The organism is Vreelandella boliviensis LC1, from assembly GCF_000236035.1.
Classification (GTDB): domain Bacteria; phylum Pseudomonadota; class Gammaproteobacteria; order Pseudomonadales; family Halomonadaceae; genus Vreelandella; species Vreelandella boliviensis.
The window spans coordinates 271,094-327,463 of sequence record NZ_JH393259.1 but is presented as its reverse complement, the minus strand read 5'-3'; the positions used below and the strand labels follow the sequence as shown (position 1 = coordinate 327,463).

At 53.3% G+C, this 56,370-nt stretch carries 58 protein-coding genes and 1 pseudogene (1 of these 59 running past the window's edge); 19 read left to right on the top strand and 40 right to left on the bottom strand.

What is annotated here, in order from left to right; genetic code table 11:
- Both KUC_RS16030 and KUC_RS16025 read left to right on the top strand, forming a co-directional pair.
- Positions 1 to 567, top strand: partial view of a DnaJ C-terminal domain-containing protein gene (locus KUC_RS16030; protein ID WP_007114277.1) — the 3' portion only. Its footprint begins 375 nt before the window's first position; 567 of the gene's 942 nt are visible here — the last part of the coding sequence; the start codon falls outside the window, past its left edge; the stop codon is at positions 565 to 567.
- A 3-nt stretch (positions 568 to 570) separates the two neighbouring features.
- The gene (locus KUC_RS16025) at positions 571 to 885 is read left to right on the top strand and encodes a chaperone modulator CbpM (protein WP_007114276.1); all 315 of its coding nucleotides are present in this window, start codon (positions 571 to 573) and stop codon (positions 883 to 885) included.
- A gap of 12 nt (positions 886 to 897) precedes the next feature.
- Here KUC_RS16025 and KUC_RS16020 read toward each other — a convergent pair whose 3' ends face one another.
- Positions 898 to 1,959 carry an ion channel gene (locus KUC_RS16020; RefSeq protein WP_007114275.1) on the bottom strand — a complete coding sequence of 354 codons (1,062 nt, stop codon included), beginning with the start codon at positions 1,957 to 1,959 and terminating at the stop codon, positions 898 to 900.
- Between the two features lie 352 nt (positions 1,960 to 2,311).
- On the opposite strand from KUC_RS16020, the gene KUC_RS16015 reads away from it, so the two are divergent.
- Positions 2,312 to 2,494, top strand: coding sequence for a hypothetical protein (locus tag KUC_RS16015; protein ID WP_007114274.1), 183 nt, complete (start codon positions 2,312 to 2,314; stop codon positions 2,492 to 2,494).
- A gap of 146 nt (positions 2,495 to 2,640) precedes the next feature.
- A complete protein-coding gene (locus KUC_RS19725) occupies positions 2,641 to 2,811 on the top strand; it encodes a hypothetical protein (RefSeq protein ID WP_007114273.1) in 171 nt (56 codons plus the stop codon).
- Positions 2,812 to 2,906: 95 nt separating this feature from the next.
- Here the strand turns inward: KUC_RS19725 and KUC_RS16010 are convergent, their stop codons facing one another.
- Positions 2,907 to 3,665 (bottom strand): dienelactone hydrolase family protein, encoded by a 759-nt coding sequence (locus KUC_RS16010; RefSeq protein WP_007114272.1) that lies wholly within the window; start codon positions 3,663 to 3,665, stop codon positions 2,907 to 2,909.
- A gap of 174 nt (positions 3,666 to 3,839) precedes the next feature.
- Here KUC_RS16010 and KUC_RS16005 point away from each other — a divergent pair, with 174 nt between their 5' ends.
- From KUC_RS16005 to KUC_RS15985, 5 genes are all read left to right on the top strand, one after another.
- Positions 3,840 to 4,520, top strand: a complete 681-nt coding sequence (locus KUC_RS16005; RefSeq protein WP_007114271.1) for a Bax inhibitor-1/YccA family protein — start codon at positions 3,840 to 3,842, stop codon at positions 4,518 to 4,520.
- An 85-nt stretch (positions 4,521 to 4,605) separates the two neighbouring features.
- Positions 4,606 to 4,995 (top strand): sulfurtransferase complex subunit TusD, encoded by a 390-nt coding sequence (gene tusD / locus KUC_RS16000; protein ID WP_040481394.1) that lies wholly within the window; start codon positions 4,606 to 4,608, stop codon positions 4,993 to 4,995.
- A 10-nt stretch (positions 4,996 to 5,005) separates the two neighbouring features.
- A complete protein-coding gene (gene tusC / locus KUC_RS15995; protein ID WP_007114269.1) occupies positions 5,006 to 5,371 on the top strand; it encodes a sulfurtransferase complex subunit TusC in 366 nt (121 codons plus the stop codon).
- Positions 5,372 to 5,388: 17 nt separating this feature from the next.
- Positions 5,389 to 5,679, top strand: a complete 291-nt coding sequence (gene tusB / locus KUC_RS15990) for a sulfurtransferase complex subunit TusB (RefSeq protein WP_007114268.1) — start codon at positions 5,389 to 5,391, stop codon at positions 5,677 to 5,679.
- A 2-nt stretch (positions 5,680 to 5,681) separates the two neighbouring features.
- Complete coding sequence (locus KUC_RS15985) at positions 5,682 to 6,032, top strand: TusE/DsrC/DsvC family sulfur relay protein (RefSeq protein WP_040481248.1); 351 nt, start codon at positions 5,682 to 5,684, stop codon at positions 6,030 to 6,032.
- 35 nt (positions 6,033 to 6,067) lie between these two features.
- Here KUC_RS15985 and KUC_RS20125 read toward each other — a convergent pair.
- Both KUC_RS20125 and KUC_RS15980 read right to left on the bottom strand, forming a co-directional pair.
- Positions 6,068 to 6,243, bottom strand: a pseudogene (locus KUC_RS20125) (transcriptional regulator); the annotation flags it as partial.
- 64 nt (positions 6,244 to 6,307) lie between these two features.
- On the bottom strand, positions 6,308 to 7,249 hold the full coding sequence (locus tag KUC_RS15980) for a histone deacetylase family protein (protein ID WP_007114266.1): 942 nt from the start codon (positions 7,247 to 7,249) through the stop codon (positions 6,308 to 6,310).
- Positions 7,250 to 7,352: 103 nt separating this feature from the next.
- Between KUC_RS15980 and KUC_RS15975 the strand changes: the two genes are divergently transcribed.
- On the top strand, positions 7,353 to 10,100 hold the full coding sequence (locus KUC_RS15975) for a bifunctional acetate--CoA ligase family protein/GNAT family N-acetyltransferase (RefSeq protein WP_007114265.1): 2,748 nt from the start codon (positions 7,353 to 7,355) through the stop codon (positions 10,098 to 10,100).
- A gap of 84 nt (positions 10,101 to 10,184) precedes the next feature.
- Here the strand turns inward: KUC_RS15975 and pdxH are convergent, their stop codons facing one another.
- Complete coding sequence (gene pdxH, locus KUC_RS15970; protein WP_040481246.1) at positions 10,185 to 10,829, bottom strand: pyridoxamine 5'-phosphate oxidase; 645 nt, start codon at positions 10,827 to 10,829, stop codon at positions 10,185 to 10,187.
- 235 nt (positions 10,830 to 11,064) lie between these two features.
- On the opposite strand from pdxH, the gene KUC_RS15965 reads away from it, so the two are divergent.
- A complete protein-coding gene (locus KUC_RS15965) occupies positions 11,065 to 11,754 on the top strand; it encodes a cytochrome b/b6 domain-containing protein (protein ID WP_007114263.1) in 690 nt (229 codons plus the stop codon).
- Between the two features lie 24 nt (positions 11,755 to 11,778).
- Here KUC_RS15965 and KUC_RS15960 read toward each other — a convergent pair whose 3' ends face one another.
- The 3 genes from KUC_RS15960 to KUC_RS15950 form a co-directional block, all read right to left on the bottom strand.
- Complete coding sequence (locus KUC_RS15960; protein ID WP_007114262.1) at positions 11,779 to 12,168, bottom strand: DUF2069 domain-containing protein; 390 nt, start codon at positions 12,166 to 12,168, stop codon at positions 11,779 to 11,781.
- Positions 12,165 to 12,788, bottom strand: a complete 624-nt coding sequence (gene wrbA / locus KUC_RS15955; protein ID WP_040481244.1) for an NAD(P)H:quinone oxidoreductase — start codon at positions 12,786 to 12,788, stop codon at positions 12,165 to 12,167. Before wrbA ends, KUC_RS15960 begins: the two co-directional genes overlap by 4 nt.
- An 84-nt stretch (positions 12,789 to 12,872) precedes the next feature.
- A complete protein-coding gene (locus KUC_RS15950; protein ID WP_007114260.1) occupies positions 12,873 to 13,343 on the bottom strand; it encodes a gamma-glutamylcyclotransferase family protein in 471 nt (156 codons plus the stop codon).
- Between the two features lie 176 nt (positions 13,344 to 13,519).
- Between KUC_RS15950 and smrA the strand changes: the two genes are divergently transcribed.
- Positions 13,520 to 14,110, top strand: a complete 591-nt coding sequence (smrA, locus tag KUC_RS15945; RefSeq protein WP_007114259.1) for a DNA endonuclease SmrA — start codon at positions 13,520 to 13,522, stop codon at positions 14,108 to 14,110.
- Positions 14,111 to 14,192: 82 nt separating this feature from the next.
- Here the strand turns inward: smrA and KUC_RS15940 are convergent, their stop codons facing one another.
- From KUC_RS15940 to metH, 4 genes are all read right to left on the bottom strand, one after another.
- A complete protein-coding gene (locus KUC_RS15940; protein ID WP_007114258.1) occupies positions 14,193 to 14,756 on the bottom strand; it encodes a DUF934 domain-containing protein in 564 nt (187 codons plus the stop codon).
- On the bottom strand, positions 14,749 to 16,401 hold the full coding sequence (locus KUC_RS15935) for a nitrite/sulfite reductase (RefSeq protein WP_007114257.1): 1,653 nt from the start codon (positions 16,399 to 16,401) through the stop codon (positions 14,749 to 14,751). Before KUC_RS15935 ends, KUC_RS15940 begins: the two co-directional genes overlap by 8 nt.
- A gap of 178 nt (positions 16,402 to 16,579) precedes the next feature.
- Positions 16,580 to 17,905, bottom strand: a complete 1,326-nt coding sequence (locus tag KUC_RS15930) for an MATE family efflux transporter (RefSeq protein ID WP_007114256.1) — start codon at positions 17,903 to 17,905, stop codon at positions 16,580 to 16,582.
- 3 nt (positions 17,906 to 17,908) lie between these two features.
- Complete coding sequence (gene metH / locus KUC_RS15925) at positions 17,909 to 21,604, bottom strand: methionine synthase (RefSeq protein ID WP_007114255.1); 3,696 nt, start codon at positions 21,602 to 21,604, stop codon at positions 17,909 to 17,911.
- Positions 21,605 to 21,896: 292 nt separating this feature from the next.
- Here metH and nfuA point away from each other — a divergent pair, with 292 nt between their 5' ends.
- Positions 21,897 to 22,520 (top strand): Fe-S biogenesis protein NfuA, encoded by a 624-nt coding sequence (nfuA, locus tag KUC_RS15920; protein ID WP_007114254.1) that lies wholly within the window; start codon positions 21,897 to 21,899, stop codon positions 22,518 to 22,520.
- A 106-nt stretch (positions 22,521 to 22,626) separates the two neighbouring features.
- On the opposite strand, the gene KUC_RS15915 is transcribed toward nfuA, so the two are convergent.
- A complete protein-coding gene (locus KUC_RS15915; RefSeq protein WP_007114253.1) occupies positions 22,627 to 23,700 on the bottom strand; it encodes a DNA-binding protein in 1,074 nt (357 codons plus the stop codon).
- 310 nt (positions 23,701 to 24,010) lie between these two features.
- On the opposite strand from KUC_RS15915, the gene KUC_RS15910 reads away from it, so the two are divergent.
- Positions 24,011 to 25,162, top strand: coding sequence for a tyrosine-type recombinase/integrase (locus KUC_RS15910; protein WP_244264823.1), 1,152 nt, complete (start codon positions 24,011 to 24,013; stop codon positions 25,160 to 25,162).
- A gap of 66 nt (positions 25,163 to 25,228) precedes the next feature.
- Positions 25,229 to 25,645, top strand: a complete 417-nt coding sequence (locus KUC_RS15905) for a SufE family protein (RefSeq protein ID WP_007114251.1) — start codon at positions 25,229 to 25,231, stop codon at positions 25,643 to 25,645.
- Positions 25,646 to 25,669: 24 nt separating this feature from the next.
- Here the strand turns inward: KUC_RS15905 and yidD are convergent, their stop codons facing one another.
- From yidD to KUC_RS15880, 6 genes are all read right to left on the bottom strand, one after another.
- The gene (yidD, locus tag KUC_RS19460) at positions 25,670 to 26,002 is read right to left on the bottom strand and encodes a membrane protein insertion efficiency factor YidD (protein WP_083825787.1); all 333 of its coding nucleotides are present in this window, start codon (positions 26,000 to 26,002) and stop codon (positions 25,670 to 25,672) included.
- Between the two features lie 2 nt (positions 26,003 to 26,004).
- Entirely contained in the window at positions 26,005 to 26,481 is a 477-nt protein-coding gene (gene hisI / locus KUC_RS15900) for a phosphoribosyl-AMP cyclohydrolase (protein ID WP_007114249.1), read from the bottom strand.
- 4 nt (positions 26,482 to 26,485) lie between these two features.
- Positions 26,486 to 26,932 carry a transcriptional repressor gene (locus KUC_RS15895; RefSeq protein ID WP_007114248.1) on the bottom strand — a complete coding sequence of 149 codons (447 nt, stop codon included), beginning with the start codon at positions 26,930 to 26,932 and terminating at the stop codon, positions 26,486 to 26,488.
- Positions 26,933 to 26,966: 34 nt separating this feature from the next.
- Positions 26,967 to 27,980, bottom strand: a complete 1,014-nt coding sequence (locus KUC_RS15890) for an alpha-L-glutamate ligase-like protein (protein ID WP_007114247.1) — start codon at positions 27,978 to 27,980, stop codon at positions 26,967 to 26,969.
- Complete coding sequence (locus tag KUC_RS15885) at positions 27,977 to 29,500, bottom strand: inactive transglutaminase family protein (RefSeq protein ID WP_007114246.1); 1,524 nt, start codon at positions 29,498 to 29,500, stop codon at positions 27,977 to 27,979. The genes KUC_RS15890 and KUC_RS15885 overlap by 4 nt, the downstream gene beginning before the upstream one ends.
- Before the next feature lie 83 nt (positions 29,501 to 29,583).
- Positions 29,584 to 30,420: an ATP-dependent zinc protease family protein gene (locus KUC_RS15880; RefSeq protein ID WP_007114245.1), complete on the bottom strand. Its 837-nt coding sequence runs from the start codon at positions 30,418 to 30,420 to the stop codon at positions 29,584 to 29,586.
- Between the two features lie 239 nt (positions 30,421 to 30,659).
- On the opposite strand from KUC_RS15880, the gene KUC_RS15875 reads away from it, so the two are divergent.
- The gene (locus KUC_RS15875) at positions 30,660 to 31,190 is read left to right on the top strand and encodes a DUF3833 domain-containing protein (RefSeq protein WP_007114244.1); all 531 of its coding nucleotides are present in this window, start codon (positions 30,660 to 30,662) and stop codon (positions 31,188 to 31,190) included.
- Between the two features lie 140 nt (positions 31,191 to 31,330).
- Here KUC_RS15875 and KUC_RS15870 read toward each other — a convergent pair whose 3' ends face one another.
- The 4 genes from KUC_RS15870 to gorA form a co-directional block, all read right to left on the bottom strand.
- Positions 31,331 to 31,720 (bottom strand): ectoine synthase, encoded by a 390-nt coding sequence (locus tag KUC_RS15870; protein WP_007114243.1) that lies wholly within the window; start codon positions 31,718 to 31,720, stop codon positions 31,331 to 31,333.
- Positions 31,721 to 31,812: 92 nt separating this feature from the next.
- The gene (gene ectB / locus KUC_RS15865) at positions 31,813 to 33,081 is read right to left on the bottom strand and encodes a diaminobutyrate--2-oxoglutarate transaminase (protein ID WP_007114242.1); all 1,269 of its coding nucleotides are present in this window, start codon (positions 33,079 to 33,081) and stop codon (positions 31,813 to 31,815) included.
- Between the two features lie 112 nt (positions 33,082 to 33,193).
- Positions 33,194 to 33,772, bottom strand: coding sequence for a diaminobutyrate acetyltransferase (ectA, locus tag KUC_RS15860; protein ID WP_007114241.1), 579 nt, complete (start codon positions 33,770 to 33,772; stop codon positions 33,194 to 33,196).
- Between the two features lie 226 nt (positions 33,773 to 33,998).
- Positions 33,999 to 35,381, bottom strand: coding sequence for a glutathione-disulfide reductase (gene gorA / locus KUC_RS15855; protein WP_007114240.1), 1,383 nt, complete (start codon positions 35,379 to 35,381; stop codon positions 33,999 to 34,001).
- Between the two features lie 202 nt (positions 35,382 to 35,583).
- On the opposite strand from gorA, the gene can reads away from it, so the two are divergent.
- Positions 35,584 to 36,231, top strand: coding sequence for a carbonate dehydratase (gene can, locus KUC_RS15850; protein WP_007114239.1), 648 nt, complete (start codon positions 35,584 to 35,586; stop codon positions 36,229 to 36,231).
- A 42-nt stretch (positions 36,232 to 36,273) separates the two neighbouring features.
- On the opposite strand, the gene KUC_RS15845 is transcribed toward can, so the two are convergent.
- From KUC_RS15845 to galU, 7 genes are all read right to left on the bottom strand, one after another.
- Positions 36,274 to 36,801, bottom strand: a complete 528-nt coding sequence (locus tag KUC_RS15845) for a c-type cytochrome (protein ID WP_007114238.1) — start codon at positions 36,799 to 36,801, stop codon at positions 36,274 to 36,276.
- Between the two features lie 49 nt (positions 36,802 to 36,850).
- On the bottom strand, positions 36,851 to 37,483 hold the full coding sequence (gene msrA, locus KUC_RS15840) for a peptide-methionine (S)-S-oxide reductase MsrA (protein ID WP_007114237.1): 633 nt from the start codon (positions 37,481 to 37,483) through the stop codon (positions 36,851 to 36,853).
- An 11-nt stretch (positions 37,484 to 37,494) separates the two neighbouring features.
- The gene (gene tamB, locus KUC_RS15835) at positions 37,495 to 41,508 is read right to left on the bottom strand and encodes an autotransporter assembly complex protein TamB (RefSeq protein ID WP_050804878.1); all 4,014 of its coding nucleotides are present in this window, start codon (positions 41,506 to 41,508) and stop codon (positions 37,495 to 37,497) included.
- 48 nt (positions 41,509 to 41,556) lie between these two features.
- Positions 41,557 to 43,410: an autotransporter assembly complex protein TamA gene (gene tamA, locus KUC_RS15830; RefSeq protein ID WP_040481239.1), complete on the bottom strand. Its 1,854-nt coding sequence runs from the start codon at positions 43,408 to 43,410 to the stop codon at positions 41,557 to 41,559.
- Positions 43,411 to 43,514: 104 nt separating this feature from the next.
- A complete protein-coding gene (locus tag KUC_RS15825) occupies positions 43,515 to 44,348 on the bottom strand; it encodes a hypothetical protein (RefSeq protein ID WP_007114233.1) in 834 nt (277 codons plus the stop codon).
- Between the two features lie 9 nt (positions 44,349 to 44,357).
- Entirely contained in the window at positions 44,358 to 45,650 is a 1,293-nt protein-coding gene (locus tag KUC_RS15820; protein WP_007114232.1) for a nucleotide sugar dehydrogenase, read from the bottom strand.
- A gap of 3 nt (positions 45,651 to 45,653) precedes the next feature.
- The gene (galU, locus tag KUC_RS15815; RefSeq protein WP_007114231.1) at positions 45,654 to 46,544 is read right to left on the bottom strand and encodes a UTP--glucose-1-phosphate uridylyltransferase GalU; all 891 of its coding nucleotides are present in this window, start codon (positions 46,542 to 46,544) and stop codon (positions 45,654 to 45,656) included.
- A gap of 151 nt (positions 46,545 to 46,695) precedes the next feature.
- Between galU and ubiG the strand changes: the two genes are divergently transcribed.
- Together ubiG and KUC_RS15805 are read left to right on the top strand one after the other, a co-directional pair.
- Positions 46,696 to 47,412 (top strand): bifunctional 2-polyprenyl-6-hydroxyphenol methylase/3-demethylubiquinol 3-O-methyltransferase UbiG, encoded by a 717-nt coding sequence (gene ubiG / locus KUC_RS15810; RefSeq protein ID WP_040481238.1) that lies wholly within the window; start codon positions 46,696 to 46,698, stop codon positions 47,410 to 47,412.
- On the top strand, positions 47,413 to 48,081 hold the full coding sequence (locus KUC_RS15805) for an HAD-IA family hydrolase (RefSeq protein ID WP_007114229.1): 669 nt from the start codon (positions 47,413 to 47,415) through the stop codon (positions 48,079 to 48,081). It begins immediately after the preceding gene.
- Between the two features lie 33 nt (positions 48,082 to 48,114).
- Here KUC_RS15805 and KUC_RS15800 read toward each other — a convergent pair whose 3' ends face one another.
- The 10 genes from KUC_RS15800 to ruvA all read right to left on the bottom strand — a co-directional run bounded on the left by KUC_RS15800 (position 48,115) and on the right by ruvA (position 56,244).
- A complete protein-coding gene (locus KUC_RS15800; protein WP_007114228.1) occupies positions 48,115 to 48,876 on the bottom strand; it encodes a YciK family oxidoreductase in 762 nt (253 codons plus the stop codon).
- Positions 48,877 to 48,920: 44 nt separating this feature from the next.
- Entirely contained in the window at positions 48,921 to 49,715 is a 795-nt protein-coding gene (gene ybgF / locus KUC_RS15795) for a tol-pal system protein YbgF (protein ID WP_040481236.1), read from the bottom strand.
- Positions 49,716 to 49,810: 95 nt separating this feature from the next.
- Positions 49,811 to 50,350 carry a peptidoglycan-associated lipoprotein Pal gene (gene pal / locus KUC_RS15790; RefSeq protein ID WP_040481235.1) on the bottom strand — a complete coding sequence of 180 codons (540 nt, stop codon included), beginning with the start codon at positions 50,348 to 50,350 and terminating at the stop codon, positions 49,811 to 49,813.
- 54 nt (positions 50,351 to 50,404) lie between these two features.
- Positions 50,405 to 51,691 (bottom strand): Tol-Pal system beta propeller repeat protein TolB, encoded by a 1,287-nt coding sequence (tolB, locus tag KUC_RS15785; protein WP_007114225.1) that lies wholly within the window; start codon positions 51,689 to 51,691, stop codon positions 50,405 to 50,407.
- Positions 51,691 to 52,857 (bottom strand): cell envelope integrity protein TolA, encoded by a 1,167-nt coding sequence (gene tolA / locus KUC_RS15780; protein ID WP_040481392.1) that lies wholly within the window; start codon positions 52,855 to 52,857, stop codon positions 51,691 to 51,693. Before tolA ends, tolB begins: the two co-directional genes overlap by 1 nt.
- A 13-nt stretch (positions 52,858 to 52,870) precedes the next feature.
- On the bottom strand, positions 52,871 to 53,308 hold the full coding sequence (gene tolR / locus KUC_RS15775; RefSeq protein ID WP_040481233.1) for a protein TolR: 438 nt from the start codon (positions 53,306 to 53,308) through the stop codon (positions 52,871 to 52,873).
- Positions 53,309 to 53,320: 12 nt separating this feature from the next.
- Complete coding sequence (gene tolQ, locus KUC_RS15770) at positions 53,321 to 54,016, bottom strand: protein TolQ (RefSeq protein ID WP_007114222.1); 696 nt, start codon at positions 54,014 to 54,016, stop codon at positions 53,321 to 53,323.
- A gap of 58 nt (positions 54,017 to 54,074) precedes the next feature.
- Positions 54,075 to 54,488, bottom strand: coding sequence for a tol-pal system-associated acyl-CoA thioesterase (gene ybgC, locus KUC_RS15765; protein WP_255157801.1), 414 nt, complete (start codon positions 54,486 to 54,488; stop codon positions 54,075 to 54,077).
- On the bottom strand, positions 54,485 to 55,522 hold the full coding sequence (gene ruvB / locus KUC_RS15760) for a Holliday junction branch migration DNA helicase RuvB (protein ID WP_007114220.1): 1,038 nt from the start codon (positions 55,520 to 55,522) through the stop codon (positions 54,485 to 54,487). Before ruvB ends, ybgC begins: the two co-directional genes overlap by 4 nt.
- 113 nt (positions 55,523 to 55,635) lie before the next feature.
- Positions 55,636 to 56,244 carry a Holliday junction branch migration protein RuvA gene (ruvA, locus tag KUC_RS15755; protein WP_007114219.1) on the bottom strand — a complete coding sequence of 203 codons (609 nt, stop codon included), beginning with the start codon at positions 56,242 to 56,244 and terminating at the stop codon, positions 55,636 to 55,638.
- Positions 56,245 to 56,370 lie beyond the last annotated feature (126 nt).

Below are 56,370 nucleotides of genomic sequence, written 5' to 3'. Positions count from 1 at the left end.
ATGCGTGGCGAGGATCGTCATGCCAAGATCACTATTGACCTGGCAGATGCTTTTCACGGCGCTAGCCGGACAATCACCTTGCAAGTGCCTCAGATGGACGCGCAAGGCCGCGTTGCCTCCCAGGAACACACCCTCAGCTTACGCATACCGAAGGGCATCAAGGCCGGCCAACATATTCGCCTCTCGGGGCAGGGCAGTCCTGGTATTGGTGGTGGCCCAGCGGGTGACCTCTATTTAGAAATCCACTTTGCATCCGATTCGCGTTATCGGGTCGAGGGCCGAGATGTGCATCAAAAGGTGCCGGTGACACCGTGGGAGGCTGCGCTGGGAGCCAGTATCGAAACCCCAATTCCTTCTGGCGTGGTGAAACTAAAGGTGCCCGCCGGTTCACAGACGGGGCGCCGATTGCGTTTGAAAGGGCGAGGTATTCCAGGGCCGGAGTCGGGTGATCTTTATGTCGAACTGGAGGTGGTACTGCCTCCGGCTGATACCGATAAGGCGCGAGAACTGTATAACACCATGGCGCATGAACTCGCTTTTGATCCGCGCCAACCAGGGGGAGGCTAGGACATGGCTCAGCAGCGTATCGTTAGCGGCGAACTAATAGACGAGGCGAACTTGACCCTCGAGGACTTGGCTCGCGCCTGCTCGGTGGAAACCGACTGGGTCGTTGAGCGAATCGAAAGCGGCCTATTGGCTGATAACTCGCCTTATGTAGCGAGCTGGCGCTTTACCAGCCATGACCTGACTCGCGCCCGGCGGATGTGCCGGCTGGAACGTGACTTCGAGGCAGCGCCTGAGCTTGCAGCCCTCGCAACTGACCTGATTGAGGAGAACCAGCGTTTAAAGGGGCGGTTGCGGGCAGCGGGTTTGCTGGATGAGTAGCGCTGCTTAACATTAACGTTCGGCGGTGAGAAGCTCACTCAGCTGCTGCTGTGAAAGCCGCGTATTGGCCATGTAGTAGATAATGTCGCCATCCTGCAGTGGGCGATCAGTGGCGGGGTTAAGCATGTTGCCTTCGCTATCATCGCTGCTATTGGCAAGTCCGAGCACGGTGGCATTGCAGACCTTTTTCGCTTGCATAAATAAGTCGCCAAAGGTAGCACTGGCAGGGGGCTGATTTAACCTGGTTTGGTATTGGGTAGCGCCACGGTCAACCGCGAGCAGCTCGTTGACGACCCGTGATATTCCCGCATCAGCAGCTGAGCGTACCAGCATTTCCAGCGCTAATGCTTGGGTACATTCTATGCCTGGCAAGGTACGCCGCAACATTGCTGCAGTATCGGGATTGGCGCAGTGGGCGACGATATGGGCGTTTTTTGCTTTAAGGCTGTAGGCACTCAGCGCGACGGTGGCGACCCGGTCGTCACTCGTGTCGTAAATGATGATGCGGCTGGCGCTCTCAACCCCGGCCCGCTTGAGAAGCTCGGCATTCGAGAAACTCTCTCCTTTAATAAATTTTAAATCCGCCGGACGTGGGTTGCTCATCTCTTTGGTAACGCATAGCACGACTTCATCAGGTAGGCCTTTATCGGCTTTGAGAATGTCCAAAATGCGCTCTGTGGTTTCGCCGTGCCATCCAATGACTAGGGTGTGGCCGGATAGATGGCTAAAATCGCCTTTTCCTTGCATCTGTAGTCTCCAAAAATTTGAAAGTGTGACAGTGGCTTTACCGATCAAGGCAGCAAACAGCGAAATGCCACCTGGAATGAGATAGAGCGTGGCGATCCACTTCCCAGCCACGGTTGTCGGGCTGAAATCACCGAAACCCACGGTGCTCGAGACGACCACATAAAAATAAACCCAATCGGTAGGGGAGCCGGATATCGCTTCGCCGACCAGTGAAAAAAGTGCCCAGGTGGTGCCCATATGTGCGAGCACAATAAGTAGAAGAAACGTCCACGAGATTTGTAGCGTTGACGCTTTAAGAACGCGGAGCAGTTGCTGAATAACGGGCATAACGGTCTCTTACGGTGATGATACGCCAGCCTAGTTTGCTCAGCGCGGGAATCGTTGGTTTGGCGCATTTGATAAACGCTGCACATATTATCATTCATGCACACTCTGCGAGCAGCCTTGCCTTTTTGCGGCAGTCACTGGTTCTTGATGAGGAGAGGCCTGAACGACAGCCTGTAAGTATAAAGAAGATTATGCATAAATTGATGAGGGCTTTCATTGATAACATCTTGTCAGTAAATAATCTTTCCGGCATTTCACCTCATAGGCTTCGCATGAGTCGATGAGATGTGAAGGAACATCATGCTGATTGTGCATGTCATAGCTACGATTTTCTTTTTCCTAGGATGAACATATGGATCGTGTATTTGCATGGGATCACCACCACAGTCAGGTTGTTTATCGCATTCCAGGTCATAAGCATGAAGATGGTAGAGATGATAGCGACCTCACTCCCGTATGGCTGCCTGCGGAGGAGTCAGATTTGCCAGAGGGGGTGATGGTTGAAGATCTGCGCAAGGTATCTGTTAAGGATTAGCCGCTGTGTGATCTTATCCATTGAACCGCTGCTTTGCGCGCTATTCAGCACTTCCAAATTGGGTGTTTGAAGCACATAAAACACATTGTGTTTGGATAGCGATGGGCTAATATGCGGATATTAGCCCCATCTCTGGATATGCCGCTATGTTGAAAGGTTTGATCGTCTGTTTTGCGGTGTTGTTTGCGCAATTGGCCGTACTGCATTTGGTTGATACGCGTCTCTATAATCCCTCTCAAGATGCCCGTCAAACGGCACTAACCACAGTTACACCGCTTAAAGATGAAAAAGAAGACGAACAAGAAGCGCAAAACTAATCAGCGGTTACCTAACTACAGGTTTTTAAATTCATTTTGCTAAATTGCATGATCAACCGCCCTAGCAGCACCTAGCACCGCTAGAGCTGTTGGGTTTAAAGCATTTCATCCAACCAGACATTAAAGGATGACCATGAGCGTTGATCGGCGCGCTCATGGTAGGCATCGCTGCCAAACACGCTGAAAGCGTGGGGGGCTCCGGCATAGATACCTATTTCATAGGTCACGCCAGCGGTTTCTAACTCGTCAGCCAGGGTAGCGACGTCTTCTAAGCTCACCGCGCTGTCAGCGCCGCCGTGGGCGATAAAGATAGGGGCGGTTTCACTTGAGTAGGCTTGTTCATCAGGCGTTGTCAACCCCCCGTGAAAGCTGGAGTACGCTGCTATATTGTCGGTTTCCCCAGAGCGGGCTATTTCCAGTGCCACTGCACCGCCAAAGCAATAACCCATGATCACCGTTTGCTCGGCAGCGCCTTGTTCTCTTGCTTGGGCTAAACCACCCAGGGTTAGTGCGCGCATCCGCTCTCTGTCTTGGTAGAGTCGATTGGTCGCAGCTCGTTTATCGTCGACAGCTTGGGGGCGATTGCCTGCACCATAAAGATCCACGGCAAACACGTCGTAGCCTTCATCGGCCAGCATATCGGCACGCTGGCGCTCATAATCATCCAGCCCATCCCAGTCATGAACGATCAATATGCTACCCTTGGCGTTGTCACCTGCCGAGACAAAATAGCCCTCGAAATCCTCTTCATTTACGCTATAGGAAATATCCTCTCCAGCAGGTGAGAAAGCCATGGCTGGCATTGCCAACGCTAAAAGTGTTAGTGCACTGGCGGGGAGTAGAATTTTTTTCATCGTTGTGGTGTCCAAATGAATGTTCAATAAGCATAGACAATCCTTGTTAGGCTGGTTCAACGTTGAATAACCATTTGCCAGGAAGACTTTGCTAAAGAGACAAAGGCTTGCGTCTGGAACTCGGTAACGGCATGCTTGTCAGTTGTTGGAAATACCATTAGGGAGCATGAACACATGGCTTACAACGATTCACGTATGGCACGTCCTCAATCGAGTGGCGTTGCTAACAGTGTTAGCACTAACAAAGTGTTGCGTAACACCTACGCGTTATTGGCAATGACGCTGCTGTTCTCAGCAGTCACCGCGGGCGCTGCTGTTGCCCTCGGTATCCAACAAATGAACATCTTCGTGTTCTTGATTGGTGCGTACGGCTTGATGTTCCTGGTTCACAAAACCGCGAACTCTGCAGCTGGCTTGTTGGCCACGTTTGCCTTTACTGGCTTTATGGGCTTCACGCTTGGGCCGATTCTCTCTGCTTACATGACCCTGCCTAATGGCGGTGCGTTGATTATGAATGCACTGGCTATGACAGGTTTGACGTTTGTTGGCCTTTCAGCGGTTGCGCTAACCACTAAGAAAGACTTTAGCTTTTTGAGTAATTTCTTGATGGCGGGTGCCATCGTGTTGATTCTGGCCATGGTGGCTGGGATATTCTTTAACATCCCGGCGCTTTCACTGATGGTGTCAGCTGGTTTTGTGCTGTTTGCGTCAGCAGCCATTCTGTATCAAACCAGTGAAATTATTCACCGCGCTGGCGAAACAAACTACATTCTTGCCACAGTGACGCTCTATGTATCCATCTATAACCTGTTTGTTAGCTTGTTGTCGATTTTGGGTATCATGAGCAACGACTGATCTAAGTAAGCGATAGACGATATGACAGGCCCTATTGCTAGGGCCTGTCTTTTTTTTAGGGTAACCGTTACCAGGTATTATGATGATTAAGTACGGCTTCTTGGTGATGGGGGCGCCATATAGCAGCCCAGCGCCTCACTCTGCATTGCGATTTGCCCATGCCGTTCTAGCGCGCGGGCATCAGATTGCCGGTGTTTTTTTCTATCACGATGGCGTTCATAATGCCTCATCGCTGATGACGCCGCCCCAGGATGAGCTCAACCTTAGAGAGGCCTGGACTGAACTGAATCAGCAGCATGCGGTTCAGTTAGATGTCTGTATTGCCGCCGCGTTGCGCCGCGGTTTGATGAGCGAATCGGAAGCGCAACGGCACGGCAGGCAGGCCTTTAATATAGCGTTGCCTTTTGAGTTGACTGGGCTAGGTCAATTGCTTGAGCTACAGCAGCGCACTGATCGCCTGATTACCTTTGCTTAATGGAGAGCCAATGGCGACACCTGATGCGTTATTAGTAATACTTCGCCACGCGCCCCACAGTTCAAACTGGTTACGTGAAGGGTTGGATGCCGCACTGGTCGCGGCGGCCTTTGGCCAGCCTGTACATTTGCTATTTATGGGGCAGGGCATAATGGCGCTGCTAAAAGAGCAGGGCAGTGGCGCGCTGGGCCAAAAAGCCACGCTGCCTACCATCGATATGTTAGAAATGTACGATATTGACAAGCTTTGGGTAGCCGAAGGAGCGTTGCAGAGGATGCATCTATCCACCGATTCTCTGGTAGATGGCGTCAGCCTCATAGAGGATCAGGAAATATCCGGGCTATTGCAGCAACACGCCAAGATACTTAACTTTTAGGGCTTAGTGAACGCACTATGATTCTACACATCCTCACCAAAGCGCCTGACAGTAGTGCATCTACCCAAATGCAGCAGGCGATAGGGGATCAGGATGCCGTGCTGCTAATCGAAGAAGCGGTAACAGCTGCCCTTGATCCCTCCTGGGCAGCCTGGCAACAGTGTCACACGCGTATATTCCTGCTATCAGAAGACCTTATTGCCCGCGGACTTGCCAGCATCGCCGCGGGCAATGGGCTGCCGACGCTAGAGATGGATGGCTTTGTGGCACTCACCGAGCAGTATGAAAAGACAGTCACCTGGTACTAAGTATGCCTGAACAAAAAGTATACCGTTATCTTGATTCTAAAAATATGTATCCGCTCGATCCGGAGGGATATCTCGTAGATCAGTCGCAATGGAATGAATCTGTTGCTCATTTAATGGCTGAAGAAGAGGGCTTAACACTTACCATTGAACACTGGGAAGTGATTGCAGTCGTGCGGGCATTTTACCACCGTTACGAAATGGCACCGGCGATGCGACCGCTCGTGAAAGCAACCAAAAACACACTGGGTGAAGAGAAAGGGCGCTCGATTTACCTGATGCAGCTATTCCCCGGCAGCCCAGCAAAGCGAATTGCCCGTTTGGCCGGTTTGCCGAAGCCTACTAACTGTTTATAGCCCGTTTGAATGAAGTGCTGGCTTTCGAAACAGCCTTAGGCCACATCACCGCGTGTACAGACCGACAACACAACAACTAGTAGATACCAGAGCGTGGCCCATGTCGCTATCAAAATAGAGGCTGTCACCCTCGGCTAGCACAAGCGGGGCGTAAAGCTAGCTGATGGCCCAATAATTCGTGCTCGTAAGTCGGTGTAGGGTGCAGTTGCCCTATGATATCACAGCCCAGAAGTGACTAAGAACGGCCGCCAGAGGCAAGAGGGCTGATGCGCATGCTAAGGCACTTCAGCAAAAGGCAGACCCAAAAGCGCTTTTAGATGCGCCTCAACACCACTTGCCAGCGACTTTGGGTTATAGCCGCCTTCGAGCACCGATACAATTCGGTTATCGGCATACAGGGTGGCGATCTCCATGGCTAGATGGGTAATCCAATAGAAGTCTTCATCTTCTAAACAGATATCACCCATGGGGTCATCGCGGTGAGCGTCGAAACCAGCGGATAGCATCACCAAATCAGGTTTAAAGGCGTGCAGGGCAGGCAGCCAGTGGTTTTCAATGATACGCCGAAACTCGGGGCCATCCGTACCCACTTCCAGGGGCGTGTTTATTACGTTTTGCCACTCGCTGCGCAGATAGCGCCACGGGTAAAACGGATACTGGAAGCTGGTGCAGATGAGCACCTCAGGATCATTTTTAAAGATATCGATGGTGCCATTGCACTGGTGCACGTCAAAATCCAGAATGGCGATACGCTTGGCGCCGTATTTGGCACGCGCATGGGCCGCACCTACGGCGATATTATTGTAAAAACAGAATCCCATCGCATCGCTGGCTTCCGCATGGTGGCCTGGCGGCCTAACCGCACAAAAGACGTTATCCGCCTGACGCTTAAACACCTGATCTACCCCACGAATAACCGCTCCCGCAGCAACCCGTGCGGCTTTCAGGCTATCAGGGTTCATCATGGTATCGCTATCTAGCGTAACGATGCCCTCGGTGGGCAAACACTTATCAAGGGAGCGCAGATGGCGCAAGGGGTGTACTCTGGCAAGTGCCTCTTCGCAGGCTTCCTTGGCATCGGCCTGCATGGTTTGCTGTAATAACCCTGCAAGCGATAGGCGAGCGCGAATGGCTTCCAGACGCTGAGGGCTTTCAGGATGCTCTGGACCCATATGGTGCAATGAGCAGTCTGGGTGGGTAAGGTAGGCGGTAATCATTCCAACGCTCCATTATTATTGATGCCACCTTAATCGCCTTGATGCCCTGGGCGACAGTGTCAATAAGTCGTACAGCCGCTGTTCATGTTAGGGGAGACGCATTTTGAGTACGCGCTTTTTACACCATTTTTTCGAACCTCGCACACTAGCGGTGTTTGGCGCCTCTGAAAAGCCTGGGTCGTTGGGCGGTTTAGTGCTGAGAAATATTCAGGAGGGTGGCTTTAAAGGGTTGCTCTGGGCGGTCAATCTTAAAGGCTACTCCCAGGTCTTCGGCGTGCCGTGCGTTAGCCGCGTAAGCGATCTACCTGAAGTACCCGATTTAGCCGTAGTCTGCTCGCCTATTGAGGGCGTGCCTAGCCTGATTAAAAAGCTTGGGCAGTACGGTGTCAAAGCGGCACTGGTACTCTCTGGCGGCGCTTACCTGGATCGGGATAAAGGCAATAAAGGCTCCATTCGCGAACGCATGTTGAGTGCGGCACGCGTCTCAGGTATTCGTGTCCTGGGTCCCGAGTGCATGGGGCTGATTGTCCCAGGCAAAAAGCTAAACGCCTCCTACGCCAGTCAACCGGTGAAAGCGGGCCGCGTCGCCTACCTGGGGCAATCCGGAATGCTCGCCAACGCGATGATCGACTGGGCCGCCGGGCGTGATGTGGGCTTTTCCCATCTGATTACCGTTGGCGACAGTGTCGACGTGCTGTTGCCAGATTTGATCGACTACGTTAATCAATTCTCGCCCGCCCAGGCGATTATGCTGCACCTTGAGCGAATCAGCGACGCCCAGCACTTTATGACCGCCGTGCGTGATGCATCACGTAATCGCCTGGTACTGGCGATAAAAAGCGGGCGCACCCCCGAATCGGATATATCCGGCATGGCACCCACGCCTGGGATTGCTAATCGCGATGTGGTGTTTGATGCCGCTTTTGCCCGGGCAGGGGTGGTACGGGTAGATGACTCTGATGAGTTGCTCGATGCGCTGGAAACTCTGTCGCGCATGAAACCCCTCAAGGGCGATCGTCTGGCTATTGTGTCAAACGGTTTAGGGCCTGCCATGCTGGCCATCGATAAGCTGATTAGCGCGGGCGGCAAATTGGCTGAATTTAGCGCTGAAACCCAGGCAGCGCTGCACCGTAGCGAGATCGATATGAGCAAGCCGGGCGAGAACCCGGTAGATTTGGGCGGCAACGCCTCGCCCGAGCGGTTTGTCCAAGCGCTGGAGATTGTCGCCGCCGATGCCAACGTGGATGCGGTGCTGGTGGTACACGCGCCCACCCGGATGGCGCCATCGCTGGTTACTGCCCAGGCGTTGATCGATAACCGCAAGAAGTTTCGCCGCAACCTACTCACCAGTTGGATGGGGTTAAAAGAGGCGCTTAATGCCCGCCATCTCTGCAATTTAGCCGGGATTCCGACCTATATTTCACCAGAAAAAGCCGTTAAGGCGTTTATGCATATGGTGATTTATCAGCGCGTTCAAGCGCTGCTGCAGGAGATCCCGCCAAGCCTGCCGTTTTCCACCAGTCCAGAAATACGTGCCCAGTGCCGTACGCTGATTAAGGAGGCAAAAGAGCAGGGCAGGCAAACATTAACTCATTCTGAAACCGCCCAAGTGCTTGAGGCCTATGGCATTCCCACGGCTCCCAGCGTGTATTTGGCCAACCCGGATGAAGCGCTTGCCCGCGCTGCGGAGATTCCTGGCACCAAAGCACTTAAAGTGGTTCATGAAGGCAATTGCCGACCTTATCGCTACCGTAAGCACCCGCATAAAATTTCGGCGGGCTTGCTACAGGATTTGGACACGCCCGAACAGGTGGCGGAAGGCGTTCGGCAGCTTGGTGAAAAAGTCGCTGAAAAATTTCCCGAGTACGCGATCCGCGAGTACTGTTTGCAGCCCATGCAGCGCGGCAAGCACTCGATGCAGATTTGCGCGGGTATTACTCGCGATCCGGTGTTCGGCCCACTCATTGTCTTTGGCATCGGCGGCTATAAGGTCAACGTGCTGGCTGACCGTCAGGTAGCGCTACCACCGCTCAACATGAGCCTGGCTGCCGATGTGGTAGGTAGAACCCACGCTGCCTCATTAATTCGTGAACACTCCGCCGACCCAGAGCGTGACATCCAGCACCTGTGCCAAATGCTGGTCAAGCTATCGCAAATGGCCTCCGATCTTAGTGATCTGCGCGGGCTGGAAATAAATCCACTGCTGCTCAATCGTGACGGAATGGTCGCTGTCGATTTCGCCATGGATCTTGGTACACCATCGCGCTTTGCTATCATGCCGTACCCTGAAGAGCTACGTGAATGGGTGACACTGAAAAACGGCTGGCAGGTCGAGGTAAGGCCTATTCGTGCCGAAGATGCCCACCTAATTACCACCTTCCACCGCCAGCTCTCGGAAGAGAGTATTCGTTTCCGCTATTTCCACAATAAATCCAACCTAACCCAGCGTGACTTATCGATCCTGTCACATATCAATTACGACCGTCAGATGGCGTTCATTGCTGAATATTTAGGCGACGACGGCAGTAAAGAGATGCTTGGGGTGGTACGGGTATGGAACGACCCGGACAATATTCGTACCGAGTTCTCGGTCATTATTCGCGATGACCTTCAAGGGCTGGGCATTGGCAGCCTACTGATGAAGAAGATGATCGATTACTGCACCAACATAGGCACCCTGGAGATGATCGGCAAAATTATGGTTGATAACCATCCGATGCGGGCGCTAATGAAGCACTTAGGCTTTAAATGCCGATACAACATGGAAGAGCAGGTCATTGATGCTGTGTTGCGCCTCAACGAACCCGAAAGTGAGTGGCAGCGGCACCGGCTGGAGAGCATGCCAGACTAGACCTTTTAGTTTTAGTAACTTTAAAAAACTTATAGGGCCTGCGTATTAAATCACAGGCCTTCGTTCGTCAGTTTCTTTCTGACGCTATGGGGCCATGCGGAAACGGCTCCATGCACCACCATCTCTGCGTTCAAAACGCGGCCGGTCGTGTAGGCGGCTAGGCTGGCCCTGCCAAAACTCGATCATTTCCGGGGTGACACGATAGCCACCCCAGTGGATCGGGCGGGGAATGTCCTGGCCATCGTAGGCTTGTTCAAAGCGCTTTTGACGCTCTTCGATCCAGTTACGGCCAGGAATCACCACGCTTTGAGTCGCAATCCAAGCGCCCAATTGGCTGCCACGGGGGCGGCTGGCAAAGTACTCATCAGACTCATCTGCTGATACCTGCTCAACAGGGCCTTCAATGCGTACTTGGCGGGAGAGCGAAGGCCACCAAAAAGTCATGGCAGCGAAGGGCACATTGCTCAACTCGCTGCCCTTATGGCTATGGTAATTGGTGAAAAAAACCATGCCGCGCTCATCAAAACCCTTTAGCAACACCACTCGGGCGTGGGGACGGCCTTGGCTATCAACGGTGGCTAGCGTCATGGCGTTGCCATCTTTACCCTCTTTTTCCAGCGCGAGGGTGAACCACTCATCGAATAACACGAATGGATCGTCGGGTGCCTGGGACTCGTCTAACTTGCCGCCTTCATAATCACGCCTGATATCGGCTATGTTACGTGTCATCGAATGCTTCTCCATGGAGTTTCTTCCATGTTCGCTGGTCTGTCTTTAAAGCTCAAGTGACCGACATCAATGGATGTTAAACGCGTCGTGACTCACTGTTTTATTTTAACCAGTGTTGTGACTCATCGTTGTACTATCGATTGCGGCTAACTGTCTCGCATTCTAGGAGAAAGTCAGAATTAATGCGAAACTCTCTCATCATTTCGGGATCATCACTACTGAGAGAGGACAGGCTATGCGCGACAAGGTAGCGATTGAGGTATGGGATGGTTGGATTCGCCTGTTTCACTGGGGATTAGTGGCGGCGGTGTTGGTCTCTTTTTATACCACCAAGACTAGCGGAGCGCCCTTCTTGTTTCCGGTTGAAGTGCACGCACAAGCGGGCTACCTGGTAATAGGGCTACTCGTCTTCCGTTGGCTGTGGGGCACGCTGGGCAGCGTGTATGCGAGATTTAAAACGTTTTTATACCCACCCGCCGAAGTAGCGGCCTATTCCAAGTCGCTTCTAAAGCGCCAACCCGGTACTTATGCCAGCCACAATCCGCTAGGGGGCTGGATGGTACTGTTGATCCTGCTCTCGCTTAGTTTTCAAGCCATGAGTGGCCTGTTTTTAAGTGACGATATCTTTTTTCAGGCGCCGCTTTATGGCTTATTTGGTGATGGAGTGGACAGCCAGCTTAGAACTCTGCATCAGCTCAATAGTGATCTACTCATCATCCTAATCGGGCTACATCTAGTTGGATTGATCGTGCATCGGCTGCTGGGTGAATCGCTTGTGGCGGCGATGTTGGTAGGTACCAAACGCTTTCGCCAGCAGCCTGTCGATGAACGTAATGAGCCATTTAATGCTGCCACGCTGCGTTTACGCGCACTGGGTGCATTACTTATCGCCGCTGGCGTCGTTCTATGGCTCTGGTTTTATTGACCCGGTTTTTTATTGACCCAGCTATTATTGTCTTAGCTGTCGACTGCGAAAGCGTGCATAGCCCATGCAACCGGCAAATAGAACCAACGCAACAATGGCCTCTAAAATTCCACGTAGACCTTGCCCAGGTAGAGTGATGAGCATCACACCTTGAGTGAAGTAGAGCAGGCTGACAAAGGCGAGCCATGCGTGACCGCGTGCGCGTTTGCCAATAATTGAGGGTAAAAACAGTACCAGGGGCAAAACGAACGCAACGACAGGACGCCAGTTAAAATCGTCGTCTTGAAGTAAAAAGCCGCGGTAAATGACCAGTACTAGCAGAATGGCAAAACTGGCTAGCACCACCTGTCGACTTCTAAGCGTAAGGTTATCAAGCCCATGGCGTGCTTCTACATCCTCTAGCCACTGCCTCATAATGCCTCCTGACGCATGGCGTGAAGCGCTAGAGCGAGTCGTGCCAGCCGCTTGCCCTGAGCTACACACAGCGCGCGCTCGTGCTCGTCGACGGAACGGTCACTACGGGTTCCAGCCAAGTGACTTGCACCATAGGGCGTGCCGCCTGTCTGAGTTTCCAGCAATGTGGTTTCACTGTAAGGAACCCCAGCGTAGACCATGCCGTGATGCAGTAGCGGCACTAGCATAGTGAGCAGAGTGCTCTCTTGCCCACCGTGCAGGCTTGAGGTCGAGGTGAATGCACTGGCGGGTTTATCGATCAAGGCACCGTTCATCCACAAGGTGCTGGTGGAATCGACAAAATATTTAAGAGGCGCTGCCATGTTGCCAAACCGAGTAGGGCTGCCCAGCGCTAACGCGCTGCAGTTGCGCAGGTCGTCTAGATCAGCGTACACCGCGCCTTCTGCAGGAATTTCTGGATCTACAGCTTCACAGGTCGTTGAAACCGGCGCCACTGTGCGCAAACGCGCCTGAATGCCGGGCACGCTTTCTACGCCAGCCGCAATCTGTTGCGCCATGGTGGCGGTTGCGCCTGAGCGCGAGTAGTAAAGAACCAAAACGTACGGTGTCATTTCACTCATCACTATTCCTGAATGGGTTCATAAAAGCTGTCTTGGCAATAGAGTTTAGCAATCGGGCTCTGTAATACGGCAAAGCATAGGTGCCTATGGTACCAGAGCTATCGGAAAGTCCGCGTGCGGTGCAGAGGCATTTTGTCGCTCTGGCAAGCGCAGGTAGACCCAAGCGCGGGAGCCATCATCGAGGGTTATCGCCATCCGCTCGTAGCGAACACCTAGTCGCTCATAGCGATCGAGGCGAGCTAGCTCTTCAGCATCCACACGCAATAATAGACCCTCCACTTTACTCCCAGGCTGGGGTGAAAGGTCGAGACCGCTACGCTGGTACCCCTCTAGTACGGCTTCCTGTGGGGCGCCGAAGCCACCCATGACGACCAAGCGGATAGGGGCATAGCGTAGCGTGCCATACACAAAGACTTGATGGGTGCGCTGTTCGATAGCGGGGAGATCATCGGGGCGGTCATAAAACCACGGGCTGAGCATGGTTAACCAGAGCCACCCGGCTAGGCTGAGCAGCCCCACACCACTTAAAATAAAAAGGCGTTTTAGCCAAGCCATGAAGCCTCTCACTGGATGATTAAGTTGTGGCAGCATAGCTTGGCTTGCCAACCGGATGATGGCAAGCCCGTATTTAATCAACGGATGTTATCGACTTTTTTATCTACTCAAGCCAAGTGCATCAACGTGCAAGGGTTTGCTAGGATAGTCATTAAACCCTGCCGGAGGAGCCTGCAATGAATCAGCCACTTCGTGATGATCTGGATTTTTGTGCTCTCGTAGGTGATGTTAAACCGCTGCCCCCAAGGAATCGTGCTGATCCAGGCGCTAATCGCAAAAGCCCTTCTGAATCCCAATTAGCTCGGCGGCAGTGGGCAGAGGAAGAGATGGGCGCACGCAACTTTCTATCTGACGACTTTGTCGATCTGTTGCCTCCCTTTGATCCCATGGAGTATCGCCGCGAGGGCATTCAGCAGGGCGTGGTCGATAAATTAAAATACGGTGGCTACAGCGTCCAGGCGCAGCTCCACCTGCTTAGGCGTCCACTCAGTGAGTGCCGCCGCATACTGTTCCCTTTCATTCAAGAGGCCTACGCCCACGATTTACGCTCGGTTATGATCGTGCATGGCCGCGGGCGTGAGATTGATAGTCCCGCAAACGTCCTGCGTTCATACCTTGCCAAGTGGCTCTGCCAGTTTGAGGAAGTACAGGCGTACGTATCCGCACAGTCTACAGAAGGAGGGCTAGGCGCTACCTGGGTAATGCTACGCAAAAGCGATCGCGCCAAAACCAATAACCGCGAGCGTCAGCAAAAGCGGCGGGGGTAACGGTTTAACAATAAAGCTGTTCACAAATAAAAAGGGCAGCTGACGCTGCCCTTTGACATTACTTGATAGATGGAACGTGCGCTTAATCCCTAGTGCCTAAACGACGTTCAAACAACGCCTGACGCTCTTCCACATCGGGTTGGTAGCGAACGCTGATAAAGCTTAGCGCACGCAGGGCATCGTCTGGATGCTGGTCGTCGCGCAGGGCCATTGCACTGAAACCACAGCGACGCATGTAATCCAGCTGATCAACCAATACATCGCCTACAGCGCGCACTTCACCATGGTAGTCATATCGCTCGCGAAGCAGGCGAGCGATGGAGTAACCACGGCCATCAGTAAAGGCGGGGAAATCAATCGCGATGGCTGCGGCATTGCCAAGCTGTTTGCCTAATTCGGCCGTCAGCTCGGTATCGCTGGTGAGTAACGGTGCCAACTCAGCGTCTTCTTGATTGGCTTGCCACACCGCCAGCGGTACAAACGCCGGGCGCTGTTCGGGAAGGGTGTCTGTATCGTAGGAGACACACCAAGCGTTTTCCGCCGCTAACTCGCCGTTAGCAATCAAGTGATCAACATGAACCGGTGTCGGCTCAACCGCTTCAGTTTGCACCTCATCAGTTTTATTAGGCGTAGGGTTGTTAGGCATAGACACGCTCCTTAAAGGGTTTTAAGCCTATACGGCGGTAGGTATCCAGGAAGCGTTCGTCTTCGTGGCGCTGCGACACATAAACATCCAGCACTTTCTCAACCACATTCGGTACATCTTCGCGGAAAAACGACGGTCCCAGAATCTTGCCCAGCGAGGCATCATCGGTGGAGTTACCACCAATCGATATCTGGTAGTACTCTTTGCCTTTTTTATCCACGCCCAAGATGCCGATATGGCCCACGTGGTGGTGGCCACAGGCATTCATGCAGCCGGAGATATTCAGATCCAGCGGGCCAAGGTCATACAGGAAGTCCAAGTCTTCAAACTTTTCCTGTAGCGCTTGGGCAATGGGGATAGAAACCGCATTGGCTAAGCTGCAGTAGTCACCGCCAGGGCAGCAGATAATGTCGTTCAGCGTGCCCACAGTGGGGTTTGCCATGCCCAGTGCTTCAAGGTCTTTCCACAGTGCTTCCAGCTCGTCTACCGGTACGTCAGAAAGCACTAGGTTCTGCTCGTGGGTGACACGCACTTCACCAAAGCTGTAGCGGTCGGCTAAATCGGCTACGGCGTCCATTTGATCAGCAGTGACGTCACCAGGCGCGTGTTCGCGGCGTTTTAGCGACAGCGTCACGGCTTTATAACCGGGCACCTTGTGATCTGTGACGTTATTGGTGACAAAGCGCGCGAAGCTGCGGTCTTCAGCACGTAGACGATCAAAATCTTCGTTCGCGCTCTCTGCTACTGGGCGGCGGTCAGGTTCAGGGAAGTGAACTTTGGCCGCATCCACGGCTGCTTGGTTAAGCGTTTGTGGGCCATCTTTCAGGTGCGCCCACTCTTCGTCCACCCGGCGACGGAACTCCTCAATGCCCAGGGCTTTAACGAGGATCTTAATTCGCGCTTTAAACTTGTTATCCCGGCGACCAAACTGGTTGTAAACCCGTACACAGGCTTCCAGGTAGGTCAACAGATGCTGCCAGGGCAGGTCTTCGCGCACTACGTCCGCAATCATCGGGGTACGGCCCAGACCACCACCAGCCAACACTTTAATACGCAGCTCACCGTCGCCGTTGTACCAAAAGCGCAGGCCAATATCGTGAACCTGGATCGCTGCACGGTCTTGGGCTGCACCGCTGACCGCAATTTTAAACTTGCGGGGCAGATAGGCGAACTCCGGATGCAGAGTCGACCACTGGCGGATTAACTCACACCAGGGGCGAGGATCTTCCACTTCATCGTTGGCGATGCCGGCAAACTGGTCGCTGGTGGTGTTACGTATGCAGTTACCGCTGGTTTGAATCGCGTGCATCTGTACCTTGGCTAGATCAGCCAGGATATCTGGCACATCTTCAAGCGCAGGCCAATTCAACTGCAAATTTTGCCGCGTGGTGAAGTGGCCATAGCCGCGGTCGTAACGGCGGGTGATGTCTGCCAGGGCACGCAACTGACTGCCCGCCAGCATGCCGTAAGGAATCGCTATACGCAGCATGGGCGCATGGCGTTGAATATAGAGGCCGTTTTGCAACCGCAAGGGGCGGAATTCTTCCTCTCCCAAACGCCCGGCGCGGTAGCGCTCCATTTGGTCACGGAACTGAGCAACACGCTCATCAACCAGGGTTTGGTCGTGAATATCATAACGGTACATGGGGCACGATCCTGCTAAAAGCGAAATGGTCACGTTGAGACGGACGTTAATAGTGAGTCACCTTAACGCGGGCGTCATATTCTACAAAAGAATATATAATTATCTTTTTATCTCTAAAAGCTATTTAGAACGCTGTTTTAACGCATAGCTGCAGCGCAATTCAAGCCCAGCTAATAATTTAAAGGGCAGGAGCGAGCCATTGGCGACGCTGCCATACCCATAAAAAGCCAGCCGAGTTAAGTAATCGGTAGAGTAGCTGCATTAACCATATGCCGAGTAAACCTTGGTCTAGCTCAATACCTACCCACCACGCTAAGGGCAGAAAAAGCAGCCACTGCATGCCGAGTGTAAGGGTCATTACCGTGCGCTGAGCGCCTGCCCCCATCAGCGCTTGAGCAAGTACCAACGCGGCCGCGTCGACAATAATCATGATGCCGGTTATCTGTAGTGGCAGCTTACCAAGGGCAATCAATTCCTGGCTGTCAAAAAACACGCCTAATATGCTTTCGGGTATGAACAGCATCGGCAGTGCCAGAATAGTAAGCAGTAGCCAAGCAACACTCAAGGCATCCAGCCCCCAGCGGTGGGCCTCCTTTTGCGCATCACGTCCTATCGCCTCTCCCACTAGGCTCATGGCGGCAACGCCCAACCCCACCCCCGGTAAAATTAGCAGTAACGACAGGTTAATCAACACATGCCCAACCGCTACACTCGCTGTGCCTAATTGGCTTAGTAACCAGAATAGAACCGCATAGCCAGAGGCAAACCAGAACTGCTGAATAGAGTGAGGGACAGCAAGCGCCAGCGTTGCTTTCAGCGTGTCTCGACTTGGCAAACGGGTCAAAAGAGATGCGCCAGAAGTACCTTTAGCACTGACCCAATACCAAACGATTAAGCCAACAAACAGTGACAGCGTAGTGCCTGCACCTGCACCGCTGGCTCCCAGGGCGGGCAGCCCTAACAAACCATAAATCAATCCAGCGCTAGCCACCACATTGAGCAAATGAACCACCACGATAATCCGCAAATAGAGGTGGGTCTGTTGTCGACCATTCCAGTAACCGCGAAAACAGAGTGTTAAGGCAATGGCCGTTAGCGACACCACGCGCCAGCGGAAGTAGTCCACGGCCACGCTTTGCACATCAGTCGTTTGGGTAATCAAGCCAATAAGTAGAGGTGCTTGCCACCAAGCCCAGAGAGAAAGCGGCAGGGCGATGGCTAGCCCGATCATAAGCCCCGTATGCAGCGGCTGGGCAATATTCGCGTGGGTAGCGCCTTTGTGCTGGGCGGTTTGTGACTGCACGCTGGAGGAGAGGCCAAAGACAATAGCGGTGAGCATAAACATGGCGTAACCGCCCACGCCTACACCCGCCAGTGCTACCTCGCCCAAATGTCCCACCAGCGCGGCATCGATCAAGTTGAGCATGCTCTGCGACAGCATACCCAGCATGATGGGTAAGGCAAGGCGAATTACCTTGCCGTGGCGTCGAGCGACAAACAGCACTAATTAACTCGGGTCGTAGGAAAGAACTGGTGAGAGCCAGCGCTCCATTTCTTCAAGGGGCATCTGCTTACGCGCGGCGATTGCCTCAACTTGATCCCTGGTGATCTTACCGGTTGAAAAGTACTTCGACTGCGGATGAGCAAAGTACCAGCCGGAAACCGCCGCTGCGGGCCACATGGCGAAATTTTCGGTCAGCGCTAAGCCTGTGTTTTCAGTGGCATCGAGCAGCCGGAATAGCGTGGCTTTCTCGGTGTGATCTGGGCAGGCGGGGTAACCAGGGGCAGGGCGGATACCCTGATATTTCTCGGCGATCAAGGCGTCGTTATCCAGGGTTTCTTCCGGCACATAGCCCCAGAACTCTTTGCGCACGCGTTCGTGCATGCGTTCGGCAAAGGCTTCCGCCAGGCGATCCGTCAATGCCTGTACCATAATCGCATTGTAATCGTCGCCTGCAGCCTCATAAGCTTTAGAGAGCTGATCGACGCCGTGGCCGGTGGTGACCGCAAAGCCGCCAATCCAATCGGCTTTGCCGCTCTCTTTGGGGGCAATAAAGTCGGCCAGGCTGTAGCAGATACCGTCGCGGCCTTTGGTGGTTTGCTGACGAATATGATGCAAGCGCTCGACGACTTCGCTGCGCGACTCATCCGCATAGACCTCAATCACGTCGTCATCAACGCTATTGGCGGGCCATAAGCCGATAACACCGCGGGCCTGAACGCGTTTCTCTTCAACCAGTTTGCGCAGCATTACCTTGGCATCTTCAAACAGGTTACGGGCTGCTTCACCGACGACGTTATCATCGAGAATTTTGGGATACTTGCCCGCTAACTGCCAGCTCATAAAGAACGGCGTCCAGTCGATGCGCTCGATCAATTCTTCGAGATCGTAGTCATCGAAAGTTCTTAGTCCAAGCATATTGGGCTCGGCGGGAGTGTGGGCGTTCCAATCGGTGCGGAAACGCCGTTTGCGCGCCTGGGTGTAGTCCAGATCCGCCGCTTTGGGGCGGCGCTTGGCGTTGCGCTCGCGAACCTTCTCGTACTCTTCGCGGATCTCGGCGATGTAGGGTGTTTTTAAAGCAGGCGTGAGCAACTTGCCCGCGACGCCCACAGCGCGGGAGGCATCGGTGACATAAATCACTGGGTGCTCATACTGCGGCTCAATTTTCACCGCGGTATGCGCTTTTGAGGTGGTCGCACCGCCAATTAGCAGCGGCAGATCCATACCGCGACGCTGCATCTCTTTAGCCACGTGGACCATCTCATCCAGCGACGGAGTGATCAGCCCCGAAAGGCCGATAATATCAGCGTTGTGCTCTTTGGCCGCCTGGAGGATTTTGTCGGCGGGCACCATCACACCAAGGTCAATGACTTCGTAGTTATTACATTGCAAGACCACGCCGACGATGTTTTTACCGATATCGTGAACATCGCCTTTGACCGTGGCCATTACGATCTTGCCTTTGGCCTTGGTCTCTTCGCTCTTCTCGGCTTCGATATAGGGAATCAAGTAGGCCACGGCCTGTTTCATCACTCGCGCCGACTTAACCACCTGCGGCAAGAACATCTTGCCATCGCCAAACAGGTCGCCGACCACGTTCATGCCGTCCATCAACGGGCCTTCGATGACCTCAATCGGGCGCTCGGCTTCGGCGCGGGCCTGCTCAGTGTCATCTTCGATATAAACCGTTATGCCTTTGACCAGCGCATGTTCAATACGCTTATTGACCGGCCAGCTGCGCCACTCGAGATCCTCCTTCTTGGCCGCGCCGCTACCGTCGCCTTTATACTTATCAGCGATATCCAGCAGCCGCTCGGTGCCGTCGCTACGTCGGTTAAGCACCACATCCTCAACCGCATCGCGCAGCTCAGCGGGGAGGTCGTCGTAAACAGCGAGCTGGCCCGCGTTGACGATGCCCATGGTGAGGCCCGCGCGGATGGCATGATAAAGAAACGCCGAGTGGATCGCTTCGCGCACCGGGTTGTTGCCGCGGAACGAGAACGAGACGTTAGAGACACCGCCGGAGATCATGGCGTGGGGCAGGTTGTCGCGAATCCACTGAGTCGCTTCGATAAAGTCGACCGCATAGTTATTGTGTTCTTCAATGCCCGTGGCGATGGCAAAAATATTCGGATCGAAGATGATATCTTCGGCGGGGAAGCCGATTTCATCCACCAGCAGGCGATAGGCGCGCTGACAAATTTCGGTTTTGCGGGCGAAGGTGTCTGCCTGGCCGTCTTCATCAAAGGCCATTACGACAATAGCGGCACCAAAGCGGCGGCACTTGGTCGCCTGTTCACGGAAGGCGGCTTCGCCTTCTTTCAGCGAGATCGAGTTCACCACCGCTTTGCCCTGAACGCACTTTAGGCCCGCTTCGATGATCTCCCACTTGGAGGAGTCGATCATAATCGGTACACGGGCAATATCCGGCTCACCAGCGATCAAGTTAAGAAAGCGCTCCATAGCTTCCTTGGACTCGAGCATGCCCTCGTCCATATTGATATCGATGACCTGAGCACCGCTTTCGACCTGCTCAAGGGCAACTTCTAACGCGGTGGTGAAGTCCTCTTCTACAATCAGCCGCTTAAAACGCGCCGAGCCGGTGACGTTGGTGCGCTCGCCGACGTTGACGAACAACGAGTCAGCTTCGATGTTGAACGGTTCTAGGCCGGATAGACGGCAGGCGCGGCTGCGCTCTGGGATGACCCGCGGCGCCATATCGCGAACAGAATCAGCAATAGCGCGAATATGTTCAGGCGTAGAGCCACAGCAGCCGCCGATGATATTGACTAAGCCGCTGGCGGCAAACTCGCTGACAATCTCCGACATCTCCTCCGGTGTTTGGTCGTACTCGCCAAACTCGTTGGGCAGGCCCGCATTGGGGTGCGCCGAAACGAAGGTGTCAGCCTTGGTGGCGAGCTCTTCTAAATAGGGGCGCAACTCTTCTGCGCCCAATGCGCAGTTCAATCCCACCGACAGTGGTTGAGCATGGCGCACGGAGTTCCAGAAGGCTTCAGTGGTTTGACCTGAGAGCGTACGGCCAGAGGCATCGGTAATGGTGCCGGAGATCATTACCGGCAGGCGCTCGCCACGATCATCGAATAGCTCTTCCAAGGCATAGATCGCGGCCTTGGCGTTAAGCGTATCGAAGATGGTTTCGATCATGATCAGATCGGCACCACCTGCAATCAGCGCTTCCGCGGCTTCGTAGTAGTTCTCGCGCAGCTCATCAAAGGTGACGTTACGCTTGGCCGGGTCATTCACATCCGGCGATAGTGAAGCGGTGCGCGAGGTGGGGCCTAGCACGCCGGCGACATAGCGAGGCACGCCGGTTTCGGCGGCCACTGCATCACACACCTCACGGGCCAGGCGCGCTGACTCGCGGTTGAGCTCAACCACCAGCGATTCCATCCCATAATCCGACTGCGACAGCTGCGTACTGTTAAAGGTGTTGGTCTCAATAATGTCGGCACCGGCTTCCAGGTAGTCGCGGTGAATCCGCGTGACCACATCGGGGCAGGTAAGCGCGAGTAGATCATTATTGCCTTTGAGATCCGAGGGCCAATCGCTGAACCGCTCGCCGCGAAAATCTTCCTCGCTCAACTGGGCGTTCTGCAGCATGGTACCCATGCCGCCGTCCAGAATCAGGATACGTTCGGCAAGGCGTTGGGTGAGGGTTGCGATCAAAGCACTATCAGCCATGGCAGGGGGAGTTCTCCAGCGTCACAGTCGTCAAAGGGGATGTTGTTATCGTCGAAAAAGCAGCATCTGTCGTTATAAGGCGCATAATGATAACAAAAGGGATAGCAAAAGGCGCCCCTGGGAAGCGCTATACCTTGCATAAGTAAAGACAATCACTACGCGATCTTGAGAAGCAACACTGAAATAGCCTACTAAAACAGTCGGGATTGTGTCAGCGCGCTGTTTTGCTTACCATAGACACAAATGACATGTGAAGTGGCGCCGCCACTACCACGGGAGGAAGACAGCCCTCATGACCACGACTAGCGAAAAAGAAACCAGTGTCGATACCCAAGGTATTGATATTACTGATAGTGCGCAAGAATACTTGGCAGAACTGCTGGAAAAGCAGAACGTTGAGGGTATTGCTGTGCGCATTTTTATTACCCAGCCCGGCACGCCCTACGCGGAAACTTGCCTGGCTTACTGCCGCCCAGGTGAAGAAGAGCCTACCGATGTCACGCTGGAACTTGAGAAAATCAACGTCTTTCTCGATAAAAACAGTTTGGCCTTTCTGGAAGAGGCGGTGGTGGATTTCAACGCCGATCGCATGGGCGGTCAGCTAACCATTAAAGCGCCCAACGCAAAGATGCCCAAGGTTAATGCGAATAGTCCGCTGGAAGACCGTATCAATTACGTGCTTTACAGCGAGATTAATCCTGGGCTGGCGGCTCACGGCGGTGAAATCAAACTGGTTGAGCTCACCGAAGAGCAGTACGCTATCTTAGCCTTTGGCGGTGGCTGCCAGGGTTGCGCAGCGGTTGATTTAACCCTAAAAGATGGCGTTGAGAAAACCCTGATGGAGCGCATTCCGGAGCTTGCCGGTATCCGGGACGTTACCGATCACAGCGATACCACCAACGCCTACTACCGTTAAATTAACGATAGTCGGTCAAGAGCCCAGCCTTGAATAGCTGGGCTTTTTTACGCCTCTCCTTTAAGAACACTTTTTTAAGAGCACTCTTTTAAGAACTCACCTTTAATCACTGTTCTGATTTATTGTCCTTTGCATCGTCCCTGGCACTCTGGTTTGAAAGTGCATCTGGAAGCGCTGTTAGCTGCGTTTGGAGCGCCTCCATGCGACTCCAGAGCTTCTCTTGCCATGCTTGTTGTAGCGCGTTTTCGCGCTCGGCTTGCTGCTGGGCTTGGCTGTTTAGCGCGGCCTTGGACTCATTTAATCGCTGGGTGAGCGCTTGCTGTTGCTTCTCCAACGATGTGATTTGCTGCTTCTGCTCACTAAGCTGTTGCTCTCGTTCGCTGGCTTCCAACTGAAGTTGATGCAGGGCCTGCTGCTTTGTCTTTAGCTCCTGACTCTGTGTCTCCATACGCTGCTCAGACTGCTGCAAGCGTTTTTGGAAACTCTTCTCTTCTTGGGCACGCGTCTGCTGGGCCGCATCCAGCATCGCCATTAGCCTTCCTTCGGCCGCCTCATGACGCTGCTCTTCCTGTGCTAGCCGCTGCTCCCACACTACCTGTTGCTGGCTGAGGGCATTGCTATGCGCATCACGCTGCGTATCTACCTGGCTCTCTAACTGCTTTTGCGCCTTCTTCAGCTGATTGACTTCACTTTTTGACGCCTCGGCTAGTTGGTGCCAGTGATGTTCGTTGGTTTGACTAACTGCTAATTCCCGGTTTAACGCTTCCATGCGTTGTTGCATGCGCTGTTCTAAGTGGCGCAGGTGCTCGGCGAGGGAGCTTTCACGCTGTTCGGCATTAGCCGCCTGCTGTTTTGCATCCTCTGCAACTTCCTGGGCGTCTGCCACTTGGCGATTGGCATCTTCGCGATAGTGGAGCAGGGTTTGATTCGCCACCTCCTGGGCCTCGCGCCACAGCTCGCTAGTCATGGACACCACGACTTCCGGCACACCCTTAGGAGGTGGCACGTCGCGGTTCTGCTCCCGCTCACTGCGCCACAAGCGAAAATGGTCACTAATCGTTGTGAAGCTCCCGGTACCCAGTACATCGCGAATGCGCTGCACGCTGGGGGTGTCGCCCCGGGCCAAGAGGGCATCTATAGCTTGCTGAACATCGCTGTATTGAATGCCGTTGCGGGCCATGGTCTCGTCCTTTCTTTCAAAGTTTTTAGCAACATAGCTCTGATCGACATAGCTTTGATCAATATGGCGCTGATCAAGATAGTTCTGCGACCGAGCATGGCTATTGACCGATTGGAGAGCTCTATTGTCGGGATATGTTGGGCAAAAGGCAATAATTACGTATTATGTAATACGTAATTATTCTTACGATAAGGGCAATAAATTCAAGATTACCCGTATTATCTTGAATTTATACGACTACAACGGCACACTTTAGGCCAGGAAAAGCAGGAGGCTTTTAAAGAAAGGCCTTAAGAGAGTAGAGATGGGTATGGCGAACGATGTAATGACATGCACTGGCCAACTATCGTCGCTAAATGAGTTGCCGAGTGGCGGACGTATTAGCGCCCAAAACGATGCCCAAGCAGTGACGGCATGGCTTGAAGAGTACGTGGATAGCCCGCAAACTTGGAAAGCCTACCGTAGAGAAGCGGAACGCCTGCTGCTTTGGCTGGCAAGCCAAGGGCTTACGCTGACCAGTATCAACCGCGAAACGCTACGCCGCTTTGAGGCTTTTCTCGCCGACCCACAGCCCAGCGAGCAGTGGATAGGGCCTTCTAAACCCCGTGCGCATCCCTCGTGGCGGCCATTTCGCGGTGCGTTATCACCTTCCAGCCGACGCCAAAGCTTGGTGATACTGCAAGGTATGTTTACTTGGTTGGTAGAAGCAGGGTGGGTGAACCACAACCCGTTTCGCTTGATGCGCGATAAATCGCGCCGCCTGAATAATCAGAGGCCGCGTATTGAGCGCTATCTAGAAAGCGATCTATGGGCATGGCTATGGCAGTGGCTGAATAGGCCGTTAAAGGCTGATGAGGGCAGTCGTGCTCGATTTGAACAGGCCCGGCGGCGCTTTATCTTTGGCTTTGCCTATCTGCTGGCACCACGCATTAGCGAGATGGCGGATGCGCATATGGGCGATTTCCAGCGCAGCGAAGGGCGCTGGTGGTGGCATGTAGTGGGTAAGGGCAGCAAAATGGCGCGCGTTCCGCTGCCCGACGATATGCTGGACTGTCTGTGCCAGTGGCGCCAAGTGTTGGGCTTGCCTGAACACCCAGATCAGTTTGAAGTTGAAGCACCGGTGCTCCGCACCCTGGATGGTCTGCGCGGCCTGGGCCATAACCAACTTTATCGGCTTATTCGGGCTACGTTTCAGCAGGCGGCGCAAACACTTGAAGATAACGGCGGCGCACCTGAACATATTGCCGCACTCCGCCTGGCAACGCCGCACTGGTTACGGCACACATCGATTACCCATCAGGCTCAATCAGGCATTAGTCTGCGCCATCTGGCCGAAAGCGCCCGTCACGCGCGCCTCGATACCACCTCACGCTACCTGCATACCGAAGACCATGAGTGGCATCGCGAGCAACAACGCCATCGATTGGCTGCTTCAGACACAATGCCCCTCAAGCCGTTATAATGGAGAAGATTTAAAATCTTATGACTCAAAATATCAGTCGCCAATACCAAGAGAGAAGGAAATAGCATGAGCACTTCCGGCGCCGAGCAGGCCCAGCAAGAGCTGATCGAAGATTTCGAGATATTTGATAACTGGATGGATCGTTATCAGTACATTATCGATATGGGTAAGCAGCTGCCTGTCTTTCCCGAAGAATGGAAGATCGAGGAGTTTAAAATTCAGGGCTGTCAGTCAAACGTGTGGATGCGCCATGAGGAGGAGGGCGATAAGCTGGTTTTCAAAGCGACCTCGGATGCAGCCATCGTATCAGGTCTGATCGCCGTATTGCTGCGTATTTATAGCGAGCGCACAGCCGCTGAAATCCGTGCCACTGAGCCACACTTTTTAGCTGATTTAGGCCTGGATAAACATCTGTCACCGACGCGTAGCAACGGCTTGCATGCCATGCTGGAGAAGATCTACACAGTTGCACAGCAGAAGTAGGAAAACCAGAAGTAAGAACACGGGCTAGCGAGAGTGATGATCACAGCAGGAGGGCGATGATGCCTTTTCATCCTCCTCCCGGCATAGCTCTTCGCTGCGGCCGCCGGGCACTGGATCCATACCTCCGGGATTGCCTGGATGGCACTTAACGATGCGCTTGACTGCCATCCAGCCGCCTTTTATGGGCCCGTGCACCTGAATCGCCTCAATCGTGTAAGACGAACAGCTTGGCCAGAAGCGACAGCGCGGGCCTAAAAGCGGGCTGAGTGTGTATTGGTAGATTCTTACGCAGCCAATCATCACTTTCATCAATGCCCACCGCGGACCAGAGCGCAGGACTGATATCATTCGAGTCATGACTATGAGTCGTTTTTTTTGCCGTAAAGATCGTCGGGATCAATCAGCGGATTACTGGTGATTGAGGCCTGCTCTCCGTCCACAGCAATATAGAAACAGCTGCGACGCCCGGTGTGGCAAGCGGGGCCCGTTTGCTCCACTTGTAACAATAGCGTGTCGCCATCGCAATCAAGCGCGGCGGAGATTAGCCGCTGCTGCTGACCCGATGACTCGCCCTTACGCCACAATTTTCCCCGCGAGCGTGAATAGTAGCAGACACGCCGGTTGGCTAAGGTCTCTTCCAGCGCCTGACGGTTCATCCATGCCATCATCAACACTTCTTTGGAGTCGTGCTGCTGGGCAATGGCAGGGATCAAGCCATCAGCATTAAAGCGAACCGCCGCTAGCAGAGTAGCAACAGCGGGCAGGCTATCTTCGGCCGTGGCTCGCTCAAGCTGTTTAAAGAGGGCATCCGGCGCAACTTGATCAAAACGGGACATAAATTTACTCGCTAGCTGTTCGACAATCCTGGCAGAGCCCTTGAAGCTCAATGGTTTGGCGCTCAACGTTAAAGCCCTGGCGTTTTGCCAGCGCTGCCAGTTGATCGCTGATCTCGTCTAGGTGCAGCTCTTCGACATAACCGCAGTGACGGCAAATGAGTAGTTGAAAACCGTGAGCATGCTCCGGGCAAGCGCAGGCCACATAGGAGTTCTGTGACTCAATGCGATGCACCAAGCCTTGATCAATCAAGAACTCCAGCGCCCGATAAACTGTTGGAGGGCGGGCGGCCGCATGCTCGGTAGAGAGCTTATCCAGCAGGTCGTAGGCTTTTAGCCCGCCGCCATTTTCGGCAATCATCTCCAGCACGCGTCGGCGAATAGGGGTGAAGCGGACGCCGCGAATATGGCACTGCGACTCTGCCTGCTGTAGTAGTGTACTCGCTTGGGTCATGGGCAACTCGTTGAACGTTATTAGCCTTAGTAGTCTACGCGCCGGTAGAAGTGGTGTCAGAGCTTTCTACCGGCTTGCTATCTACAAGCTCACTTTGCCGTGCAAAATGGTGCTGGGCAAAGGCCACTCGTTGTTTTGGGGGCACGCCATCGGGTTGACGTTCAATGAGATCAAGGCGGCGGCGCAAACCTTCGCCATTGGTCATTTGAATAGCCAAGCCAGGCCGGGCGTTGAGTTCAAGCAGCATCGGTCCATACTTGCGGTCCAGCACCATATCGGTTCCCAAGTAGCCTAGTCCGGTCATTTCATAACAGCCTGCCGCCAAGTTAAGCAGCGTTTCCCACTGGGGAACTACCAAACTTGCCAGATCGTGTCCGGTGTCAGGGTGGCTATAGCAGGGCCTGTCAAATTGAACGGCGCGCAGGGCAGCCCCCGTTGCAATGTTTAAGCCAACGCCCACCGCGCCTTGGTGCAGGTTCGCTTTGCCGTCGGACGCCGCGGTGGAGAGGCGCATCATGGCCATCACGGGATAGCCCTTGAAGACAATAACCCGAATATCGGGAACCCCTTCGTAGGTGTAGTCCATCAGGCTTTCATCGAAATTAATCAGCGTTTCAATAACCGCCACGTCGGGTGAGCCCCCTAATGAATATAGCCCCGATAGAATATTCGAAACGTGCCGCTCAACATCGGTAAGAGAGAGTTTGGCGCCACTTGGTTTGATAAAGGCGTTATCTTCGACCTTTTCGATCACCAGGATGCCTTTGCCGCCGCTCCCCTTGGCAGGCTTGATAACAAAGCCTGCGTGGCCAGTGAGCATTTCACCAATATGCTTGACGCCAAACTGTGTCGTTACGGTGCCAATCAGTTCGGGTGTAGTAATCCCATACTGTTGAGCGAGTAGCTTGGTTTTAAGCTTGTCATCGACCAGTGGGTAAAGTCGTCGGCTATTATATCGCCCAATGTAGCGAATATTGCGCCGATTCATGCCAATGATGCCCTTATCCCGCAAGCGCGTGGGCCATGTCCAGTTCGTCAGCCAACTCATGAGGGTTTCTCATCATCAGTGATTGGCTTGAAGCGGCGCAACTCTAGTAAGCGGTAGCCGGTATAATTGCCCAACAGCAAGATCAACGCCATCAATATCAACTGAACACCCAGGAAGTTGAACGTGATGTGACGCACCCAGGGGTTATTCATCGCTAGGTAGGCTAGGACAGCTGTAATTAAACTACCACCGCCTTGGATCAACACCTGCTTAGGGCCTTCTTCTTCCCATAGAATCGACATCCGTTCAATGGTCCAGGCCAGAATGATCATCGGGAAGAAGGTAATCGTTAAGCCGGCACTAAGCCCCATACGGTAGGCCAGCACGGTGAAGATCGAAATAATCGCAATCACCGTTATTATGACCGCCGAGACCCTGGCCACCAGTAATAAATTCAAGTAGGAAAGATAGTTACGAATAATCAGGCCAACGGCGACGATGAGCAGGAAGCCAATCAAACCCGTGGGCAGAGTGGTTTGAATGAAGGCGAGGGCGATCAATACCGGCATAAAGGTACCGGACGTTTTAATGCCCACCAGCACACGCAAAAACACCACCATTAACGCGCCAATGGGAATTAGCAAGATAGTTTGGAACAGCGCTTGCTCTTCCAGTGGCAGGCTGTGAATGGAGAAATTCAGCAGTGTATCTTCAGAGTAGTGGTTGCGCACCGCGGCTGAAGCCGGCTGGTCATGGGTCATCATTGAGAAGGTAACCCGCGAATTGGTGCCTCCCTGAACTTCCAATACCGCTCGACCGCCGGTTTCCCATAGCAGCAAGTTGTCAGGCTTGCCTTGTTCACCCGTCAGTGGGTGGAAAATTGACCACTCTTCGCCTGACTCGTCAAACACCTGAATCCAACTGCTAAGCGTTTGGCGACGACGTCCATCTTCCAGCAGTAGGCCGCTTACCTCGCGCGCTAATACGCCCGCCTGGTTTAGCAACCGCACTACCAGCGCCGCCGGATTCTCTTGCGTCAGCAGCAGGCGGGCGTTCTCAGACTGACGCTCACCATTAATATCAAGGATTAGCTCGCGAGCGAAGGTGGCATTATTAGCGCTACGTGCCCAGGCTTGTTCAATCAGCTGGCTAGCCGCCGTGTCATAGGGGCTTTCCCAAGGCGTTGCAACGGGTACTTCAGGGGGAGTCTGGATTGGTGAGCGGGCGTCTTGGGATACCAGCATCTGCACAGAGTAATATAACGTTTGACTACCCACTGCTTCGCGAATAGTCCAGCGGGCAGTGCGGCCTAATTCATCTGCCTGGTAAGCAAGCCCATAACCTGAAGAGGCAGTGTTTTCAGTCAATACACGGTAGCCTGCCTGGTGAGAAGGCAGTGCTAAGTCGACCTGAACGGGGCCATTCTGAGCATTAAAGGTAATGCCTGCCTCAATCTCCCACACCTGGCGCTGTTCACCGGGCAGCCATGGGATCTCAAACTGCACATGGCGCTGTACGCTGGTAGCAATACCCACGACCATCAGCAGGCCGACAATAATATAGAACATTAACCGTGACATGGAGATTCCTTTCTGCGTCAGGGCAATCGTATGACCTGAATGATACTCATCTTATGCGGCCTCATCACACGAGGGGAGAACCGCTACTCTTCGCTATCGTCTTCATCAACTGCTTCATCTTCAGCAGCTTCTTCGGCTGGCTCACCACCAGGGAACTCAGGGCGTTCATGCACATAGGTGTCGGCAACGTCAATTACGGCAATATCCATCAAAAAACGCCGCCCAAGCAGCACGGGATAATCTAGATGAGAGCGATCATTGAGGGTGAATTCGACATTTTCACGAATTGGCCCTAAGGTCATTAATAGCGAAATGACCGGGCGCGAATCTTCCCCCGAAGCTTGAACAATACGCACACGGCGCACAACAGGTGCTTCAAACCACTCATCTCGCTGAGACTCAACGGCAACATCATCTTCGTTAAGTGCCAACTTGAAACGCACCCAATCTTCACCGTCACGCTCGAATCGGGTGATTTCAGCAGCAGTCAGTGACGACGTGTTGGCACCGGAATCTACACGCGCTTTAAGGTAGGTGCCCAGGCTGGGCAAGCCCACCCATTCACTGCGGCCTACCAGCGTTTTAGTGGTTAAGCTCTCATCAATTTCACACTCTTCACGAATGATGACAGGCTCTTCACGCTTGGCTTCCAACTGCTGGACATCTTGACGAAGGTAGCGCAGCAAACTGCCTACTTCCCGCACATCAGCAGTCAATATTTGCTGCTGATCAAGCTGGCGTTCCTGCAGCTCATTACCTGTGTCGCATTGCTGCGCTAACTGGCTTTCTAATTCCAGGATACGAGAGTTGAATGAGGCTTCGCTTAAAGGAGGCGGTTGATTCGTTTCTGGCTGGGTTGTTGCACAGCCTGCGATCGAAAGCGACAAGCCAGCTATAAGCCACAAAACACCTGGGCGCATAACGAGTGATATCCTTGGACAGTAGGTTGGGGAATGATAAGGAGATGGGGGGCGAGTGTCCAACGCCATCAAAGCTTTTCAGAGGTCAATCTGCAGATGCTTAGCATATCTGATTTAACATAATATATATTAAGCGAACCCATGAGGTTCCAGTAGTCACAGTTACTTAGGTGCTCTATGCTATAGCAATATTCTACCATAATTGTACCGACATCCATTTCAATATAGGAAATGCACCCATGATTCGCTCCCTGCGCATTAGTTTTTTCACACTGCTCTTCTTTCTGACTGGTTGTGCTGGCGTTGATATTGAAGACTACGCCGATTCCGAACCTCGTTTGGACATCGCAGAGTACTTTGCGGGCAGCACCCGAGCCTGGGGCATGGTGCAGGATTACTCCGGCGAGGTACAGCGACGTTTTACCGTGGATATCCAAGGCAACTACGAAGATGGCACCCTAACGCTGGATGAGTCTTTCGTGTTTTCAGATGGTGAAACTGATCACCGCGTTTGGACATTTGAACGCATCGATGAACATCACTGGATTGGCACCGCCAGCGACGTGGAAGGTCAAGTTGAAGCACGTCAATACGGTCATGCTTTCCACATGCGCTATCCGTTAGAGGTCGAAATCGATGGTCGAATGATCTCATTTACCATGGATGACTGGATGTACCTTCAGCCGGATGGCCGCTTGATTAATCGAACCGCCATGCGCAAATTTAGCTTCACGCTTGGTGAAATTACGCTAGTGTTTGATAAATCATAAGTCTTTGTTAAAAAAGAATTTAATCGCAAAAAAATGAATGCTTAGCAAAAAAGCAGCCTGCTATAGCAGGCTGCTTTTTCATTGCTTCGCCACTCTTGAGACAACAACGCGTTCGTTAAGCGCTGTAGCCATTTAGATAGCTATTCAGAAGGCGCGTACGAGCCGTCTTCCTGGTGAACTTCGTTGCCCGTAATCGGCGGTGTAAATACACATGCTAGGTGCATGGTTTTATGTGCCCGCAGCAAATGTTCATCATGCTGGTCCAGGATGTAGATATCGCCCGGCTTGATAGGCCAAATTTTGCCATCCGCGAGTGTTTCCACCTCGCCTTCGCCTTCGATGCAGTACACAGACTCATAGTGATGTTTGTAGTGAATATGTGTTTCAGTGCCCTCGAAAATTCGCGTGATATGAAAAGAAAAGTTCCCACCGTCGTTGGCCAACACCAGGCGTGTGCTGTCCCAGTTACCATTTTCGGCGGTCACTAGGCGCTCTGTTTTACGCGCTTCTTCAATATTACGAACGATCATAGGAATACTCCATTGCAAAGTGGCTGGCGACTACCAGCCGCTATATCCTTGACTAAAAACTGTTGGGCTTACTGTTTCAGCGTAACGCTTAATTACTCACTAGCAACAGCTTTGACACACATTTCGAGAATATCCAAGCCTTCCAACAGGTCTTCATCGCTAATGGTTAGCGGGCACAAGCACTTAACCACTTCGCCGTCCTGACCACTGGTTTCAATAACCAGGCCGTGCTCAAAGGCTTTGCTGGTAATTTTATTGGCAATGTCACCAGACACTACGTCAATACCACGCATCAAACCGCGACCGCGCTCAGTGGCGGGCATACCGTGCTCCGTCAACAGCGCTGCTAACTTTTGGAAACGCTCTTCGACAATACGCCCTTTACGCTGAACATCGCGTTCAAAGGTGTCATTAGACCAGTATTTTTTCAACGCCGCGGTAGCTGTCACCATTGCCAGGCTGAATCCACGGAAAGTGCCGTTATATTGACCCGGCTTCCATTTATCCAGCTCTGGGCGCATCAGCACATGCGCAAATGGCAGGCCAAAACCGGAGAGCGATTTTGAGTTGGTAATAATGTCGGGCGTAATACCCGCATGCTCGAAACTAAAGAACTTACCGGTACGGCCACAGCCAGCCTGGATATCATCAATAATCAGCAGAATATCGTGGGCGCGACAGATACCTTCCAGGCGCTTAAGCCAATCAAGTCCTGCCACGTTAATACCGCCCTCGCCTTGCACGGTTTCAATGATGACACCAGCCGGAATATCTAAGCCGCCGGATTTGTCGTTGAGTAGTTTTTCAAAATAATCCAGGGTGTCAGTATGCTCACCCATGTAGCCATCAAAAGGCAGGAAACTAGCGCCCTGGGTGGGTATGCCACCGGTCGCTTCACGGAACTTACGATTACCCGTAGTCGCCAAAGCACCCATGGTAACACCGTGAAAACCATTGGTGAATGTGACAATATTGTGGCGACCTTTAGCCACACGAGCCAAGCGGATAGCGGCTTCTACCGCATTGGTGCCGGTTGGTCCAGGTAGATGTACTTTGTAGTTAAGCCCACGCGGCTTGAAAATAACCTCTTCAAGCGTTTCTAAATAATCACGCTTAGCATTAGTCCACATATCCAAGCCATGAACCACACCGTCAGTCGACAGGTAATCAATCATCGCCTGCTTCATGTGTGGATTGTTGTGGCCGTAATTTAGCGTGCCCGCGCCGGCAAGGAAATCAATGTACTCACGGCCGTTCTCATCGGTTAGACGCGCATTTTGCGCTTTGGTAAACACTACCGGAAATGAACGAGAATAAGTACGTACATTGGATTCCATGCGTTCAAGCGTCTGGGTCTGCATTAGCGACCTCCTTAGTTAATCAGTTTGCCTTTAGGCGTTAAGCGTTACTTGCCCGGAGCAACATAAGCGGGAAAACGGTCAATCCAACACATGTGTCTAGCAAAAAAACGTATTAGATGCGATCGGTTTGAAATGGGCCAATACGCACGAGGTTTTCCGGATCATGCTCTCCTCCGAGCTGTTCGGTAGAGAAGTATTCGCGACTATTGAGCGGCGCATGCCAGCGCGCCGCCAAACGACGAAACAAGCCCCAAGAGGCTAGATTGTCAGGCGTGATGGTCGTTTCAAGGTGATGCACATCGTCAAGCTCGGGACGTGACATAATGGCCTCGACCAAGCGCCGCGCTAACCCAGTGCCACGGGCTTTTTCACCAACAGCCACTTGCCATAAAAAGTAGGTATCGGGGGCATTGTCCTTGACATAACCAGACACAAAACCCACGACCTCACCTTCTTCATTGATTGCGACTGCACAGGTATCACGAAACTGGGTGGCGAGTAACAGGTAGGCATAGGCTGAATTCACATCCAGCGGCGGGCAGGCTTTAATAAGCTCGTAAACCCCCCAGCCGTCATCAGCATTAGGTTTGCGAATAAAGAGTGGCGTCTCTGCATGACCGACAACGGCATCAGCGACTGTCGGCCGTGCAAGGTCGGCAGAGGGGGTAAACGGTGGTGTCGGCGTACTCATAGTTATGCTTCGCTGTAGCGAATTTGGGAATCATTATAACAGCTGCTTATGAGCAATTCAAAAGCCATATTATTCTCCACTCCGCTTTCCATAATTTTTTGTTATGAACAGGCAGAGCAAGAGTGCCGTTCACACCAGTAACTTAGTCATTATCTTTTTTAGAATAGTGCAATAAACTGACAAAGAAAGGCGTGCCAATGGGCACACGCCTAGGTTTTGAATGTTATTAAGTACGTGTGAGCGTACGCAGCGTGACGAACTCCTCTGCCCCCGTCGGGTGGATCCCCACGGTGCGGTCAAAGTCCTGCTTGGTAAGGCCAGCTCTTACCGCGATAGCAATTCCCTGAATGATTTCACCCGCATCATCACCGACCATATGTGCCCCCACGACTACATCGGTGGCATCGTCCACGATCAGCTTCATTAAGGTGCGCTCATGACTACCCGACAGCGTGTGCTTCATGGCCCGAAAATCGGTGCTGTACACACGTATATTCGTAAATTTACCCCGTGCGGCCTCTTCGGAAAGCCCTACGGTACCGATATTGGGATGGCAAAAGACGGCAGTAGGAATCGTACTGTAATCCAACGGCTGGGAAACCGTATCGGCAAAATGAATATCTACAAGCTGCATCGCCTCTGCCAGCGCGACTGGCGTTAATTCAGGCCCAGCAATCAGGTCGCCTAACGCCAAAACTGAAGGCAGCTCTGTTTCAAACCGCTCGTTTACGGGGATTTTGCCAACGTCATCCAAGCATAACCCTAACTCTTCAAGTCCTAAGTCACGAATATTGGCTTTCCGCCCAGTGGCCGCAAGCACCACGTCGACTTCAAGCACATCGCCGTTAGTGAGGTAAACATTATAGCCGTCCTGGCTGGGTTCAATGCGTTCGATATTAGTGTTGAAGTGGAGGTTGACCCCCTTTCTTTCCATTTCAGCACAGGTAAACTCGCGAACCTGCTGATCGAAGCCTTTCAAAAACAGCTCACCGCGGTAGATAAGGTGCGTCTCGCTGCCCAGACCATTGAAGATGCTCGAAAACTCTACCGCAATATAACCACCGCCTAGTACTAAAAAGCGCTTAGGAAAGGTATCCAGATCAAAAATCTGATTGGAATCCAGTGCGTGTTCACTGCCAGGAAAGTCGGGCACCCAAGGCCATCCACCGGTAGCGAGGACGATTTTTTGAGCAGTCACTGATATACCGCCATGCTCGCCGCTTAATGTCACCGTGTGCGCATCGACCAGGCGTGCTCGGGCGTTGAAGAGCGTCACTCCAGCGCCTTCCAGCATACGTTGATAGATGCCATTTAGACGTTTGATTTCACTGATTTTATTGTCACGCAGCGTGGCCCAATTAAAACTCGCGGGGCCTGGCAGCTGCCAACCAAAACCTGCCGCATCGTCAAAGCTGTCATGGAAATGGGCAGCGTAGGAGTAAAGTTTTTTGGGAACACAGCCAACGTTGACGCAGGTTCCGCCCAGGTAGCGATCTTCGGCAATCGCCACCTTGGCGCCGGTGGCAGCTGCCATGCGCGCAGCACGCACACCGCCAGAGCCCGCACCGATAACCAGAAGGTCATATTCGTATTCAGAAACGTCTGCCATGATTTGCTCCTGGGGAGTTAGAATTCGTATAAATCAAGATCGTGTTACCCATTGGTCAAGTGCAGTGGTTGACCTGACCACCCGGGAAGGTTAAAACCTTCTGCTGCTACTCTGTACTGGCCTACGTCATACCAGGCCTAATTTCACCCTGAGTAGAGCCTTGATCATCCGCTTTAATGCCCTTTAACCTTCTGGAGATGCTATGTCTGACCCTATTGCGACGCTACTCGATAATAATCGCGCCTGGGCTGAGCGCATGTGCGAAGAAGACCCCGACTACTTTAAACGCTTGTCGAACCAGCAGAACCCCGATTATTTATGGATTGGCTGCTCCGACAGCCGCGTGCCAGCGAATCAAATTATTGCACTTCCGCCTGGGGAAGTTTTTGTACACCGCAACGTCGCCAACTTGCTTCACCACACCGATATGAACGCCCTCTCGGTAGTTCAGTTCGCGGTGGATGTTCTTAAAGTCAGCCATATTATGGTCGTCGGTCACTATGGTTGCGGGGGCATTAAGGCCGCCATGATGGGAGGCGAATGTGGCGTGGTGGATTACTGGCTCCACTCGGTACGTGAACAGTACAACCACCACCGGAATTCGCTGGATCATCTCCCACTTGAAGATCAAATAGATCGCATGTGTGAGCTCAACGTTAAAGCCCAAGTTAATAGTTTGTGCCGCACCAAGATTTTGCAGCGCGCTTGGCAGCGTGGACAGCAGATCTCAGTGCATGGCTGGGTCTACGGGTTAAGTGATGGCCGTGTTAAAGATCTTAATTGCACTGTAAGTGGCTTAGAACAAGTGGAAACGCTTTACCGCATTGATCGCGTGCAGCAAGGTGACTAAACGCCCTCCTCCGTACCCATTTCTCCAGTACTTGCCGCTACGCTAGTCGTAGCGGTAGGTGCGATGACAGCTCTTACAGCTGGCACCTACCTCTGAAAGAGCGCGTGCAGTATCACGCGGATTCTCTTGTTCAGCCACTTCTATCAAATTGGCGATTTTACCCTCAAGGTCGATAAACCCAGCGCCAAAGTCCTCCCACTCCTCCCAAATTGAGGCTCGCGCCTCGGAACCACTACCGTGGGTGCCCGCTATAAATGCAGGTAACAAACGTTGTGCGCTGGCACGCTCTTGCAGCTCGAGAAGGCGCGGCATGGCGGCCTCTATATCTTGATTGTTAATCAGATCAAAGCGCAGCTGTCGCACCAGACTCTCAATATCTTTAAGCTCTTCGCGGCGCCAAATAACAGCTTCACGTTCGCTTGCGAATGGCGTGTCGCTGACGACTTGAGGCATAGCTAGCGCACTCGCCTCCTCGTCTGCCCAAGCCAGCGGCGCGCAAATCAATAGTGCCAAGGCGCTGGCTAGCGCGACGCGCGGGGAAGCCCACTTCTGGTAATAATGTTGCTGCATAATGGCTTCCTGTCGATGAATCGTTGGTTAAATAGTTAAAATACGTTTTTTAACCGATTGGGCAGGTGACGCCAGTACCTTTTAACCCGCAGTAGCCATTGGGGTTTTTATCCAGATACTGCTGATGGTAGGCCTCCGCGTAATAAAACATTTCTAGCGGCTTAATCTCGGTGGTGATCGGCCCTCTGCCCGCTTTGTTGAGCGCCTGTTGATAGGCTGCTGCGCTCTGTTCGGCTGCCTTCTGCTGCGCTTGGCTGGTGGTAAAAATAGCGGAGCGATACTGCGAGCCAATGTCGTTACCCTGGCGATTGCCCTGGGTCGGGTCGTGCTGTTCCCAGAAAACCTGCAGCAGCGTTTCCAACTCTACTTGCTGTGGGTCATAAATTACTCTTACCACTTCGGTGTGGCCAGTACGCCCTGTACAAGTTTCCTCATAGGTGGGGTTAGGTGTCTCGCCGCCGGCATAACCCGCCGCAGTGACATATACGCCGGGCAACTGCCAAAACAGACGCTCCACGCCCCAGAAGCAGCCCATACCCAGCACGATCTCCTCGTGACCTTGAGGAAATGGCGGATGTAGTGAGTGGCCATTAATGGCATGTACGTCACTTGTCTCTATAGGCGTATCGCGCCCGGGCAGAACACGGTTAGTACTTGAAAGCGTTTTTGAAAACAATGACATATCACTCTCACTTATTGCTGCTGTAGGATTTCAGGATTACCGGAACGGGTAAAAGTGTAGATTAAATCCACAGCTTGGTTGGTACCCGATACGGCCTGTACATAAAGGTTACGCCATAGCGTGTAGCGTAGAGTTAGTTCCGCAATTGGTGAGAAAATGCCCACGCCATAACTAATCCTAATATCGTCGGTGAGTTGGCCGCTGACAGCGACTTGGCTGTCGTCACCTGTACCGGCGGTATCCAGGGTTAAATCGTCAATACCAAAAGCCTCACCGATGGAGCCCACCGCACCACCTGTGCGCCCTAATGACATCCCTATCAGCGCGGTTGTCAGTGCGCTATCCATGCCGCCACCAGAGGCATCCGGCGCACGACCCCGTAACAGGTAGGAGAGCGCACGGGATTCATCCATTGCCGGTTCAGAAAAAATCAGTACATTCGGCGCTTCGGCGCTACCTGTTACTCGCAAACCCGCGATGACACCATCTTCGGTAACGTCAGGGTTGCGAATGGCCTCGAAGTCTAGTGTAGGCAGACCTGGAGGACCGCTAAACAGCAGTTCACCGCGGCGTATAACCAAGTCTTGACCGAACGCTTGGAAACGACCATCGACCAAATTAACATCGCCAAACAGCTGCAACGCCCCGCTGCTTTGGCGTATTTCCAGTGAGCCTCCCAAACCAGACTCAAGGCCGTAAGCTGAAATATGCATATCACGTCCCAGTGTTAAGGTCACCAGCACATCAATGGCCATTCCTGTGGCGGCAAGCTCATCCGCGGCACTGGGGCCATCCCCGTTAGCAGCCGCACGCTGAGCTTCAATTGCAGCCTGGCGATCATCACGCTCGGTAATAATCACTTCATCGCCACTCGGTGTGATGGCTGATGAGGGTATATTGCCCATTTCAAGCCGTGCCCAAGGTATATTGACATCCCCCCTCACTTGCAACCTTTCAGGCGTGACCCGGATACGGATATCAGGGGCTACCTCAAGTTGGCCGAACTGGGGCAGTACGGCCAAGATAGGCTCTTGGACTGCATTAAGATCAACGCCAATCCTCCAATCATCGCCGCTTGGCCAATAAGCATTACCGGTGATTTCCATACGCCCACGCTCTGCGGCTAGATAACCGTCAATTTCCCCCTGCTCACCGTCGAAAGAGACCACCAGTTCGCCATCTCGAACATCGACAGGAATATCTGGGCCACTTACACCGATACTGCGCAGTCCAAGCTGGCCCTGTAAGTCAGGCTGAGCGGTTGAGCCGGTAATTTGGACGCTGCCGCTAAGATCACCTTCCAATCGATCCATCCCCACCAACATGGGCCGATAGGGCTGTAACGACACATTGTTTGCACGCAGCTCTCCTGATAATACGCCTGACCCTAATGGGTCGTTGATCGACAGGTCTAAGTTGAGATCTCCTGCCTCGGCAAGCGAGAGCGATACATTGGCATCCACCTGGGCTTGGGTGGCTTCGATCTGAGCGTCTAGATTGATCTCTGGCAGTTGGACAGGCTGACCATAATCATTGACGGCGGTAATCGCGAGTTCGCTAAGAATTTGTAGATCTACCTGCCATTGGGTACCACCCTGGCGCCAGTTGGCGACGAGATCCGCCGTTGTATCGCCCTCTAACTGCCACTCTTCCGGTAAAAAAGGCTCTAGCATTTCCATTGGCACTTCACGCACCGAAAGCACGGCGCTGCCCTGCTGCGCAGAGGCATTGATTTCCTCTTCAGAACAGACCAGCCCGCCCTGCTCACGGCGCAGGCAAAACGGCGACAGGAGCGCCTGACCATTAGCCAGTTCGTAGCGTAAGTCTAGGGGCGATTCAAGGCGAATATCCCCAGCGTCAGAATCGAATTCCAGGGGAGTTACGCGAGCCTGATACCGCGGGCCCTGCTTGTCATAACGGCCATCCAAGGCAAGCAGAACACGGTTTAGAACGCTGTTGTTGGCGCCTTGGGCGGTCAATTCAAGCCGGTGTTCAGAGAGGCGCCCAGCAAGATTTGCCTCAATGTTTGTCAGCGCCTGCCCCCCCGCATTGACGTTCTGTAGCGTTAGTTGTACATCCAAAGAGGGGTCATCGATGCCCTGTACATCGGCATCTAACGCAAGCCGTTCAATCCTGTTTTCGCCAAAACGCAAGCCATCGCCCTGTAAATTGGCGAGTAATTGGGGCTGATTAAAACTACCACTCGCCTCTAGCGTTCCCACAATAGTGCCCGCCAAATCTGGCGAGAGGGTTTGCAGCTGGCGTAGCGCAATATCAGCATTTAACGACATGGCCTGCTCGCTGATTTGCCCCGCTGCTTCTAGGCGATTATCCCCTTGAGTAAACAGTAGCTCGTCAATATCCAACTCAAAGTTGCTGTTAGCGTCAAAGGCCGCTTGCAGGGTTAACGGATAGTCGCGCAGCTCACCATCAATCGCTAAGCTGGGCACGCTAATGGCCCACAGTTCCTCTTGCTGATGCAGCCTAAGCTCAATGTCACCGTTTAAATTACCCTCTAGCTGATCAACGAAATGGGCAGGGTTAAACTGATCCAGACGAATAGTCGTGTTGACCTGTAGCGGTGCTACCCAGCTGATGTTGCCTTCGCTGCGCAGGGAGCTTTCGTCGACTGCGAGGGTGAGCGGTTGCCAACTGAACTGCTCAAGATCGCCCTCGCCGGTGACGTTAATTTGAGTGCGCGGCAGGCTCGGACCCTCAACCGTCATAGCTAACTGAGCACTATAATCGCTCAGGCTGCCGGTTAGCTGTAGATCCAGGCCATCCACTATATAGGGGTCGGTGGCAGCTTCTTCAGCGCTGTCATCGACGCGTTCATCTCTACTGGCATCTCCGCTGACAGGTAAAGGCCACTGTACTTGGTCACTTTGCAGCTGCAGTTGAAACGGCAGCGTTGGGGCCAGCACGTCTACTTGGCCGCTTAGTGACGCATTGACCGCACCGAATGCATCCAACTGCGCTTCAAGTGCATCCAGTGGGCCAGACAGCGTTAACGTTAAAGACTCGCCACTTAGTTCAGGATAAATCCCGGGCAAAAACAGTTCTACGTTTAAGCGGGCTTCGAGTGGATAGTTACCGCTTAAAGTAGCGTTCGCAGTTAATTCAGCTTCAGCATCCGGCGTAACCACGGAAAGCTCGGTTAACTCAACGTCATTACCTTTGGTTAGCAACCCAAGCCGCAGTCGCTCAACGCGATACTCGGTGGCCCCTTCCAAACGAAAATCGTTAAGCGTGAATTCAGGTATCTGGATATCAACCGGTAGCGTGATATCCGGCAGTTCCAGGCGTTCGCGCTCTGCGAGCTGATCTTCAGGCGTTTCCACCGCCGCCTGGACCTCTCGGGGTGGTTGATTGAGCAAGATAGCGGCATCGATAGCTTCAGCATAAAGCGGCGTTTCAATGCCTTGGGTGAGCAGAACGCCCGATGATGGTGGTATATAGAGGCGAGGCTGATCCAAGTGCGTTGGCGAGAGTCGCACTTCGTTTCCTTCAGCAACGGCCGCTGAGCTTAAGGAACGCCACGTCACTTCGGTACCATTGGCCAGCCGCAGGCTGACATCGTTCAGTAATAACGAACGAAGTTCGATGGGAAAAGGAAAACGAATAGCCAGCGGCGTCCCTTCTTCTTCGGGTGGTGGTGCCTGCTCATTGGATGAACCTAGCCGAATATCGGCACCCACCACACGCAGTGTGTCAATGCATAAACGCCCTGACAACACACAGTCATCCGCCCACTGGAGTTCAAACTCATCCACAGTTATGCGGGTTTCTCCCAGCTGAAGTTGAAAATCTTCAAGCTGAAAATGGTCAAGCAAGCCGCCTTCATGATGCGCGTAGGAGAAGAAATCACGCTGCTCACCCTGCGTGAGCAACACCCCCGTGCCCCAAGGAGATAACGCCACCCCCACAATGAGCGCCACAATGCCAAACAGCCAAATGGGCAGCACGATAACAAGACGCACAAGGCTCCAGAGCAAAAGCCAGGCGCGATATTTGGGAGACAACATAAGGCGTTTATCAGATGTAGCTGGCTCAACCTGCGACAAGTCTCTCTCCTAGAATTCTGGTCCAATCGAAAAGTGCAAACGCCAATCGTCTTCGTGGTCGAAGGGGTGGGCAATGTCAAAGCGAACTGGCCCCACAGGCGAAACCCAGCGCACCCCGGCCCCGGCGCCTGTTTTCAAATCATTGGGGCCCCAGTTATCAAAGGCGTCGCCGTTATCCACGAAAGTGGCACCCCACCAATTCCCTTTCACACGCCGCTGATACTCAAGGGTCGAGGTGAGCATTTGCTGGCCGCCGCGTAGTCGGCCCTCTTCGTTACGGGGGGATAAGCTCTCATAAGAGTAGCCACGCACACTGCGGTCGCCGCCCGCAAAAAAGCGCAGCGATGGCGGTATTTTGGCAAAATCATCGGTTTCAATGGCCCCTAAACTGATACGTGCCAAGAAGCGGTTATCATTGCCAATCATACGGATCCACTCCGTATCTCCCGTAATGCGAGCAAATGTCGCATCTGATCCCCAGACGGTATCTGAGAACTCTAAAGAGAGCTGCTGACGGTCACCCCATAATGGGAAGCGTTGAGGACGAGTTCGCGTGCGTGACCACTGGATACCAGGATAAAACAGCCATACCTGATCCGCTTCGCCGCCCTGCTCGAAGTCTTCATAGGTAGTGCGGAAAAAGAGCGTTTGTACCCAGTCGTTATCGAACTTCCACCGCCGAGCAAGCTCGACGGTGCCTTCTATTGATTGAGTGTCACTATCGTCGACATTTCGGATCCCGTATTGAAGCCGATAGCTATCGCGAAGGGGGTTCTCGAGTGGCACATTATACGCCCCGGTAAAACGCTGTTCCGGGGAGGATAAAAAGAGGTCGTGTTTAAGGCTGTGACCATAGCGATTGATCCACGGCTGCTCCCAACCAAAGCGCAGCCGCGGCCCTACATCGGTAGCATAACCAATACCCACTTCGAACTGGTGACGATCAGCAGGTGTGACGCTGATATCGATGGGCAACTGGGTATTATCGCGCATATTAATACTCAACGCACTGGCCAGTGCTGCGCTGCTCAAACGAGGTCGTTTGGGCTGCGATGCAGTGGCTTCGCTCCACCAAGGATCACCACCACCAAAGGGTGCGACAGTTAATTCTTGAGCGGTTTCAAGGCGCGGGCGAACCGATACCGAGCTAAACCAGCCGGTTTCTGCAAGCGATTGGTTATATTCTGCTAAGGTTCTCGCCAAATAGGGATCACCCTGCTCATATGGCTGCATGCGACGCAACCGGTCTAGCACAATATGGCTGCCGGTTATTGAGGTTTCACCGAATTGGTAGCGGGGGCCGCTGTCGAAATCCATATAGAGGCGCGCACTTCGCAAATACGGGCGTACTTCCATGCGCCGATCGGTAAACCCCCAGTCAAAGTATCCTCGCTCGATAGCCAATCCTGAAAATTGACTACTTAGCCGATCCCAAGGGGCATGCCGCAACACATCCCCCTCTTGCAGGGGAAAGTCTTCTACTGCCTGTTGAAAAGGCGGGTCATCGCTCGCATCGCCTTCCACATTGATGGACAGAATTTCAATTTCAACCTGGGGGCCAGGCTCGATTTCAAGCCAAACGCGCTCATCAGTGGCGCGCTCAAGGGTTATATCCGGCTCGTAGTAGCCATAAACACGCATTGCTTCCTGGGTGCGTCGACGAATTTCGCCCTCTAAGCGCACCTCAGTATATCGCGCTGCATCGATGTTCTGTAAATAGGCTTGGATATTGCCTTCGACCTCATCGGAAACGCCCGCAATGGTCGCCTCTAATGCCCATGCACCATGTGATACGCATAACAGGGGTAGCACTGCAAAAAACGTGCGTCCTGTGGCTGATGTCCATCGCCGTTGTCTTCCCATACATTTTTATCCCAACCTAAATCAGCGGCTTCATCGCCTAAGCATTTCAACGCGCAAGCATGTCAAAGATTAAGCAGTCACATTTATACACTCGACGCAATTCGTTAGCGCAACATCTCTAGCTGGGCACTGAAGGCAAGCTGTGCTTGACGTACTTGGCGCACATCGCTTTCCAGCGAATTCAGGCGTTGAGACCACTCCTGCTCCAATGTTTCCAGGGCTTCCTGGCCCGCTGGCGATTCTATCTCTGCGACAGACTCTGCAAAGGATGTTTCTAGCTCATCAAAGCGGGCCTCAATCGCGGCTCTTTGCTCAGACAACTGTTCTTCCCATGCGCTTCTGACACTATTTATCTGGCTATCCAGTGCTGAAAGGCGCTGCCCAGTCAATTGCTCCTGGTGGACAACTTCTTCAACGAGATTTTGACGACCAGACGTTCCTGTTTGTTCCAGCGCATTAAGAGATTCCCGCACTGCCATAAGTTGACTGTCACGCAACTCAGCCTGCTCCCTCAGCTGAGCCAACTGCTGCAAAAGCGTATTGATCGAATCACTGGAGACCATATCCTCATTCATGGTGAGTAAACTGTACAACTCCTCGCGGGTATCGGCCAACGACATAGATAGCTGCTCTTGCTCTTGGAAAAGCGTCGACATCTGTGCTTGTACAAATGTTATCGTGTCTTGTACATCTGTGTCATCCGAATCCAAGCGGGCATGCACGTTAGAAACTTCACCACTCACCCGATGTAGCTCATCTAAAAGTCGTTCACGTTCGTACCAAAGTCCAACTGCCGCCGCGCCCAATAGCGCAATGATCAGTAGCAAGCATAGCCATAGCGGCCATAGCGTCGGCCCCTTTCGGTGGCGTAAATGTTGCGCCGTCAAGCTTTGATCCACATCGGGCACAATACGAGAGGATGCGGTGGCGTCTGGCATGACATTTCCTCAAAGAGTCTTCGGATCGGCACGACGGCCAATACCTCGGTACATTAATCCACAGCTGGCAACAAATTCAGGGTCGTAAATATTGCGCCCATCTAATACGAGTTTAGCGTTTAATAGCGAGCCGAGTCGGTGCCAGTCAGGGTTCCAATACGTTTTCCATTCGGTCACCAGCATTAGCACATCGGCCCCCTCACAGGCTTGGTAGGGGTCATGAGTATAGGTACGCAGATCGTCACGCTCGCCTACCAAGGCGTGGAGAGCAGGCACCGCCGCTGGGTCGTGGAGTTGAACCTTAACCCCCTGCGCCCAAAGCGCCTCAAGCAAAGTTAATACTGGGGCATGGTCAATACGCGCAGTGCCGGGTTTAAACGCAGCGCCCCAAATCGCCACAGTCTTACCTGCTATCTCGCCAGCAAAGTGAGCCCACAGCTTGCGGAACAGTGTTTCTTTCTTCTGCTCATTGATATCCATCACCTGTTCAAGCAGCGCGGAATAACGACCACTTTGCAGTTGAACGTCGGCCAGACGCATCAAATCCCGTGAGAAGTTAGGCCCGCCAAACCCACACCCTGGGTAGAGATACTCAAAACCGATACGTGAGTCGGCGCCCATTCCCTGACGAACATGTTCGACATCCACCCCCAGGGTATCAGCCAAGCCAGCAATTTCATTCATATAACTGATGCGCGTAGCGAGCATGCCGTTAATGGCCAGCTTGGTGAGCTCCGCAGCGCGACGTGGCATACATTGAAATACTTCGCTGCGGCGATTAAATGCACGTAGCAGCTCTCTTGTCACCTGCTCGCCAGTTGCATTATCGCAACCCAGCAGCCGCCTAGCGGGGCGGGTAAACGAGTCCCACGCCCGGCCCTCTTCCAAAGTATCGGGGAGTGCAACACTGGTATGCTGCGCGCCCAGCAGCGCATGTAGGCGCTCGGTATCGCCGACTGGAAACGTTGAATTATTAATAAGCACAATGCCCTGCTGATCAGCTAATAGCGGATCTTCAACCAGAACACTGGCCGAGCTGCGCTGCTCGGGCGATAATGCCAGCCAGACCACTTCAGGGATGGCAGCATCTTTAAGTTGCTCTATGACCTGGAGAGTTCCCTCTGCCAAGCCCTGCTCCAGATGCGCCATCAGCTGAGGCTCGCTATGTAGCCAGCCCACCTGGGAAAGTGCTGACCAGGGAGCATCGGAATGAGGTAACCACTGCACCTGATGGCCCACCCAGGCCAACGCCGCGGCTGCCGTCGCTGCGCTTAATTCGCTACCGTAAAGTAACACCCGCATGGGTTACCCTCCTTGATGGTAACGTGATAGCAGGGCTTTGAAACCTTCGCCAAACTCTGGATGACGACGCGCGTAGGCGAGCGTGGCTTCAAGGTAACCCAGCGGCTGACCACAATCGTAGGTAGTGCCCTGCATACGATATGCCTGAACGCCCGACTGTTGGCGCAGCGTTTCCAGCGCATCGGTCAGTTGAATTTCACCACCGGCACCGGGCTGTGTTGCTTCTAAAATAGGGAAAATATGGCCTGGCAGCGCATAACGACCAATCACTGCTAGATTTGAGGGCGCCACATCGCGCTTAGGTTTTTCCACCATCCCCACGAGATCTACCGATTGATTTGGGGCGGGCACGTCACCGGCTGGCGCCACGATGCCATATTTCTCTACTTGCTCCCAAGCCACCTCTTCCACCATCAGCTGCGCCTTTTGCTGCTGATCATACGTCGCTAACATGTCGGCCAAGTCGGTCGATTGGTTGGCGCTGTTATCGACCAGCACGTCGGGGAGCAGCACCGCAAAAGGTTCATCGTCGCCAATAATCGGGCGAGCGCATAGCACTGCATGACCCAACCCTAGCGGTACACCTTGACGTATGCTGATAATGCTAACGTTGTCAGGCACGAGGTTGCGCAACATCGCCAAAAGCTCGTGCTTACCTTTCGCTTCCAGGCTAGCTTCCAGCTCGGCGTGGGTATCGAAGTGGTTTTCGATAGCGCTTTTATTGCTGCTGGTGACCAGCACAGTCTCGCGAATACCAGCGGCAATTGCCTCTTCAACGACATATTGAATGACTGGCCTATCGACAATCGTAATCATCTCCTTGGGAATAGCCTTCGAAGCCGGCAAGCAGCGGGTGCCAAACCCAGCAACAGGAAGTACGGCCTTGCGAATCATAGAGAGGTCCTTTTCATGCGTTCCGACACAGGAGTGGTTAGAATGTCCATAATACTGAAGGCGTGGATGGATGCCACCTCGCCAATGGACGGTAACCAGTGATTAAGCGTCAACTTTTCGCTTAATGCTCAATGACAATGGGAGTCAAAACATGCAAGCGACACCACAGGATAGCACTGCTGGTCACTATCAAGACAACGTCGATGCCGCCGAAGTCGCTAAATTTGAAGCGCTCGCTAGCCGCTGGTGGGATCCGCAGGGTGAATTTAAACCGCTCCACGAGATTAACCCTTTGCGCCTCGATTTTATTGATGCGCGTGCAGGGTTGGCGGGCAAAAAAGTGCTGGATGTGGGTTGTGGCGGCGGCATTTTGAGTGAATCGATGGCCAAACGTGGGGCTAAAGTAACCGGCATTGATCTTGGTGAAGCGCCAGAGCGCGGCGTTGAGGTTGATTATCAGCACATCAGCGTGGAAGCCATGGCGGTCCAAAAGCCCGGCTTTTACGATGCAATAACCTGCATGGAGATGCTTGAGCACGTACCCGACCCGGCGTCCGTGATTCGTGCCTGCAGCGCCCTGGTTCGACCAGGCGGTTATGTATTTTTCTCTACGCTGAATCGCACTGCCAAGTCCTACGCGTTCGCAATACTAGGCGCCGAGTACGTGCTTAGACTGCTGCCCCGGGGTACGCATAACTATGCAAAATTTATTCGCCCTTCAGAAATGGCCGCCTGGTCTCGTGACAGTGGTTTAGAAGTGCGTGAGCAGACAGGTCTTACCTACAACCCGCTAACCCGACACTACCGTTTAGTTGGCCATGATGTTTCGGTCAACTACATGATGTACTGCCGCAAGGTGAGCGATTAAATGCCGATGCAAGCACCTAAAGCGATACTCTTCGATCTAGACGGCACCCTGGTAGATACCGCTCCAGATTTAGCCCAAGCAACCAATGCGCTACGTATTCACCATGGCTTAGAGCCACTTCCCTTTGAAGTGATTCGCCGCCAAGTCTCTAACGGCGGAAGTGCGCTGGTCACGCTGGCGCTAGGGTTAGAAGCCACATCTGAGGGACACACTCAAGCGCGTCAATTTCTACTTGATGCCTATGAGCAGGCAGTAGCCGTGCATAGCAGGGTTTTCTCGCCACTGGATATGTGGCTGCAAGAGTGGCACGGCGACCAGCGGCCCTGGGGGATTGTGACCAATAAACCCCGCCGCTATACCCTACCGCTATTGGAAGCATTGGCTCTGCAGCCCGGCGCGCTACTCTGTGCGGATGATCTGAGTGTTAAAAAACCAGCCCCCGAGCCGCTCTGGGAAGCTGCTCGACGCCTAGGCGTCGAGCCTGAGCAGTGCTGGTATATCGGTGATCATGCGCGGGATATAGAGGCCGCCGTAGCCGCAGGCATGACCGCCGTGGCGGTTGGCTATGGCTATATTAGCAAAGAGGATGACTACCAGCGGTGGCCTGCTGATTTCTGGTTTGGAGAGTGTGAAGCACTCGTCGATGCCCTTGGCGCGTTTAAACGCTAACCACCGAGAACATCGACATCGCCATTTTGGCGTTTATACTTTGGGCGGTTGGGCATCCAGCTTTTGGCCGCTGGTGCCTGCACTGTCTGGACCCATAAGCCATAAGTAGGTAGGCATAATGTCTTCCGGGGTGCGTAACGTGAAAGGGTCTTCACCGGGAAATGCGCTACGCCGCATTTGGGTTCGTGTAGCACCTGGGTTGAGCGAATTAACCCGGATATTGGACTGATTGTCCAACTCATCGGCCAGCACCTCGACGAAGCCTTCGGTGGCAAACTTAGAGACTGAGTAAGCGCCCCAATAGGCGCGGCCTTTGCGGCCAACGCTGGAGGAGGTGAAAATAACCGACGCATCATCAGACGCTTGCAGCAGAGGTAATAGTGCCTGAGTCATCCAGATGGGTCCATTAATATTGACCTGCATTACCTGCTGCCAAAGCTCGGGATTATACTGCTCAAAGGGAGTGATGCGGCCTAACAGCCCGGCGTTATGCAGCAATCCATCCAAGCGTCCAAACTCTTTGTCCAACGTTTCCGCCATATCATGAAAATCCTTTAGCGTGGCGCCTTCAAAGTTGAGCGGAAAAATGGCTGGCTGGGGGCCTCCGGCCGCTTCGATTTCATCATAAACGCGCTCTAATTTGGCAATGGTACGCCCCAATAGAATCACCGTTGCTCCGTGCTGGGCATAGCTCAACGCTGCCGCACGGCCAATTCCGTCGCCTGCGCCGGTTACCAACACGATGCGATTTTCCAATAGGTTGGGCGCTGGTTGATAGTCGATCTTGCAGCTCATGCTGATTCCTTGAAACTATTCTTAGAAACTATAAGGAGCAAAATTTAACTTGCTGATTGGCGTAAAAAATCATTGGCAAGGCCTGCGGCACTGCTCTGCGGGTAGTCATCACGCACTTGTTCAAGCAGCTCTCGACTGCGCTCTGCCTCGCCTTTACGTGCTTTTACCAAGCCTAACTTATAAATCGCATCCGGCACTTTGCTGCTGCCGCTATACTCCTCGATCACACGGCTAAACGCTTGATCAGCGGGATCCAGCTTGCCTTCTGCAGCGTATAGCTCACCCAGCCAGTAGTGACCATTAGCCGTTAGGCTAGTATCAGGGTGATCGGTAACAAAGGCTTCAAACGCCGCAATAGCTTCATCAAAACGACGCGCCTGCACATGTGCGAAGGCCGCTTGGTAATCAGCTTGGGCGTCCTCACTGACATTACGGCTGGAAGGAGCATTAACCACTTCCTCGGCAGCTTCTGGCTCTACCGCAGGCGTTGACTGCTCAATCTGCGTTGGGCCGCTGCTCATCAGGCGATCTTCAATATCGAGATACTGCTGCTGAGATTGGCGGCGCAACTGCTCCAGCTGGTGACGCAGCTCTTCTATCTGACCACGTAGCTGCTGGATTTCCTGCTGGTGTTCCTGTACCTGATTAAACAGCACCAGATTACCGCTGGACGCTTCCTGTCGCTGCGTCTGCTGATAGAAGCTGCTGTTGGAAGCGTTGGAAAGGTCTTGAACGAGCGGCTGTTGAGCGGTGGCCGTTAGGGACAATACGGACAGCGGGAGCACTAAGGCTCCCGCACCGCACAGCCTCTCAACGTAACGCTTAAGACTGTTATTCATGATGACTCCGGAGACGTAAACGGCGTGCGGTTAGCCGCACGCCGGATTCATCAGTGGTTAAACACTAAATAGTTAAATGCTCAGTCGTTAAATGCTCAGTAGTTAAATACAACGCGACGATTCTGAGCGTAGGCGCTATCGTCTTGGCCATTGACGGCCGGACGTTCTTCACCATAACTAACAACACTCATTTGTGAAGAAGAGACACCCTGAATATTCAGGAAGCGCTCTACTGCACCGGCACGACGCTCACCCAGCGCCATGTTGTATTCACGGGTGCCACGCTCATCTGTATGCCCGTGGAGAACCACTTGAGCATTCGGATTGGCACGTAAATAACGCGCATGTGCCATCACCACCGATTCGTACTCGCTCTTAATCGTATCGCGGTCGAAATCGAAATAAATGGTGCGTACTTCAGGAATGCGCGAATCAGCCTGCTGACCAGCACCTGAACCAGAAGTAGAACCATACTGACTACCCGTGCCTGTACCCGAGGTGCTGGAACCTGTAGTGCTGCCATCCTGGCTGCCGTACGAATCACCATCTTGGGTTCCGCCGGTGCTGGAACAGCCAGCGATTACCACGATAGAAAGCGCTGCTGCTAATGAGCGAGCCAACGGTTTAATTTGCATAATCAGACTCCTTGCCTGAAAACTAAAAATTTCGATGTTAATCAATTAAGTTGATCAATTTAAGAAGGGTGACCAAGCTGGATCACGTACATCACCTTGTGCTGATGGCAGTCTAAATGATGAGCGACCATCGGCAGAAACAGCACTAAGCACCCCATTGCTACCCTGTTGGGTAGCGAAGATTACCATGGTCCCGTTCGGCGCAACACTAGGAGATTCATCTCTTGTTGATTCACTTAATACCACTAAGCGGTCCCCGCTTAGGTCTTGCCTTGCCACTTGGTAACCACGGCTAGAGCGGTGGATTAAGAATATCTGCTCACCAGCCGGCGAGTAGCGACCACGGGCGTTGTAGTTACCGGTAAATGTCAGGCGCTGAGCCTCGCCCCCACCCAGGGAATACTGGTAAAGCTGGGGGCCACCGCTTCGATCTGAGGTAAACAACAGGCTGCGTCCATCCGGCGCCCAAGCGGGTTCCGTATCAATGCTGTTGTTATTGGTAATACGCTCTAGTGAACGGTTGGCGACATCCATTATGTAAATTTCAGGCTGGCCATCTTTAGACAGCGACATAGCGATACGCCGCCCATCCGGTGACCACGCCGGCGCGCCATTGATACCCTCAAACGAGGTCGCTTGCACGCGCTGGCCAGTCGCCACATCCTGGATATAGATCGCCGGACGCTCAGTTTCAAAAGAGACATAGGCGAGCTTGGTGCCATCAGGCGACCACGACGGCGACATGATTGGCTCATCAGAGGTCAACACTTGCTCACTACGGCGACCATCAGCGTCGGCAACGTACAGGCCAAACTGCATGTTGTCACCAACACCCTGTGCGGTGACATAAGCAATCTTGGTCGAGAAAGCACCACGAATACCGGTAATCTCTTCAAAGATTTGATCGCTGATGTAGTGAGCCGCCCCGCGCAGGTCATCGCCTCTTACTGTCACGGTTTCACCAATCATTCGACGCTGACCGCTGATATCCATCAGTTCGAATTGAAGCTCAAAACCACCGTCAGTTTGTGCTGCCCTGCCTACCACTAGATAGCGCACGTCTAGAGAACGCCAGGTACCAAACTGAACATCATCAGATTGGCTAGGTTGCTCAAACATAGCGCTACGCGCTAAGGGAGCAAAATAGCCACTGCGCTCAAGGTCATCTTGAACAATCTGTGCGACATCTTCGGGAAGGCCGTCTGAACCGGCGAACGGCACCACCCCAATAGGCAGCGCTTGATCGCTGCCTCGCGTGATCTCAATGGTTAAATTAGCACTTGCCACACTGCTGACTAGCAGCAGAAGACAGAACAACCACACTTTACTCAAGCTTTGCATCAGCGAACATCTCCTGGGGTAAATCGCAGATTAAACTGACGTAAATTACGTTGCTGATCGGCTGGCAAATCTCGCAATTCACCAAACGGCGCAGCATGTTCCACGGCCTGCATCACAGACCGGTCAAAAGCACTATCGCCGCTTGATGCCACAATCGACGTTGCCAACAACTCTCCTGATGGGCCTAGCCGTACTTGTAGCGTAGCACTCATCGAATCACTTGCACCGGGCGGAAACACCCACGCCTGCTCAACAGCACGACGAACAATGTTGATAAAGCTATTGGCCGCCTGCTCAGCCTGCTGGGCATTGGCAGCCGCTTCGGCTTCACCGGCCAACTGGCGCTGCATGGCCGCCTCTGCAGCTTCCGCGGCTTCGCGTTGGCGCTCAGCTTCTGCTTCACGACGCTGCTGCTCTTCGGCTTCACGTTGCCGCTGCGCTTCTGTCTCTCGCTCTCGCTGAGCCTCCTCTTGCTCACGGAGACGCTGTTCTTCGGCTTCACGCAGTCGTTCGGCTTCAGCTTCTTCGCGCTGCTGTTGTTCTGCCGCTTCACGCTGACGTTCGGCTTCTTCCGCCTCACGTCGCTGCTGCTCTTCCGCTTCGCGCTGGCGTTCTGCTTCATCTTCTTCGCGTTGCTGTTGCTGTGCGGCTTCCTGCTGGCGCTGCGCCTCTTCCACTTCACGCTGGCGCTGTGCGGCAGCTTCCGCTTCGGCTTCACGTTCAGCCGCTTCGGCCGCCTGTTGCTCAGCCTGTTCAGCCGCTTCTTCAGCTCTGCGCTGGGCCTCATCCTCCGCGGCCGCACGCGCTTCTTTTAGCGCTTGAGCCTCAGCTTCCGCCGCCTGCTGTGCTGCCTCTTCTGCAGCTTGCTGCTCAGCAGCAGCCTGCTGTTCACTGGCTGAAGGCTCTTTCGGTGCCTCCGGCTCGGTAGGGGCTTCGGTGGGCGCATTCATTGCCGCCTGCCCTTCTATTGCCTGCTGTGCCTGATCAGTAAACGTTTCGGTACTTACCAGCGTCGCCTGCACAATCGAAGAGCTGTCAGGCTCTGCGTCTCGACTAGGAAGGCTAATTAAGCTAAACGCTACAATCGCGACGTGCACGCCTATCGCCAGAACGGTCGGCCACTTATAGCCGACATCCTGAGGATCGCGCGGAGGTTTCAATACCATGTGCGCCTTGCCCTTACCCATCTTGCGGCGGCTCAGAAAGCAGCCCCACATTAGCAACGCCGGCGCCTTGTAGGGTACTCATTAAAACGACAATCTGCCCATAAGCCACATTGCGGTCACCGCGTACCATGACAGGCGTGCCTGGGCGTCGCTCAAGAATCGTGGTCACTCTCGAAGACATCTCATCCAGCGTGACCGACGTGGAGTCTTCCCCCAGCGTGATGAAGTAACCACCGTCGCTATTAACCGAGATAATGATGGGATCATTATCTTCCTGTGTCTCAATGGGCTGGGAGGTTACTTGCGGCAACTCAACTTGTACGCCCTGGGTCAACATGGGTGCGGTGATCATAAAGACCACCAGCAGTACCAGCATAATGTCGATGAAAGGAACAACGTTAATTTCTGCCATCGGCTTACTTGTACTACTACGATTGAACGGTCCTTGCATGACTCTCTCCCCTTAGCTGGCGCTCGGTTTGCCGTCACGGCCCTGCAAATTGCGGTGCAGGATAGCGTGGAACTCTTCGGCAAAGTCTTCGTATTTGCCGAGCAGGCGAGAAGACGAATTGGACAGTCGGTTATAGAAAATCACCGCAGGAATCGCCGCAAATAGACCCATGGCTGTCGCAATTAGCGCTTCAGCAATCCAGGGGGCCACTGTAGCAAGAGTCGCTTGTTGAGTCAGAGATAAGGCCTGAAAAGACCCCATAATGCCCCACACGGTGCCGAACAGGCCGATATAGGGGCTAGCGGAGGCAACTGTGGCAAGAAACACTAAATGTTGAGTTAAGCGATCCTCTTCCCGAGACCATGCTACGCGCATGCTGCGCTGTACACCCTCTAGTACGGTATCCGGGTCACGAGTCTTAGGCATCAAACGGTTAAATTCGCGGAAACCGGCTTGAAAGATATGTTCAGCGCCGTGGCGCGGGTCATCGGCGGGGATCTCACGGTAGAGCTCGTTTAAGTCGACACCTGACCAAAAAGACTCCTCAAATTGGTTGTACTCTTTCTTGGCACGACCCAGCGCAATACTGCGCTGGAAAATCACTACCCAAGAGAGGATCGACCCCACCAACAGTAGCAGCATTACCAGTTGCACTACCGTACTGGCGTTCATTATCAAATGGGGAATGGACATGGTGTTATCGTTCACAGGTGCCCTCATCAATCTATTAGGGTCGGTATTGCCGACGCAGTGAGTGACCTCTTGGTTAAGAGGCCCGGGTCAAAACTTTAAGCGATGATGGCCATGCTTTAGGCCGTAAACGCTCGGTGCTCAAGCAGGCTATCTCGACTGTGGCAGAGCAAAGGAGTTCCTCATCACGCCAAACTTGCTGTTCAAATGTCATCCGACAGCGGCCAACGTCGGTAACGTGAGCACTAATTTCCAACGCATCGTCCAGGCAAGCTGGTTTCGCGTAGTGACAGGCCAAGCGGTATACCACTAGCTGCGTACCTTCGTCTAGCAGCGTTTGCTGATTGAGCCCCAACTGGCGGAGCCATTCGCTGCGCGCACGCTCCATAAACTTCAAGTAGTTAACGTAGTAGACAATGCCGCCTGCGTCAGTATCTTCCATATAAACGCGCAACGGCAGGCGGTAGCCCTCGCTTATGTAACGACTCACGGACGGCGCTCTCCTTCCATATCGGTTGCCTGTTCGTGAGGCACACGCTCAAAGTGTAGCCATGCTTGGCGGGTGACCACCCGACCGCGAGGGGTACGCATCATTAAGCCCTGCTGAATAAGATAGGGCTCAATGACATCTTCGATAGTGTCACGCTCTTCACTGATCGCAGCGGCGAGCGAGTCAATGCCCACCGGCCCACCGTCAAATTTATCGATCATGGCCAGCAGTAGCCGCCGATCCATATGATCCAAGCCATGGTGATCCACGTTGAGCATATTGAGCGCCGCATCCGCCATGGCAACATCGACCACGCCATTACCTTTCATTTCAGCGTAATCCCGCACCCGGCGTAGCAATCGGTTGGCAATTCGCGGCGTGCCCCTTGAACGCCTGGCCACTTCAATGGCGCCAGCGTGGCTGGTTTCGACGCCTAACAGGCGCGCCGAGCGCGAGACAATTTCAGTCAGCTCTTCCAGGTTATAAAATTCGAGCCGTTGAACGATACCAAACCGATCACGCAATGGAGAGGTCAATAACCCTGCCCGGGTGGTCGCGCCTACTAGCGTAAAGCGCGGAAGATCTAATTTAATGGAGCGAGCCGCAGGCCCTTCACCAATCATGATATCGAGCTGAAAATCTTCCATAGCCGGATAAAGTACTTCCTCCACCACCGGCGACAGGCGATGAATTTCATCGATAAAGAGCACATCGCCAGGTTCTAAATTAGTCAGCATCGCGGCTAAATCGCCTGCCCGTTCCAGTACCGGGCCTGAAGTCGACTTCATGCCGACTCCCATCTCGGTGGCAATAATATGCGCAAGGGTCGTTTTACCTAACCCAGGGGGGCCAAATACCAGGGTGTGATCCAGGCTCTCTTCGCGCTGCCGGGCGGCGCCGATAAAGATTTCCAGCTGTTCACGCACACGCGGCTGGCCAATATAATCATCCAGCCGTTTAGGGCGAATCGCGTAATCAATACGCCCCTCTCCCTGTTCAGGCTCAGCGGCGATCAGCCGATCGTGTTCTAACATAGGTGCTCTTCTTTATGGCGATTCAAAAAGGTCTATTCACAAAGCTCTATTAACAAAGATCTATTAACAAAGAACTATCCACTAACCGCAATTTCGTACTTATTCCGCTCTACTTAACCACTCATGCGCTGGGTGAGCGCGGCTTTAATCAGCGCTTCGGTAGACTGATTGGGGTCGATATCGGCGAGCATTTTCGACGCCTCAGTCAGTTTATACCCCAAGCTGACTAATGCGGCTTCCGCATCGGCGAGGCTATCTCGGGCACTAGCGCGGCCATTAGTGGCCTCAAGGGGCAGTAGCGCGTTGCTGCCGTCTTCCCACTCGGGGAAACGGTCGCGCATTTCAATTATCAGCCGCTCAGCGGTTTTCTTACCCACCCCTGGCAGCGTTGTCAGCGCTTTACTGTCGTCATCACGCACGCAACGCATGAAGGCGTCTTCGTCCATACCTGACAGGATGGCCAGTGCCAGCTTGGGCCCTACGCCATTGACCTTGATCAATGCGCGGAACAGCGCACGTTCGTGCTCACGGCCGAAGCCATAGAGTAAGTGGGCGTCATCACGAATGGTTAAATGAGTGAATAATGAAACGCTCTCGTTGATCGCTGGAAGTGCGACCAGCGTATTCATTGAGGTTTCCAGCTCGTAACCTACGCCGTGAACGTCAATTACAATCCAGGGAGGTTGCTTTGCCACTAGCTGGCCACTCAGACGTCCAATCATAAATTCGCTCGCACCTGGAAGAAAAAAACAGTGAAAAACAATAGAGAGAAAAACAGAGGGTTACTATAAAGCGACTCTGTACAGGTGACCAGTAGTTCAAGGAGAGTGACGAGGCCAGATTTCCGT

Coding starts and splice junctions, on each gene's coding strand:
- KUC_RS16025 (WP_007114276.1), top strand. CDS start 571: ATGGCTCAGCAGCGTATCGTTAGCGGCGAACTAATAGACGAGGCGAAC.
- KUC_RS16020 (WP_007114275.1), bottom strand. CDS start 1,959: ATGCCCGTTATTCAGCAACTGCTCCGCGTTCTTAAAGCGTCAACGCTA.
- KUC_RS16015 (WP_007114274.1), top strand. CDS start 2,312: ATGGATCGTGTATTTGCATGGGATCACCACCACAGTCAGGTTGTTTAT.
- KUC_RS19725 (WP_007114273.1), top strand. CDS start 2,641: ATGTTGAAAGGTTTGATCGTCTGTTTTGCGGTGTTGTTTGCGCAATTG.
- KUC_RS16010 (WP_007114272.1), bottom strand. CDS start 3,665: ATGAAAAAAATTCTACTCCCCGCCAGTGCACTAACACTTTTAGCGTTG.
- KUC_RS16005 (WP_007114271.1), top strand. CDS start 3,840: ATGGCTTACAACGATTCACGTATGGCACGTCCTCAATCGAGTGGCGTT.
- tusC (WP_007114269.1), top strand. CDS start 5,006: ATGGCGACACCTGATGCGTTATTAGTAATACTTCGCCACGCGCCCCAC.
- tusB (WP_007114268.1), top strand. CDS start 5,389: ATGATTCTACACATCCTCACCAAAGCGCCTGACAGTAGTGCATCTACC.
- KUC_RS15985 (WP_040481248.1), top strand. CDS start 5,682: ATGCCTGAACAAAAAGTATACCGTTATCTTGATTCTAAAAATATGTAT.
- KUC_RS15980 (WP_007114266.1), bottom strand. CDS start 7,249: ATGATTACCGCCTACCTTACCCACCCAGACTGCTCATTGCACCATATG.
- pdxH (WP_040481246.1), bottom strand. CDS start 10,829: ATGACACGTAACATAGCCGATATCAGGCGTGATTATGAAGGCGGCAAG.
- KUC_RS15965 (WP_007114263.1), top strand. CDS start 11,065: ATGCGCGACAAGGTAGCGATTGAGGTATGGGATGGTTGGATTCGCCTG.
- KUC_RS15960 (WP_007114262.1), bottom strand. CDS start 12,168: ATGAGGCAGTGGCTAGAGGATGTAGAAGCACGCCATGGGCTTGATAAC.
- wrbA (WP_040481244.1), bottom strand. CDS start 12,788: ATGAGTGAAATGACACCGTACGTTTTGGTTCTTTACTACTCGCGCTCA.
- KUC_RS15950 (WP_007114260.1), bottom strand. CDS start 13,343: ATGGCTTGGCTAAAACGCCTTTTTATTTTAAGTGGTGTGGGGCTGCTC.
- smrA (WP_007114259.1), top strand. CDS start 13,520: ATGAATCAGCCACTTCGTGATGATCTGGATTTTTGTGCTCTCGTAGGT.
- KUC_RS15940 (WP_007114258.1), bottom strand. CDS start 14,756: ATGCCTAACAACCCTACGCCTAATAAAACTGATGAGGTGCAAACTGAA.
- KUC_RS15935 (WP_007114257.1), bottom strand. CDS start 16,401: ATGTACCGTTATGATATTCACGACCAAACCCTGGTTGATGAGCGTGTT.
- metH (WP_007114255.1), bottom strand. CDS start 21,604: ATGGCTGATAGTGCTTTGATCGCAACCCTCACCCAACGCCTTGCCGAA.
- nfuA (WP_007114254.1), top strand. CDS start 21,897: ATGACCACGACTAGCGAAAAAGAAACCAGTGTCGATACCCAAGGTATT.
- KUC_RS15915 (WP_007114253.1), bottom strand. CDS start 23,700: ATGGCCCGCAACGGCATTCAATACAGCGATGTTCAGCAAGCTATAGAT.
- KUC_RS15910 (WP_244264823.1), top strand. CDS start 24,011: ATGGCGAACGATGTAATGACATGCACTGGCCAACTATCGTCGCTAAAT.
- KUC_RS15905 (WP_007114251.1), top strand. CDS start 25,229: ATGAGCACTTCCGGCGCCGAGCAGGCCCAGCAAGAGCTGATCGAAGAT.
- yidD (WP_083825787.1), bottom strand. CDS start 26,002: ATGACTCGAATGATATCAGTCCTGCGCTCTGGTCCGCGGTGGGCATTG.
- hisI (WP_007114249.1), bottom strand. CDS start 26,481: ATGTCCCGTTTTGATCAAGTTGCGCCGGATGCCCTCTTTAAACAGCTT.
- KUC_RS15895 (WP_007114248.1), bottom strand. CDS start 26,932: ATGACCCAAGCGAGTACACTACTACAGCAGGCAGAGTCGCAGTGCCAT.
- KUC_RS15890 (WP_007114247.1), bottom strand. CDS start 27,980: ATGAGTTGGCTGACGAACTGGACATGGCCCACGCGCTTGCGGGATAAG.
- KUC_RS15885 (WP_007114246.1), bottom strand. CDS start 29,500: ATGTCACGGTTAATGTTCTATATTATTGTCGGCCTGCTGATGGTCGTG.
- KUC_RS15880 (WP_007114245.1), bottom strand. CDS start 30,420: ATGCGCCCAGGTGTTTTGTGGCTTATAGCTGGCTTGTCGCTTTCGATC.
- KUC_RS15875 (WP_007114244.1), top strand. CDS start 30,660: ATGATTCGCTCCCTGCGCATTAGTTTTTTCACACTGCTCTTCTTTCTG.
- KUC_RS15870 (WP_007114243.1), bottom strand. CDS start 31,720: ATGATCGTTCGTAATATTGAAGAAGCGCGTAAAACAGAGCGCCTAGTG.
- ectB (WP_007114242.1), bottom strand. CDS start 33,081: ATGCAGACCCAGACGCTTGAACGCATGGAATCCAATGTACGTACTTAT.
- ectA (WP_007114241.1), bottom strand. CDS start 33,772: ATGAGTACGCCGACACCACCGTTTACCCCCTCTGCCGACCTTGCACGG.
- gorA (WP_007114240.1), bottom strand. CDS start 35,381: ATGGCAGACGTTTCTGAATACGAATATGACCTTCTGGTTATCGGTGCG.
- can (WP_007114239.1), top strand. CDS start 35,584: ATGTCTGACCCTATTGCGACGCTACTCGATAATAATCGCGCCTGGGCT.
- KUC_RS15845 (WP_007114238.1), bottom strand. CDS start 36,801: ATGCAGCAACATTATTACCAGAAGTGGGCTTCCCCGCGCGTCGCGCTA.
- msrA (WP_007114237.1), bottom strand. CDS start 37,483: ATGTCATTGTTTTCAAAAACGCTTTCAAGTACTAACCGTGTTCTGCCC.
- tamB (WP_050804878.1), bottom strand. CDS start 41,508: ATGTTGTCTCCCAAATATCGCGCCTGGCTTTTGCTCTGGAGCCTTGTG.
- tamA (WP_040481239.1), bottom strand. CDS start 43,410: ATGGGAAGACAACGGCGATGGACATCAGCCACAGGACGCACGTTTTTT.
- KUC_RS15825 (WP_007114233.1), bottom strand. CDS start 44,348: ATGCCAGACGCCACCGCATCCTCTCGTATTGTGCCCGATGTGGATCAA.
- KUC_RS15820 (WP_007114232.1), bottom strand. CDS start 45,650: ATGCGGGTGTTACTTTACGGTAGCGAATTAAGCGCAGCGACGGCAGCC.
- galU (WP_007114231.1), bottom strand. CDS start 46,544: ATGATTCGCAAGGCCGTACTTCCTGTTGCTGGGTTTGGCACCCGCTGC.
- ubiG (WP_040481238.1), top strand. CDS start 46,696: ATGCAAGCGACACCACAGGATAGCACTGCTGGTCACTATCAAGACAAC.
- KUC_RS15805 (WP_007114229.1), top strand. CDS start 47,413: ATGCCGATGCAAGCACCTAAAGCGATACTCTTCGATCTAGACGGCACC.
- KUC_RS15800 (WP_007114228.1), bottom strand. CDS start 48,876: ATGAGCTGCAAGATCGACTATCAACCAGCGCCCAACCTATTGGAAAAT.
- ybgF (WP_040481236.1), bottom strand. CDS start 49,715: ATGAATAACAGTCTTAAGCGTTACGTTGAGAGGCTGTGCGGTGCGGGA.
- pal (WP_040481235.1), bottom strand. CDS start 50,350: ATGCAAATTAAACCGTTGGCTCGCTCATTAGCAGCAGCGCTTTCTATC.
- tolB (WP_007114225.1), bottom strand. CDS start 51,691: ATGCAAAGCTTGAGTAAAGTGTGGTTGTTCTGTCTTCTGCTGCTAGTC.
- tolA (WP_040481392.1), bottom strand. CDS start 52,857: ATGGTATTGAAACCTCCGCGCGATCCTCAGGATGTCGGCTATAAGTGG.
- tolR (WP_040481233.1), bottom strand. CDS start 53,308: ATGCAAGGACCGTTCAATCGTAGTAGTACAAGTAAGCCGATGGCAGAA.
- ruvB (WP_007114220.1), bottom strand. CDS start 55,522: ATGTTAGAACACGATCGGCTGATCGCCGCTGAGCCTGAACAGGGAGAG.
- ruvA (WP_007114219.1), bottom strand. CDS start 56,244: ATGATTGGACGTCTGAGTGGCCAGCTAGTGGCAAAGCAACCTCCCTGG.